Genomic DNA, 57,671 nt, shown 5'->3' with positions numbered 1-57,671 from the left:
TTTTTGCGACAGTCAAAATCAAAGAACCGGAATGAATCGCATCTCTGCTAATCGCAGTTGGATACGTATCGTTCGGCAAAGATTTTGTGCTAACAGTTTGGAACATGAATACAAGGAAGCCGCGAATACGTTGTGTTTCGCTTTGGCCATCCCAACGAGACATTTTATTTGAAAGAGTTTTGCCTGAAGCTGTCGGATCTTGGATCACGAATGGCAATTTGTTTTCGTAAGAGAAAATCAAACGCATTGAATACACAGTATCCGCGCAGTCCAAACGCAAGCCCGCGTACGGATTGCTTTGGCCATTTGGAAGTGTTGAGCGCGAAAAGAAGTCTACTTGCCATGAAGTACGAACCCACTCAGCAAAGCGCGCTTCCCACGCCGGAGACCACTGATTCACGTCGTTCCAAACCGCTGCTTTGGCTTGAAACCCGATGCCCACGATCAATGAGGCTGCCAGAATTAATGCACGAAACATGTCACTCTCCTTCGAAGTATTACACGCGTGCAGGGTTATATTGCAGGGGAGTAAGGATCAATGAAATTAGTATATTTCGCCGTGCGCACAGGTGAAAAAGTGGTCGCTCGGCGTTAAGACTCTACGCCACTATGCGCAAAATATTATTTCTCGCTTACATTTGCTTGATTCTTTCAATGCTGTCTTGCTCTGCAAAACCAGATGCGGACACGCGCGAAACCGCACTAAGCAAGGGTTTCACAATGCTTGATCATCGTCAGTACGATGAAGCGATTCAATATTTTGCAGAGCTTGCGCAAAAAGATTCGCACTATCAGGTGAAGCTCGCATGGGCTTCTGCTTATGCAGCTCGCGCCGGCGTGAAGATTGAAAACATTTATAACTTCGTCACCGCTCGTCCGGGTGACATTCCAACTTTAAATCTGCGCACAACCACTTCTTACGATCAACAAGTGGCAGAACTTCTGCGCAATCTGGCGCGCTATTCAGCAGTGTGGGCGAAAATTCCTTCCGTTAGTAAAAGCGCGCGTGAAGATTTGCAAAGTGCCGTGAATGTTCTGCGTGGTGAGGAAATTCCTGGTGTGCATCTATACAGTGCCACGTTGCAGGCGGTGATTTTGAAATCCGTCGTTGATGAAGGTGTGCGTAATTGGAATCTGTCGCAGAAAAAACGCATCTGTCTTCACGACATCAAACCTTATTGGAATTGGGCTTTAAGCGTGCTTGCGGGTATCGAACAATTCTCGATCGAACTTGAAGGCGCATTTCCATCAAAGAAAGAATTAACAGAAGCTCGTAAAAATATTCACCGCGTGCGTGAACAAGCGCAAAGTATCACTCTGCCAGAGGAGGACCAGTGCTTTTAAAGTGGTTGGGTCCCACTGTTGTGACTTCCTTATTTTTCAGTGCGGCTGCTCACGGTATTGAATTGCCATCGTTCATGCGTGACGGCAGTTCGCGATTTTTATCACGTTCATTAGGTAATGCTTGTTACAGCATGGACAGTGTCGAACGAGGTTTGCCCTGCAATCCCGCGTTCGTTGCAAAACAAGCACAACGTCGTTTCGATGGGGATTTGTTTTTAGGAAGCAACGTCGATTATTTAAAAGATGCTGAAGAAATCCTAGACGGGCAGGCCGATCAAGGCACTGTCGCAAAATTAGCTTCCCGTCGTGACTACTCGCAAGCTGAAGCGTCCGTTGAAGCTGCTTATCAAGCGCAAACCTGGGGTGTTTCGATTGAGCCTTATCGAGTGATTCTCTATTCGCATATTGAAAACCCCTCGTTACCTGCAGTGGACTTTGTTGCGGCTGAACAGCAGACGGTGAAGTTTCAATTAGCAAGTTATGTGCATGAAAATTTCTATGCGGGTTTGCAAGCGCGCTATTCGCATGTGCGTTTCATTGGTCAATACTTCATGGTCAGTGAAGCTTTGGCTGAAAATTCTAAAAATCTTTTCGAGTCGCAAACGCAAGAACTGCTTTATTTTGAACCCGGATTTTTATATGCGTGGGAAGATGCCACGTGGTCACCACAAGTTTCTGCGAGCCTCATGCAGTGGGGCGTTTCTAGTCACAAGACCGAGCAATTTCCCATCAAGCCAGAAGGTCTTCTAGGGGCATCTATCAAACCGCTATTGCCTCTCGGATTATTAGAATTGGGCGTGCAGTTTGGTGTGAATTCAGAAACAGAAAATGTGCGTGATGCGATTCGCGCGGCGATTTCTTATCAGATTGGAATTTTACAAGCGGTGGTCAGTGCCTCAGAATTTGATCATTCTGCCGGATTTCTTTTAGGCTTTAAAAATTTCACCGGTGGTTTGTCGTACTGGGACGATAAAGATCAGCGCGGCGTCTTCATGCAGTTGGGCGTGACGTTATGAAGCCGCTGAGTCTTTTCATGTGTGTGTTGCTGGCACTGCCATATCCAGCGTTTGCAGGCTCTAATACAAAAGAAAAATCTGTCAGCTATGACGGCCAGTCGCAGTGGTCTGATTTCAGACAATTCGTTTTAGAACGCCAAGAAGAAGATGAAAAACTGGGTTTAAGTTACATGATCTCGGGGGCTATCGCGACTGTCGGTGGCGCCTATGGATATTATGCGGCTGACGAAGTTTTTAGTCGCACGATGTTTGCGATCACTTCAACAATCGGTATTGCGGCGATCGGTGTCGGTGCAAGTTATTCCTGGACGGGGAATGAGTACGATTCATTCTTTTATGCTTTAGATAAGTCGACTATTTCGATGGTCGAGAAAAATAAAATCCTGCAACGTTATTTAGAAAAAGAGCGCCAAAAACAAGAACAACGTAAATGGATTCGTGTAGCGACCCACGCGCTGATCGCGGCAGTGAATATATATAGTGCAGCTCGTGAAACCGATCACGACGCCAAGGCCGTTTTCGCATTTTTAGGTGGTGCCAACGCAATCTTGGCCGTTGCTTACAGTTTTTAGCTAGCCCTTTATCTAGATCGCTTCAACATTCTAGACCTTAGTTCATTCAGTTTTGTTCCACGAGAACAGATAAGTAACTGAATAGACTGGCTTACACTCTGGCTTCACCAGAGTAGGTGATTAGGAGACTGAAGTGCAACATTCAGGTCGTACATATTTCGCATATGCATTTTGCTTTCTAAGTTTTGCAGCATTTGGTTACTACCATATGCAATTCAATACAGACGCTCCTCAAGGCAAAACAGAGATGGCATCGGAAGCTGAATTCGAAACCCCACAACAGTGCGGTGACGAACGCAACTATTTGGAAAAAGATCTTTTGCAGATTTCTCCAGAATTTAGAAACACTCGTCAAAGTGTTGAAAAAGGTCAGCCACCTCGTCAATGTGTCAGCTATATTATGAAGAACTTCGCATCGTTAGATACGCCGATGAGTTTTCGTTCGCAATGCCGCAATGAAAAAGGTGAAAAGCTGGCAGCTCCAGTGCGTTCGTTTAAAACGAATGCTGAAGGCAAACCAGAGTACTTCCAATCTCCATGCGTGACTGAAACTTACGTCAACAGCGTCTATAACTCTTTGGTGGATGTTGCAGAGTGTTTCAATATCCCTTTGAAGGAACTTTTCCCAAAACTATTTAATGAAAGCGGTTTGCACATTAATACGTGGGCTTCTGGCGGTGACTCGGGTGTTGGTCAATTGACTGATAACGCCCTTTCAGGTGACGTGTTCGAACGCTATAACGGTGAAGAAAAAAATCCATCAGGCTTTGAATGGTATGTGGCAGAGATGCTGAAATCAGATAAGCCATCGTGCAAACGTATCGCCAATGTTCCTGCTGCATTTACTTTTGCTGTTCCAGCGGGACAAAAATTGTGCTCGACAGAACAAGCGCAGAACGATCCGACGTGCTACCGTGTATGGCGTAAAGATGTTCGTTGTGAATTCTTGGCCGTGCCAGCAAATCCACTTCGCAACGTTTTGACGACGGCGATTCTTTATAAAAACAATCAACAAAGAACAACGGGTATCGTCTATAAAGGCGGCGTTGACTATCTTGATGGTCAACCATATCAAAAGGGCACACCTTATGGTGGTTACATCCGTCGCAGTGACTATGTTGAACGCATGAGAAAACTAGGTGTCTCTCACCCAGACCAAGAAGTGATCAAACAAATGATCATGAGCTTGGGTTTCAATGCGGGTATCGCTGCTCCGAAAAATATTTTGGATGACTATCTAACGTTCAGAGAAAAATCGCAATTGAAGTTGGCGGACAGTGACTTCAATTTCCAAGATACAGAGACGGGCAAATGGGCAGTACTGACGAACTTCCGTACTTTCTGGAAGGGCTTGTCTGGTACAAACGATGATTATCGTGCGGCTTTAAAGTCTGTCGAAGTGTTTAATGTTTTGAAAATGGATGCTAAGAAGTTGCAAGGCCGCTATGCCGAACTTCGCACTTACGTTCAAAAGCAGTTTAAAGGCATCGATAAACTTCCTGAAGCGGAACAAAAGAAGATCGAACTTGCCGTACAAACATACGTAGAAAAAGAGCGCAAAACGTGGCTTGATAATTCTTATGAAAAAGCAGCGCGCTTGACGTTCCCTGAATTCGTGCGCATCGGCCACGCCAAGAAAGCAGGCGGAGCACCTGGTTACTTAAGCTTTATTGCTGTGAAGTATGTAGAGCTTGAAAAGAAATTAGGCCACGCAACTTGTACGGAAGATAAATACTTAAAATTCTAATTTGCATTCAGTGCAAAAACTAAAAAGGCGACCCGCGGGCCGCCTTTTTTTATTTCTTCTTTTGCTGAAGCTCTTTGATCGGAGCTTTCATGACCATTTGATCTGTGCATTCGCTTTGATCGTATTTCATCGGTACAGACAGCGATTCGCCATCCACATCTAAATTCAAAGACACTTTGTAAGAGTTGTACTTACCAGAGTAAGTTTTCTCCATCACAAGGGATGTATCGAAATTCCAGGCTTTGACTTTGTGGCCATTGATGTCTTGTTCATCCGTGCTGCCGAAACAATTTGAAACTAGATCATCTTGTTTTTTACATTTTGCGCGTGGCCACTCGAAGCGCATATAGCTGCCAAGAGTTGTCAGAACATCACCTTTTGTTGCTAGAGTCGGCACATCATTAGGAGTCGCAATGCCATCAAAAATCGGCATGTATTTCACACCGTTGTGGTGGAAGACTTCAACAACTGTTGTGTCATCGACGTCACGAACGACAAAAGAAGTTGTTGGAATTTCTGTCATGCAAAGCAAGGTCATTGGCAATTGTTGTTGGCTTGCGATTGCAACTGAAGACTTAGCAAGAAACAGGACGGACGCTAGTGCGAGTAATTTCATGTTGATCCCCTCAAACGTTCTCTATATTCACGTTAGCAAGGGTGTAAAACAACGTGGAGGGCCAGTTTAATACTCTAGACGTTAGCACGAGATGTTCTTTGCCTACCTCGGGTGGGTGCGTATTGAAAAATGCTTTGTAGAGTTTCATATTAAGGGTGTCGGAGGTGCCTCATGGCATTCAAATCAGCCTTAATCCTATCTTTAGTAGCCATTACTTCTATCGCCCAAGCAGGTCGAGAGATTCCGGTGAACAGTGGGCGCACCATCCGTCAACAAGTCGACAGCTATGCTGAATTGATGGAAAAGGAAGTCGCGGCTGCAAAAAATAATCGCGAAAGATTCCGCGCATTGGATCGTGTTGAGGATCAAATTATTGCTCTTCGTGAAAATGCAGTTACACAAACTGCGCAAGATGAAGCGTACATGGATTTGATGCTAGCAGTGATCGATTCCATTCCTGCTGAAAAAGACTTTCATAAAAAAGATTGTGCCCGATATGAAGCAGATATGCTCAATCAATTTGATCCTACTGCGGATGAAGGCCCTTCTGAGCCTGCGGTAAAACCCGGCTGGAATGCTTTGCAGTCTCTTTGTAAGTAAATTTAAGTATTTTCATTCACAGTATTTCCATAATGCGCTCTGCACAATTTCTGTTCGAATTGTGTTAAAAGCGTTTTTTGAGCTTGAATTCACTCCCTCTTCCATAGTTTAACGATTGCGTTCCGTATATGTTGCGAATAGGGCGCAATGTTTCTACCAGGCACCAAGAATGTCTGACTATGGGAGGGGTAAATGAAGGCAATGCTTTTGTCGTTCGTGTTAGTTCTAGTGGGTGGCGTTTCTCACGCGGCTCTTTCTTCAAGCGAAATTCCATATTATGGTGAGCAGTTTTACCAAGACCTAGCGTCTGGTGTAACTAACGATGCACTCGTAAAGAGCTTGCAAACAGTTTTGCGCAGCCAACATCGTTCCGTAGACAACGGTCTTGATGAAATCGGTAACTGCAACGGTTCAGGTTGCTACCAACATATCTCTTTGGGATATGACCGTGCACGTGTGTGGATGATGGGCGTTTATTATCTAGTACAAGATGCTAACGGTTACGCACTTCCAGACGTTTATTGCGCGAACTACAAACACACGAGTGATTTCCCAAGCAATCCTCCAGGCCCGCGCGTAATTCCTGATGGCAACATCTTGAATACAGAGCACACATGGCCACAAAGCAAATTCGTAGGCAAGTTCGACAAGAACATGCAGAAATCAGATTTGCACCACTTGTATCCAGCAGATAACAAAATGAATTCGATCCGTGGTAACAACGAATTCGGTGAAGTTGTAAAAGACTCTAAACCGTTGAAATGCCCCGTATCTCGCTTCGGTAAATCAAGCAAAGGTAGCGCGGATGTTTTCGAACCACCTCAAGGTCATAAAGGTAACGTAGCTCGTGCATTGTTCTACTTCGCAGTAAACTACGGTGCAAAAATGAGCGCGAACCAAGAAGCGATCTTGAGAAAATGGAATCACGATGATCCAGTAGACGAAGAAGAAGCTCGTCGTAACGAAGAAATCTGGAAAGTCCAAGGCAACAGAAATCCATTCATCGATTTCCCAGAGCTAGTAGACAAAATCCAAAGCTTCTGATTTCTTTGATTAGTAAAAACTAAAAAGCCTCTGCACCGAAAATGCAGAGGCTTTTTTTATTTTCGAAATTAAAGACTTAAACAATCAGAAGTCACGTAACCCATTTTTTGAATCGAAGCAGCGGCACAAGTATCTTGGCGACCGTTTGCGACTCTTTTGCAATCTGATGTGATGTATCCCATTTTATCAAGTGAAGCGACGGCACATTGTCCGCCACCTTGAAGTGACAAACAGTCCGACGTTACATAACCCATCTTTTCGATTGATCGTGCAGCGCAGATGTCTTGCGAATCATTTTGTACTCGCTTGCAGTCAGAAGTGACGTAACCCATTTTTTTTAAACTTGCGCCCGCACAAGTGTTGTCGAAGCTTTGTTCCGCCGGTTGACAGGTATAGCGTTTGCCATCCTGAATGATTTCAATAGATGCGTATGTTGTTTCTACAAACATAAGTGCAGCAAAGATCAGTAGCAGTTTCATTAAATCCCCCTTTAATGGTGTCAAAGTGATGACCAAGAAAGGGAAAAGCAATTCGAGTGCCATTCAAGATGACACCAATAAAAAAAGCCCGGCTTGAACCGGGCTTTGATGTTTTATCTGTAAATGTCGTCGGAACTACATTTGTCTTTGGCGTTTTTCTACAGCCAAAGCCGCTTCACGCACAACTTCACTTAAAGTAGGGTGGGCGTGGAATGATCTTGCTAGGTCTTCGCTGCTACCACCAAATTCCATGCACACGATCACTTCATGGATCAGTTCAGAAACGCCTGGGCCAACCATGTGTGCGCCCAAGATTTTATCTGTCTTTTTATCCGCGATGATTTTCACGAAACCTTCAGTGAAACCTTTCGCGCGAGCACGGCCGTTCGCAAGGAATGGGAATTTACCCACGTTTACTTCGATACCTTTTTCTTTGCATTGCTCTTCATTCAATCCAACAGTTGCAACTTCTGGATGAGTATAGATAACACCTGGAACTGTATCGTAGTTTACGTGACCAGCTTTGCCTGCAAGCATCTCTGCCAAAGCAACGCCTTCTTCTTCTGCTTTATGCGCAAGCATTGGGCCCGCGATAACGTCACCAATGGCATAGATGCCTGGAACGTTTGTTTGATAGTGTTTATCAACGATCACGCGACCTTGAGGATCTTTTTGTACGCCAACGTCTTCAAGTCCCAAGCCACCAGTAAATGGTTTACGACCTGTTGCTACTAGAACAACATCCGCTTTCACTGTTGCAGCTTTACCGTCAGCCAAAGCTTCATAAGTGACTTCAACGCCATCTGCTACAACATTTGAGCCCGTAACTTTAGTTGAAAGAAGGAACTTCATGCCTTCTTTTTCTAGATTTTTCTGAAGCACTTTCATGCAGTCTTGATCAGTCGCACCACCCAAACGAGCTGTGTACTCGATCACTGTCACTTCCGCGCCAAGGCGTTGCCATACAGAACCCAATTCCAAACCGATCACGCCGCCACCGACAACGATCATTTTTTTCGGAACTTGTGGGATGATCAAGGCACCCGTATTTGAAACAATACGTTTTTCATCGTATTTCAAGAACGGCAATTCAACTGGTACTGAACCTGTTGCGATCAAGATTGATTTTGTCGTCAAGACTTGTGTGTTGCCGTCGTCACCTTTGACTTCAACTTTACCCGGAGCTGTGATTTTACCGAAGCCGTTGAAGCCTGTGATTTTGTTTTTCTTGAAAAGGAAAACGATGCCTTCTGTGTTTTGTTTAACAACTTTATCTTTACGCGCAAGCATCGTTGTTAAATCTAACTCAACCTTTGGAACTTTAATGCCGTGAGAAGCGAAATCATGTTGAGCCGCTACATAGTGTTCAGAACTTTCAAGCAAAGCTTTTGAAGGGATGCAACCTACGTTCAAGCATGTGCCACCGTAAGTTTTATCTTTTTCAACAACAGCTACTTTAAGACCAAGTTGTGCCGCGCGAATCGCACCAACATAACCACCAGGGCCCGAGCCGATAACAATAAGATCAAATTGATTGTCTGCCATGAGAAATTCCTTTTTAGAAAACACTGCTGCAAATAGGGACTATACGGAGTTATTTATACGCCATTTTAGCATAATCGGTCACGTAGTATGCTTCACAATAGGTCTCGACAAAGGGTTAGACGCGCTACTCCGCCAAGGTCTTTACAGGATTCCTTTCAGCAGGCCGCCATCCACGCGTAGCGCAGCACCCGTTATCGCAGACGCTTCGTCACTGCTGACAAATGCGACAAGGGCTCCAACTTCTTCAGGCTTAATAAAGCGTTTCAATAACGAAGTCGGGCGAGCCGTTTTAAAGAAGTTTTTCTCAACTTCGGCCTCGCTGACCTGATCTTTTTCGGCAAGTTGCTTCAAGAACGTACCGACACCTTCGGACTTCGTAGGACCGACAAGGATCGAGTTCACCGTGACCTTGGTATTTGCGGCCGCTTCGGCCATGCCGCGAGCTAACGCTACTTGCGCTGTTTTTGTCACACCATAATGAATCATCTCAACAGGAATCTGAACGGCCGATTCACTGGAAATAAAGATCACGCGGCCCGAGTTTTTACTCAGCATGCGTGGGAAGTAGTAACGCGAAAGGCGTGCCCCTGACATGAAGTTGGCGTTCCACATTTTTTCCCAATCGCCATCGGTGATGTCTGCAAAATCCTTGGGCTCAAAAATACCGAAATTATTTACCAGGACGTCGATGTCAGGAAAAAGTTCCTGCACTTTTTGGATGCCTTCAACCGTGGAAAGATCGGCGGCGACTCCGTGCAAGCGTGCTTTATTCACGCCTTCGGCAAGCAGTTGATTGATGGCTTTATTCACACGCTCTTCAGTGCGACCGTTGATGATAACGTCGAACTGTCCATGACGAGCCATTTTTTCTGCGATGGCAAAACCAATACCTGCTGTGGAACCTGTGATAAGTGCTAATTTATTTTTCGCCATATGGATCTCCTATTTTTTACGAATCACTGAATCGATAGAGTAAGTGTTATACTGAAATCCAAAAGTCAGAACCGCATAGAGCAAGATATAAATCATCTGAATGCCGACGATTTCCCAGTTCTGTACAATGCACATACCGGCCATTAACGCGATCATCACAAGCGATCCCAACACCAAAGCGGGCAGCGTGAAAAGACCGACAAGTAAGAATCCGCCGACCAGCAATTCAAGTGGTGGGATGGCGTAAGCAAAACCCTGCACGGCAAAATCAGGCAACGGAGCATTTTTAAAAATGCCCATCGTCCAATCAATAAACTTAGAATAATTCGGACCGATGCGCACAAGTCCATGCAGAAAAATGTTAAGTCCCAAAGCGAAGCGTAAGACAGCATAAGCGATAGGTTGGTGCTTGTTGTTAGTCATAAACGAACTCCTTATGACGTCACTTTAGACCTTTTCTATTTAAATGATAATCCCTTGTTTTGTAGAAACATCTTTTCTAAAATAGAAAATATGAAAATACAGAATTTGGAAGATCTCACAGCCTTTTTAAGTGTCGCCGAAGCCGGTGGCTTTTCCCAAGCGGCCCGTACCTTAGAAGTTCCGGTTTCAGTCTTAAGCAAACGAATCGCACGCTTAGAGGGCGCCTTAGGTATAAGATTGTTTCAGCGCAGTACTCGCGCTGTGCATTTAACGGAAGAGGGCAAAGGCCTGATCCCACACTTACAAAGATTGTTTGGCGACATTAAAGAGATCGAAGAACAATTCGTTGATTCCAACGAACTAAAAGGCGTCGTGCGTTTGACGCTGCCGTGGACTTTGACCCAAGGGCCGATCGCACAAATCATTACGAACTTCCGTCAGAAGCATCCCCTTGTCGAAGTGCATGTGCATTTCAGTGATGCCTTTGAAAAACTGGTGGAAGGCGGATTTGATTTAGCAATTCGTTTTTCGACGATGGCCGATTCAACGTTGATCGCACGCCGACTGGGACCTAACTATTTAAAAATCATCGCAAGCAAAGCTTATTTGAAAAAAGCGGGCACACCAAAAACAGTGAAAGAGCTCAAAGAGCATCCGTTGATGTTTGTACCGGCCCACCGCGCACGTCGTTTTCAAAAAAGTGGACTGACACTTTCGGAAGTCGCAAGCACGACCTCGATGATTTCAAACAACGGACTTTTCTTAACGGAGCTTGCGAAAGCCGGGGCGGGCATCGCCATTCGCTCGCACTGGGATGCTAATGAACTATTACGCAAAAAAGAGATGGTCGAAATTGAATTGAATGATCGTCTGGAGTCAGGGCACGACGCTTACATCGTGACGCCGTCGAATCGTTATATGTCGAAAAGAGTGCGAGCTTTAATGGATACGATCGTCGAAGAGTTCCCGAAGTTTTTGAAGGACTAAGTTGTAGTCCGACGAAGTCGGAGTGTAGAGTAGACCAACTTAGAACTTCCAGTCTTCAACCAACAAAGCGGCTTGCAATTTTCCTTGGCGAGTCAAAGCGCTAAGGCTTTTGATTTTGTATTCGAAAGAATAACCAAAAGCGGATTCCTGCTCTGTCACTTTGTGGTGCGGGAAATCCAAACGCAGCTTTGTGAATTTCATGATCTTAAGTGCTGTCGCAGCCAAGCCATAACAAGCGTAATAGAACAAGCTATCACGTTCCCACAGGTCAAACCATGGACGAGTCGTCAGTTGTTCCAGAGTGAACGAGCAACGCTCATAGCACGCAAGACTTCTGAAGATTTGCAGTTGATCGCGATTGTAGATCTGGATGTATTTTTCGCTGCGAATTGTTTCGTGCAAATCGTCTGACGACAAAATGCCCATGCGGAAAAGAAACTGCATCACAAAACGTTCTTGATCGAATGAACCACTGACGTATTCAGAGCGCAGAGTGTTTACGTAAACGCCCAATGCTTTTTCAACGTCGACTTGATGTTCACGACTGAGCTTATGGAAGTGTGGAAGACTGGCATCGTTAAAGGGCACGACTGTATATCCAAATTGCTCTAGCAAAGAGGAAAGATCTTGTAAGTTCTGGCGATAGCTTGCTGCCAGATCTAGTTCGAGCTGTTTTTCGATTTCCATATTACGTCCTAATGAGAGTCCATTAAATAACCGAAAACACTCGTGTAGAAAAGTCTCTTTCATAAATGTAACTTAGTTGAGTAGTTTCTACCTGTTCGGAATGTAGACACTTCGAACATCTGCGGGACACCGAAGAGAATGAAGGCCATTAAAAGAAAAAAGCCCGGGGGATACCCAGGCTTTTTTGACTGAATCAGAACAATTTTAAAGACTACACTTCAAGAAGAAGTCTTTCAGGGTCCTCGACAAGCTCCTTAATTTTCACTAGGAAGCTGACGGCTTCTTTACCGTCTACGATTCTGTGATCGTACGTCAATGCTACATACATCATAGGGCGGATTTCAACTTTACCGTTGATCGCCATAGGGCGGTCTTGGATTTTATGAAGACCCAAGATCGCAGATTGAGGAGCATTCAAGATCGGAGTTGAAAGCAACGAACCGAACACACCACCGTTCGTGATAGAGAACGTACCGCCACCCAAATCATTAGGGGAGATTTTGCCATCACGGCCTTTTGCCGCCAAATCACGTACAGCGATCTCGATACCTGCCAATGACAATGTATCAGCATCTTTTACGTTTGGAACCATCAAGCCTTTTTCAGTCGATACCGCGATACCGATGTTGAAGTAGTTGTGGTATTCGATGTCAGTGCCAACGATCCATGCGTTTACCGCAGGGAACGCTTTCAAAGCTTCAACAGAAGCTTTTACGAAGAAGCCGTTGAAGCCCAAGTTCAAACCGTATTTTTCTTTGAACTTGTCTTTGTATTTCGCACGAAGCTCCATCACTTTCGTCATGTCGATTTCGTTGAAAGTCGTCAAAAGAGCCGCAGTATTTTGCGCTTCTTTCAATTTCTCTGCGATACGTTTACGGATCGTCGTCATCGGAACAAGTTTTTTCTCGCCTTGTTTTGATGGGCCCGTTGCAACTGGTGTTACGGTCGGAGCTGCAGGAGCTTTCGCCGCTGGTGCCGCCGCTTGTGCTGGAGCTGCATTCGCAGAACCCGCCGGAGCATTCAAAACATCACCTTTCGTCAAACGACCATCTTTGCCAGTTCCTTGAACTGTTGAAGGATCGATTTGATTTTCAGTGACGATTCTTTGAACTGCAGGGGATAGGTGTTGGTTAGAACCACCTGCTGCAGGGGCCGCCGCTGGAGTCGCTGCCTGTGCCGGAGCCGCTGCCTTTGGAGCTTCCGCTGCTGGTGCCGCGGCACCTGCTGCTGGAGCTTTTGCATCTGTATCTAGTGTCGCTACAGTCGCGCCGATTTGTACCGTCGCGCCAGCTTCACTACCTGGAAGAATAGTTAATACGCCGTCGTTTTCTGCAACGACCTCAACGCTGGCTTTATCTGTTTCAAGGAGCATAAGCACTTCGTTGCGTTTTACGAAGTCACCAGATTTTTTAGTCCAACTGCCGATCGTCGCTTCAGTGATCGATTCGCCGACTGCGGGAACTTTGATTTCTTGTTTCATTTTGAACGTCCTTACGATGATTAAACTTTAAAACTTAAAAAATGCTTTTAATAATTTCTGCTTGCTCTGCTTTGTGGCGGTAGATAGAGCCCACTGCCGGAGACGCCTTTTCAGGACGACCCACGTACTCAAAGCGCAATTGCAAACCTGCTTTTTGCACAACTTCAACAAACTTGAAGTAGACGTTTTGGAAGGCACCCATGTTTTTAGGTTCTTCTTGCGCCCAAATTAAAGTCTTCGCTTTAGGGTAAGACTTCAATACTTCAGTCACTTGTTGTGCTGGGAATGGATAGATCTGCTCTAGACGAACGAGCGCGATGTTTTCCTTTTTAGATTTTTCTCTTTCTTCAAGAAGCTCGTAGTAAAGCTTTCCTGAAACGAAAACCACTGTATCCACTTTTGATTTATCAACAGTGTCTGCGATCACTTCTTGGAACGAACCTTTCGCAAGATCTTCAATTGAAGATACAGCGCGAGGATGTCTCAATAAAGATTTTGGCGTCATGATAACCAATGGTTTTCTGAAGTCTCTGCGAACTTGTCTGCGAAGGGCGTGATAAATTTGCGCAGGAGTCGTCAAGTTGCACACTTGCATGTTGTACAAAGCACAGCTTTGCAAGAAGCGCTCAAGACGTGCCGACGAGTGCTCTGGCCCTTGACCTTCATAACCGTGAGGCAGAAGAAGAACCAAGCCTGACATTTGTTGCCATTTAGATTCGCCAGCAGCCAAGTATTGATCCAATACGATTTGTGCGCCGTTGACGAAGTCACCGAATTGCGCTTCCCACATCACAAGTGATTTAGGATCTTGCACAGAGTAACCGTATTCGTAACCCATCACGCCGTATTCCGAAAGAATCGACTCGGCCACAAGCAAGTTTGCTTTTGGATTCAAATCAGCAAGAGGGAAGTACGCTTTGTTTGTTTTAACATCGTACATACCCGCATGACGGTGAGTGAATGTACCGCGAACGCAGTCTTCACCAGTCAAACGAACTGAAGTTCCTTCAGACAACAATGAACCGTAAGCAAGAAGTTCACCCATGCCCCAGTCAACCATCTCTTTACCAGCGCCCATAGCTTTGCGCGCTTCAAGCAATTTGATCAATTTTGGATGCGGAGTGAAGTCAGCAGGGAATGAACCGATTTTTTCACCGATTTGTTTTAATTTCGCCAAATCGAATTTTGTATCAGCGGGTTTGTCCATATCGGCTTCTACACCTTTACGCAAACCTTCCCAGTTGCCATCGAATTTGAAGTTTTTCAATTTCGGAGGAGATTTTTTAGTATCTTCGAAAATCTTTTGCAAACGATCCATCGCTTGTTGGTAAAGATCGTCGGCCGTTTTTTGATCTACTGAATTTTCAGCAGTTAATTTTTTAACGTAAAGTTCACGCACAGTCGCATGAGCTTTGATCAGATCGTACATCAATGGTTGCGTGAATGCAGGTTCGTCACCTTCATTGTGACCGTATTTACGGTAGCAGATGAAATTGATAACGATGTCTTTGCCAAATTGTTGGCGGTAGCGAATTGCGATATCAGCAGCGCGCACGCACGCCTCAACATCATCACCGTTACAGTGAAGTACCGGAGTGAATGTCATTTTCGCAGCATCAGATGCATAACGAGTTGAACGAGTGTCTTTACCGTTTGTTGTGAAACCAACTTGGTTATCAACCACGATATGGATCGTGCCGCCAGTTGTGTGAGGTTTCACGCCAGCCAATTGCATTGTCTCTTGGATGATACCTTGACCCGCGAAGGCTGCATCACCGTGAATCAAAACAGGAACAACCGCTTTTCTATCGCCGCCGTTCAAGTCTTGCGCTGCGCGCGCCATACCCAAAGCTACGGCATTCACAGTTTCCAAGTGTGACGGGTTGTAGGCCATCGTTGCTTTAACAGTACCTGTTGCAGTTTTCTTTTCAGTTTTATAACCCAAGTGGTACTTCACGTCGCCGTCGAAGTCTTCAACTGGTTTTTCAAGTTCCAAAGGACCATTGAAGTCACCGAAAACATATTCTTCAGGTTTGCCGAAGTAATTTACCAAAGTGTTCACACGACCACGGTGAGCCATGCCGACGAAAATTTCTTTTACGCCAGCAGCAGAACCTTTGTTCGTGATTGTCTCTAGCATCGGCAACATAGAATCAGCACCTTCAATCGAGAAGCGCTTTGTACCAACGTAACGAGTGTGAACGAATTTTTCCAAAGTCTCGGCTTTAGTTAAAGACGTCAGAGTGTTTTTCTTTTCATCAACAGAAAGTTTGAATGTTGGCGCTTCAAATTCTTGCGTCAACCATTTCACTTCAGCAGGAGCCGCATCAGATGCTTGCAAAGAAATTGTGCCGCTGTAGTTTTTCTTCAACGTCGCGACGATATCAGCAAGAGTTGCATTTGCTTTGCCGATCAATGAACCGATTTGGAATTTCGCGTTTAAGTCTTTGTCGCTCAAACCAAAAGTTTTCAAAGCCAAGGCTTCGTTTGCTTGTGGTGGGTACAGAGGATTCAAGTTTGCTTCAAGGTGACCATTTGCTCTGTAAGCTTGGATCAATTGGTAAACAGCCAACTCTTTGTCAGACATTCCGAATTTACCTTCTTGGGCAAATTCCATTCCTTCAAAGAAGCTTCTCCACTCTGAAGCGAGTGAATCCGGTTTTGCTTTGAAGTCAGCGTAAAGCTGTTCAATGTATTCAAGATTCGAACTGTTAATGCCATTATTGTTCACGAGATGTTCCTCTTGTTGGCCTAAGTTTACGTAGGCTTTGTATGACGCTAAAAATGCTTCCCTAATTTTTCAAAAACTCGAGGCTTTGTAACTCATTAATGCGTAGCAAAATCGCGGGTTTTGATGTTCAACGAAAGCTCTGTCATGATAGCTCTTTTCTAAGCCAAAATGAAGGAGTTTAAACGTGTACAAGTTGGTGCTAATTAGACACGGTGAGAGTGTGTGGAACCAAGAGAACAGATTCACAGGCTGGCAAGACGTAGATCTTTCTGAAAAAGGTCGAGCCGAAGCTCTAAAAGGTGGAAAAGCCCTCAAAGACAGAGGCTTTACATTTGATATTGCGTACACATCAGTTCTGAAAAGAGCGATTAAAACTCTGAATTACGTTCTCGATGAGATCGATCAAGTGTGGCTTCCTGTCCACAAAGACTGGCGTCTTAACGAAAGACACTACGGAGCCCTACAGGGTTTGAACAAAGCTGAGACTGCGGCTCGTCACGGTGAAGACCAAGTAAAAATCTGGCGTCGCAGTTACGACACTCCACCTCCAGCAATGGAGACGAGTGATCCTCGCCATCCTTCTCATGATCCGCGTTACAAGCATGTGGACAAGCATCTTCTGCCAAGCCAAGAGTCTTTGAAAGACACGGTCGCAAGATTCCTTCCTTTGTGGAACAACACGATTGCGCCAAAAATTAAAGGCGGCGAAAAAGTTTTGATCGTGGCTCATGGTAATAGCTTGCGTGCGTTGATGCAGCATCTTGAAAACATGACTCCTGATGAAATCATGGGCGTGAATATGCCGACAGGAATTCCACTCATGTATGAACTTGATAAAGACTTAAAAGTCCTGAAAAAAGAGTTCATCGGTGACCCTGAAGAGGTCAAAGCGGCGATTGAATCGGTCGCGAATCAAGGAAAAGCGAAGTAATCGTCTCGATTTGAGAAAAACCGAGAATTTGTAGTTAAGGTCCAGAGGTTTTATGTCGAAGAATCCATGGGGAGTCTTTGATAATGAAACCACTGGATACTGAAACATCCCAGTCCCTCGTTCGTTCTGAGCGAGGAAGCGCCTTTATTCAGGCATTAGTTGCCATCGGCATCGTTGGCGCGATGATCTATTATCTTTCACCAACAGTTATTAAACATCGCCAACAAGTTTCCAAAACAGCTTCAATCATCACAACACGTTTGGCTTTGCATTCGATGCTTGATTTCACTTTGCTAGGAGTGAAACAACGCTGGTGTTTTTCAGATTCATGGATGCCAGAAAATTGTGGTAAGAGCACTCCGGCAACAACGTCTGAATTGCTATCGCATCCGCGTTCCGTTGAGCGCTTGTTGATGAAACAAGAGACTGTCGATTTCTTAAAAGCAACGGGTTATGGCAATGCTGCCGCAGCACCGATAGATAAAATTGCGGCGCGAATTTCAATCAACAGTTTTTCAGCGTTACATCCGGTTTATAAAATCATCGCCGATCTTAAAGGCTACAAAGTCAGCGCTTTCGATATCACGATTGAACGCGATAAACGTGCTTTGATTCCTGAATACGGTCGCGAAACTTATGTCAAAGTGACAGTGCAACTTTTGGATGACGCCGGAAAAGTGATCGAAGTTGCAGGCAGCAAACTGATCGCGACATCGTTTGTCGGCGTTTACCCACGTGAAGTGGGCAGTTTTGCGTTGCTGGTTGCGGGTGACATGCGTTTGGATCAAGCCACAAGTGTGTCGCCGGTTGTGGGCGACGTTGCCTTTAAAATGTTCAATTCTAAAGCGCAGGCGGGTCAGTATCCAGGGCTTGTTTTTGACAGCCCGGTTTATGTGAATGGCTCTATTTATTTGCCAAATCCTGCTGATAAATCAGCGACAGATTCGATGTATTCTCCAGTGACTTTCAATGAAAAAGTCATCATGGGTGAAGGTCCGATCATGCGCTCGCAAAAAGAATTCCGCCCAAGTTCAGCGGGGGGCGCGACGGATCAGTTTTGGTCTAATATTTCTGAATTCGGTGGCTTTTTAAAAGGTGTCGACGTTGACGGCGGCCGTGATGGCGGTCTTGATAACTTGTCTGGAAAAACGGCACAACAAACTGTTGATAAAACTTTGATGAAACAATGTATCGACAGAACATTGGCGATGACATCTTTGAAGCAGACACAAGACAGTATTTTGACAGGTGTCTTGACGAAAAAATCCGGAAGCAACTTTGATTATCGTTTAGGTCTGACAAAACAAAATCAATTCTCAGTTCAGCGTGGTGAAGCGCAAGCGCCGTATGCAGCACGAGGCGCTCTTGCTGATTCAAGTATGAGTGCTAACACGGGTGCGATTGCCAACTTTAAGTTGGTATTGGCGCCACTTAGTGCCAACGGTTGGAATACGACATTGGAAGTGAATGGTGACATTCCAAACAATGGTTCAGTCACGTTGGAGCCTAAAGTCGATCTTTCGAAACTTAAAGACTCGTTGAATAAACAGCTTAGCAATGCGCAAGAAGACCGTGATCGTTTGAACACGGAACTAAATGCATTAGATGCAAGAATTGCTGATGCGGAACGTGATTTTGAACGTTCACGCGATGCTTTAGAGGCCGCTCGTGCGCAGTCGCCACCAGACAAACGCCGAATTGCCGATCTTGAAGCTGAAGTCGAATCGGATCGCAACCGTGTTGAACGTCGTAAGGCTGAAAAAGCAGCTAAAGATAGAGAAATGGATGCGATCAAAGCAAATCTTGTGGCTTTGCAAGATAAGCTTTCAAAAGCGGAATCAGACGAAAAGGTTCAACCGAAAATTACTATTTCCATGGATGCACCAGATCCTGAAAATACAAATCCAACATTTAAGGATTTGCATATTCAAATCGAGCATCCTGAAATGCTCGTAAATAGCATGGGCGAACCGTTGGATATGTCGTTGAAGCTGCAAGCTTATGACGTCAGTTTCGACCGTCGTTCTTCTTTGCGCCCGAGTATGTTCCAAAAAACGAACGGGTATTTAAACTTTAAATATCAAGGTGGCGATTACGTCCCATTTGACTCTGTGTCTGATTATTCTGGAACAAGCAAGGGCAGCTTGCCTTTGGGTGACATCAATCAGAACTTGGAAAAACTTTGCGCCATTCAAGGTCTGAATGGTTCAACAGCATTTGGTGGTACGGATTGGGGAACTTCGTTTACCGGTAGTTCTCGAAACTCGTGGGCCTTCACGGATGCTTACGATGATCGTAAAGACATTATCTTCGACAACACCAATGCTTCGCGCGCGAATGGTTCAGTGAATTTTGAAGTTCACTCGATTGCAAGAACGTGCATTATTAAAAGCTCTGCGGATTTTGTGACGGGCTTCTTAACGTGTGAAAAATTGCGTATTGAAAGTCGTTCGACTCCGTTGCGTATCATTGCATCGATCATCGTTTCTCAAGGTGTAGAGATCGATGATTCAGCTTATAAATCAGGAATTCGTTGGAGTACGATCTATCATCCACAAGCGACATTTGAATTACGTCAAGCGGGTGTCTTGAAAGGTCAGAACAACGTTGATTGTACTTCGATCAACAGGTTCCCGGTATGGCATCCAAGTCCATCTATTACAGACTTATCGAACTTGTACCGTTGTAACGCGATTTCTTTAAGATCCAAAGCCGATCCATTCCGTTGGACGACCGTAGATCCTGATTGCGGTGCAGTTCCAGGCGTCAGTTCGCATCTGTGCAAAAATCGCATGGTGCGTTTCTATGTTCTGGAAGTGGCAAGGGAGTCAGGCATATGAAGTTAAACAATAAAGGTCTTACGATTATTGAATCCCTTTTGGGTTTAGCGATGATTACCATCGTGGGCTCGTTCTTTATTTCCGGTATGTTGGGAATGAAGAAGGTCGCCAAGGATTCAGGAACGAAGAACTCTTTGTACAAACAAATCAATGATGTGATCGAAAATATTCGTCCTAACGTTCGTATGTACCAAATCAATTATGCAACCAGCGATGAAGAGCGTGATAAAGCTCTGCAAGTCGATAAGTTGCCGATGGCTTGGGGTAACGGAACGTTGTCGACCGCGGAGCAATGCCCGGGTTGCCCTGGTCGTTATGGTTATGTGATTCAAGCGTATCCGAATATGAAGGGTCTTTATCTTGTGACGGTTCGTATGAGTCATAAAGATTGGGCGACGGGTACACCGACGGCTGAAGGAACTCCGACAGCGGTGGGCACATACGGTTACATGGATTATCAGTTTGTGGTGAATGCACAATGAAGAAGTTAAACAATAAAGGTTTCACTCTTTCAGAACTTTTAGTCGGTGTTGCTTTGATGGCCATCGTGGGGATGGTCACGGCTTCGTTCTTCGTGTTTTCTTCAAAAACTCGCAATGAAATCGTCAATGACATCGAAGATAAAACGGACAGCATCATCGCCGAGCGTGTGTTACTAAAAGATTTAAAATACTCAGAGCCGTCGTTTAATAATTTCAGCTTAAGCGATGATACGGGCCGCAACTTTTTTGATTTTGAATCCGAACGCTCGTCAAAGTCGATGGACAATGAGCCACGCAAATACACGATGTCGATCACGGGTAAAAAAGATTTCACGGTGATGATCGTGAATGAAAAACTCGGTTCATCGGTGATGTATACGCCGCGCTCGGCTTACAAGATTCCATATATTCCGACAGATCCAAATGTCGCGGCACCGTTAAACTTTGTTTCTTTGAATCAAGGCAATGCCGTGGCGCAAGCGCAGCCGTTGTTCTGGCAGCCTGGAGTGTTATTAATGCTTGATACACCCGCAATGGTTCGCGAAATGACGGCGTTTGGTCCTAACTACAATCGCCCGGCACGCTCTCCGATTTTTGTGGGTGAAGTCAGTGCGATGGGTGAAACAAGGCTTACACCGGTTAAGCTCAATTTGCTGATTCGTACAAATCCAATGTATCCGAATGAGACGATTGAGAACGAAGATTCGTTCTTAAGAGAAATACCGCCGATGGGAGGAGCCGCTCCTCTTGTGCGCTTGAAGGCTGTATCGATTATCAAGTATTATTTAGATCAGGACAGTAAAACTAAAAAAGTGAACTTGTGGAGGAGCATTTACAAGGGTTCTCAATTTACATCGCCGTCATTGGTTGCCTATGACATCGATCGCGTTGAGTTTTCGCGTAAAGATCCACACGACTCAGTGGTTTACTTTAATATTGTTCGAACGGGGAAATGATAGGGGGCTTGTATGTTTAAGTGGTCTTTGGTGCCATTCGTTGGTGCCATGGCAAGTGTCGCCTTTGCGGGTGACCCTGGAACAGTGAACTCGGGGGCGGGTTCGACGGCTGGTTTCCAAGGCGTCGTTCTTTCTGGTCAAGTCACACGCTCTACTGATGACGGTCTCAGCATCGTTATCACGAATACGTGCTTCGGTACGAATCTTCGTTTTGTGACGAATCCAATCTCTCCATACAGTATTGTGAATATGACCTTGATCGTTAAAGACCACGGCGTGGAAAAAAAGATCATGGTTAAATATCCTGCTTCACTTGTTACACCAAGTGGCGGTTTGAATTCGCTGGCAATTCCTGCTTCAGCGATTTCTGCTCCAGCGGGTATGAATGTGACTGGTGCCGTTTCCGGCAACGTCGTGCGCTTGAATCTGCCGATTGCGTCCTCTGTAACAGTGGATGAAAACGGCAATATTTCGCAGGCAAGTATCGCTGCGGAATTGGGATCTGTTTCTTTTGATCAAGAGTTTGAAACTCCGGGCAATCGTGGTCAATACTCAGGACCGTACTATGAAAATGGTATGAAAAGTTCTGTGAACCCTGACGACTATCGCGGTTATACGGGACCTCTTTCAGCCAGCGTTTACACAGCGGCTTCGAAAGATAAAAAGACTTATAATGTCGCTGCCTACTTCCCTGGGGAGAATGGTTTCTGCGGAGGCTTCTTTTCTCCATTGATGGTGTTCTTTGATGATAAGCGCCCAGAGTTTAAAGCGTCTGTGGACTTCCCATTGAATCCTTCGGGCAAATCAATGTGGCCAGAGGCGGGTGCACCAGGTGCCTTCATTGCGATTGATCGTGATGGCGATGGTAAAATCACAAAGGCTGAAGAGTTGTTCGGTAACGAAAGCGGCAAATACAAAAATGGTTTTGAAGCGCTTCGTGAATTCGATAGCAACAAAGACGGCGTTATTGACAGCAAAGACAAAGACTTTGGAAAATTGCTTTTGTGGTTTGATAAAAACGGTGACGGCATTTCACAAAAAGGTGAATTGGTTCCGCTTAAAACAAAAATCAAATCCATCAGTTTAAAATATGATGGCTCGGCCGTGAACAGTGTTGCGGGTCGTGCGCAAGTGCGCGAACGCAGTTCATTTATCTTTATTGAAAAAGGTAAAGAGAAAAAGGGCGAAGTCATCGACTTGTGGTTTGCTCCAGAAAATCACTAAGGCCATATATTTAAAAATGTTAAATCAAAGAAGGGCTGGTCAGTAGACCGGCCCTTTGTTTTTAGTCACAACGTGAAATCCTGGTTTCGACTTAAGGATAATTTCTTTTTTCTGCCTAACTTGACACCTTTGAAGACGACCACATACTAACCTTGAGAAGTGATTCCGGAAAATACCTTCGCAATGTTTTATTACTCAAAACTAGGAGGATTTTATGCCTATGAGATCATTAGCCCCTTGGGCTGCAAGACGTCCTGCGAACGATTTATTTTCGCAATTTGAAGAGTTTATTAATGAGTTTGATCGCTCGCCTGCTTTGTCACGCAGTGGAATGAGTTTCAATCCTGCTGTCGACATCGATGAACGTGAAAACGCTTATCTAGTCACAGCCGATTTGCCAGGAATGACGAAAGAAAATATCAAGGTTGATATTGAAGACAACGTCTTAACTATTTCTGGTGAACGTACAAAAGAAACCAAAGGCGAAGGTAAATACGCTGAACGTGTTCATGGAAAATTCCAAAGATCATTCAGCTTACCAGCGCATGTTGCCGCAGATAAAGTTCAAGCGGAATTTAAAGATGGTGTATTGCATGTGACGATTCCAAAACAGGAAGGCGCACGCAGTCATTCGATTAAAATTCAATAGGAACTCCAAAGTCCTTGATCCCTCATGCCCGTGTGTTTGAATGAACACATGGGCATTCTTTTAAAAAACATCTCGACACTTTTGACTCTTCAAGGCGCGCGCGAAAAACACGGACGCCATATTGTTGAAGAAGATCTTAGCATTTCCCACAAACAATCGATCTTAATTGAAAAAGACAAGATCGCGTGGATTGGCAACAAGTTGCCAAAAGAATTCGCCAAAAAAAATCACAAAGAATTCGATATGAAAGGCATGACAGTCCTGCCTGGATTTGTTGAGTGTCACACACATCTGATTTTTGCAGGTGACCGTGCCGCAGAATTTGAAATGCGCAACCAAGGTGTTAGCTATCAGGAAATCGCGGCTAAGGGTGGCGGTATTCTTTCAACCATGAAGCATACGCGCGGTTCTTCTTTAAACGATCTTGTGAAGCAAGGTCAAAAGCGCGTGAACCATTTCATCAGTCAAGGTGTCACGACGGTTGAAGTGAAGTCAGGTTATGCCTTGAACTTAAAAGATGAATTGAAAGTCCTTCAAGCCGTTCAGAAGCTTGAAGGCGCAAGAACCGTTGCTACGTTCCTGGGGGCTCATGCTCTGCCACCTGAATTTTCAACTTACGAAAGTTATTTGGATTTCTTGTCGGAAAAAGTTCTGCCAGAAGTGAAAAAGAAAAAGCTCGCACGCAGGGTGGATGTCTTTATTGAAAAAGGATTTTTCCCGAAAGAGGCGTCAGAAAAATATCTGCGTCGTGCGCAAGAACTCGGGTTTGATGTTTTGATTCATGCTGATCAAATGACATTAAGTGGGGGCGCAGATACGGCGATAAAATTGGGCGCTTTATCAGGCGATCACTTGTTGCAAATCACAGATAAAGAAATCAAAGCCTTGGCAAAATCGGAAGTGACTTGTGTGATGTTGCCGTCAGCGGACCTTTACACGCGTACGAAATATCCTCCGGCAAAAGAATTGATCGAAGCGGGGGCTCGTGTGGCTTTAGCGACTGATTTTAATCCAGGCACCTCGCCAACGCAGGATCTGAATCTTGTAGGTTTGCTTGCACGCCTTGAAATGAAAATGTCTTTACCTCAAGTGCTGGCAGCTTACACAGTGGGTGCCGCGTACGCCTTGAATTTGCAAAACGAAGTCGGATCTTTGGAGGTTGGCAAGAGTGCTGATCTTGTGTGCACTCCGCAAGATTGGCGGACTTTGTTCTATAGCGTGGGTGAGGCCTCTGAAAAGCAGGTTTTCATTCGAGGAAAGAAGGCTTTTGACCCTTTGAAATGATAGCTTGCGTTAAGAAATTTAAGATTCTTAAATTATTTGTTTGAATAAAGTGCAAGTTTCTTTCTAGTCTTGGGTTGTGGTGAGGGGGAAGCTACAACAATGAGATCATCGTATACCACTTTAATGCAGTCGAAATATTTTAATCCTGCTTTTAACAGTGCCATCTTTGATGGTCCCATCCGCATCTACTTCGCTCAGTTTCATGAGTCGTTGGCGCTGAAGATTTACTTCATGATCCAACAACGCTTGTTGAACGAAGTCGCTGTCGCGAAAGATCGTTCGAAAGCTTCAGGCGCGAACATTCTGGTGATGGTTTACCCAACAGTTGAAAGCTTCGAGTTATCTTTTGAAGATGCAAATCCAATGAAGACTTGCTTACAAGTTGAGAAGTGGAACGAAGACGTGGTTATCGGTCTTCGCGGCCCAATTGAAGACGAAAACCTGGATCTTTTGGTAGATACTTTGCGTATCACAATGGAAAATTGGCGTCCAGTTGAGCGTCTTCGCGCTGTCGCAGACGTCGAGCTGTGATATCCTAATCCCACTATGATTAAAAATAATCGAGGTCAGGTCATCATCGAATGGGTTCTTTTGATGGTGATTTCATTAGGCCTTGCCGCAATTCTAACGAAGAATCTTGTCAGCCGTGATCGTGATGACGGTGGGGTTCTTACGACGAAATGGAATGCCGTCTTGCGCACAGTCGGCGCTGACATTCCTGATAAACATAACTAGCTGGTCCGCACTTCAGCTTCGCTGAAGTAGGTTCTAAAGAAATGCATTTCCGCGTTTGGCGATTTCTTCTTCAACCGCGGCTTGCATCTTTTCTTGAATATCTTGGGCAATGTCGTGCACAAGTTCCGCATCATTAACTGAGGACGCTTTGTAGGGAAGTTCAATCGGCTCTAAAAAGCGAATGCGCCACTTCGCTGGCAATGGCAAAACATTCAGCGGCAACGGAATGACGGAGCCTTTTAAGAATTTCGTGAATTTCAATTTCTTCAAATTGATGTGAGTCTCTTCCGCGCCCAAAACAATCGCCGGTACAATCGGGCAGCCAGCTTCTAAAGCCATGCGCACGAAACCACGTTTGAATTCTTGCAGTTGATATCTTTCAGTCGTGGGTTTGAAATTCCCTTGCTCGCCTTCAGGAAAAAGCACAATGGCATTTCCTTTTTTGAGGGCATTGAGGCCATTTTCATAAGTTGCTTCCGTAAAACCCATTTTTTGTGCTGGGATCGCTGTCGTTTCTGTCAGAAACCAGAAGTGGTGAGTCAAAACGCGCGGCACACGTTTCGCTTCCTCTTGAATGACGTGACCCAAAAGAAACGCATCAAATCCTGAATAGCCCGAATGATTAGGCGCAATGATAACGGCACCACGGCGTGGGATGTTTTCAGCACCCTCCACCTCAAGGCGGAAGTATTTGCGTAGGATTTCTAAAAGAAAGCGGGGAAGAACACGATAGATCAGCGTGTCTCTATCCAGAGATTTTAGACCAAAAATTTTTTCGTTGGGTTTCGGCAAAAATTTCTTCATGATTGAGAGTGATCATCCAGCGATTTTGGGAGTGTTTATGTCTTCTACTTTTATCATGGCCATCGACCAGGGAACAACCAGCTCTAGAGCTTGCATTATCAATCAAGCCGGAGGTCTTGTTGCCGAGGCACGTGAAACCTTCAAACAGATTTTCCCCAAACCAGGTTGGGTAGAACACGACCCCGAAGATATTTGGTATTCCACGCAACGAGCGATGCGCACAGTTTTGGAAAAAGCCAAATTGCAAGGTTCGCAAATCGCTGCCATTGGAATCACAAATCAACGTGAAACTGTCATGGTGTGGGATCAAAAAACAGGTAAAGCCGTTTACAACGCTATCGTTTGGCAATGCCGTCGTACCCAAGACATCTGCGAAAAATTAAAGAAAGCCAAAAAAGAGAAATTCATTACAGCGCGCACGGGCCTGGTTTTGGATCCTTATTTTTCTGCGACAAAAATTCAATGGATTTTAAAAAACGTAAATGGAGCAGCTAAAAAAGCCAAAGCCGGTGAATTGTTAGCTGGCACCGTCGATACCTATTTGTTGTGGCGTTTGACGGGAAAACAATCGCACAAAACGGACGTCAGCAATGCTTCCCGCACGATGCTTATGAATATTCATAAAGGCTGGTGGGATGAAGAGTTGTTGAAACTCTTTAATGTGCCGGCTGCGTTGATGCCAGAAATCTGTCCTTCGAATGCAGAGTTCGGTCGCACGCAAGGTTTGGGCTTCTTGCCAGACGGAATTCCAATCACAGGAATTTTGGGCGATCAACAATCGGCCTTGTTCGGGCAAATCTGTTTTGAACCCGGTGATACAAAATGTACGTTCGGCACGGGCAGTTTCGTGCTGGTTAATACCGGTAAAAAAGCTGTCACTTCAAAAAATAAATTGCTGGCGACAATCGCTTGGCGCTTAAAAAACGAAGACACAGTTTACGCTCTTGAAGGTGGTGCCTTCGTGTGCGGAGCTGCGGTTCAATGGTTGCGCGATGGTTTGGGACTATTTGCACAATCGTCTGATATTGAGAAATTAGCAAAAACGGTCGACGATACCGAGGGCGTTGAATTTGTTCCCGCATTGACGGGTTTGGGGGCGCCTCACTGGCAGCCGGAAGCTCGCGGTTTGATTTGTGGCCTGACTCGCGGAACGACGAAAGCACACATTGCGCGCGCGACTTTGGAAGCCATGGCTTTGCAAAACGTCGACGTCATGGTGACGATGCAAAAAGATATGGGCAAGAAGTTGAAGTCTTTGAAAGTCGATGGCGGTGCTGCCGCGAACGATCTTTTAATGCAACTACAAGCTGACTATCTGGGTCTCAATGTGATCCGCCCTGAAAATCTTGAGACAACAGCCATGGGTGCCGCGTTTATGGCAGGCCTTGGTTGCGGTTTCTGGAAAGATATCAAAGAACTTAAAAAAGTTTGGAAGACCAATAAAGAATTTAAAGTTAAAATGGATCCCAAGGCCCGTAAAGCACGCATGGCACGTTGGGAAAGAGCTTTAGAGAGAGTTTAATGGCTGATCAAGGTCAGATGATATTTAAAAAAGTTGCGGTCTCTGAAAAGAAAATGCTTTTCAGGGAACTCGCTTCGGATCGCGCGCAGATTTCGCTGAAAGGCGAAGGCGACGATATTTTTCATTTGATCGCCATTCAAACTGAAAAAGATGAAGAGCTACTTTGTCATCACACGGAAGATTCAAAGAAACACGAAGTCGCGCAAAAGGTCATGGTCAATTTCCCATTCAAAACCGAGCGCTATTTCTTTCAGTCGGAATTAAGTTTTAATTCCGGTTGGGCTGTCGTAAAAATCGATGGCGATCTGTTTCAACTGCAACGACGTGCAAATGCACGCATCGACTTGCCTGAAAAATACGAAGCCGTTTTCACGCTGTATCTTCACGGTGGAAAAAATTATTTCCTTGAAAGCAAAATCAAAGACATCAGTGCCGGTGGTATTAAAATCGAATGTCCTTTCGTGACTCCTGAATTTGTAATCGGGGAGCGCATCAAAGGGACCATTCGCTTGGGTGCACGCCGCGCTTTGGAATTTGATCTTGAAGTGCGTTTTGCAAAGGTAAACGATAAAACGCAAGTCGCGGGCTTGCAGTTTATGAATATCGATTTGACGAAAGAAAACCGATTACTCAGTCTGATGATGGATCTACAGCGAGAAATCTACATCAAGTATTCTGGAAAAAAATAATGATCATTGGACAATCCGCTTTTAAAAACATCGCTATCTCGGATCGTAAAGAGCTTTTCCAAAACCTTGTTGCCGAACAAGGACAGTTGCTATTGCGCGGAGCCGGTGGCGAGTCTTTTCACGTAAAAGCTATCGGGATTGACGATGAAATGTTGGAGTGTCAACCCACTGACGATGTTCAAGTCAAAATTCAAACTCAAGATGTCGTTGTGAATTTGGATTTTGATAATCAGCGCTATTTTCTAAAAACATACGTGCGCTCTGAAAATAACAAACTTTATATCAATACCAATGTGGAAGTGTACCAACTTCAACGTCGTGCGAACGTGCGCGTGCCCATTCCAGAAGAATTCGATGCATTGTTCACATTGCACGGCCATGGTGGCAAAAAATATTTTAAAGATTGCACAGTGAAAGATGTCAGCGCCGGCGGAGTCAGAATTGAATTCAGCGGCGAAAAGCCCGATTTAAAAATCGGCGATGTCGTAAAGGGCAGTCTAAGATTAGGCGCTCGTCGCGCGATGGAATTCGATCTTGAAGTGCGTTTCGTACAAAAACGCGAACACGACAATGGCACAACCTATACAGCCGGCACACGCTTCATGGAAGTCGATAAAGTCATGGAAACAAGAATGCTCCAATTAATGACCGACCTCCAACGCGAACTCTTCATCAAATCCGCCAAATAAAGGTGTCTGTCGTTTTTTTGGGTCTACAGTGCGTTAGCGTAGTTTATCTTCGGCGTCTTTAAGGGCGGCTGTGGTTTTCTTTAGGCGATCTGCGAATGATTTTAACATGCAGTTTGCCCAGACTGGAAGATCTTCAAGCAATTCTTGGAAGCCTTCTTCGGAAACGCGCACAAGTGTCACTTCGGTGACTGCCATGGCAGAGGCAGAGCGCGGTTTGTTTTCAAGAAGGGCGAATTCACCAAAGGATTCGCCATCGTGGACTTGGCCTAATTCAACTTTTTGGCCTTGGCGATTCATCGTGCAGATGCTGACCGTTCCTGTTTCGATGATGTAGAAATGTCTTTCCAAATCACCTTCGAAGAAAATGTAGTCACCAGCGGGATAAGTTTCTTTTACGATTGCATCGCTCATTATTATCGTCCTTGAGAAAATAAGAGCCGCATAAATCAGCTCTTATATAATTTTACTCAGTTCATGGACGTTTTTGACAAATGAAATCTTCTTATCCTTCGAAATTTTGACCTCGGAAAGGTGGCGTTTGTTAGAATACGGGATCACGAAGTGCTTAAATCCGAGCTTATCCGCTTCTTTAATGCGATTTTCTACGAAAGAAACCCCACGAACTTCGCCAGTCAAACCGATCTCTCCAAAGAAACAAGTTTTTGAATCCAGATCGCGACGACTTTCCGTTGATAGAATCGCAGCTGCGACCGCAAGGTCTGCCGCTGGTTCAATCAATTTCAAACCGCCAACAACGTTGATAAAGATATCATTCGAACTTAAGCGCACATCCAAATGACGATCCAAAACCGCCGTTAACAGATGCAGACGATTCACATCGATACCCAAAGCGGTACGACGAGGCATCGCCATATGGGTCGACAGTGTTAACGCTTGAACCTCACACAGAAGTGGGCGAGTGCCTTCCATCGAAGCAAAGACCGCAGAACCGATCAATTGATCGCCACGTTCTTCAAGGAATAATTCGGAAGGATTTGAAACCTCTTCCAGACCTTTCGTGTTCATTTGGAAAACGCCCAATTCCTGAGCGGCACCAAAACGATTTTTCAAAGCACGAAGCAAACGGAAGTTGTAAGAGATATCACCATCAAAAGACAGAACGCAGTCCACCATATGCTCAAGCACTTTAGGACCCGCGATGTTGCCATCTTTTGTGACGTGACCAATCAAGATCACAGTGATGTTTTCTTGTTTCGCAAGACCCATGAGATGACCTGCGCATTCGCGAACTTGCGATACGGAACCAGGAGCTGCCTGCAAATCAGGAAGATACATCGTTTGAATAGAATCGACGACAAGCACATCTGGCTTTTTGTGACGAGCAAGCTCCATCACGTTATGCAGATTACTTTCACAGCCAATTTCAATCAACGGAGTACGAATTCCCAAGCGATGCGCACGTGAACCCGTTTGTGAAACGCTTTCTTCGCCCGAGATGTACAAGATTTTATGTTTGTTATCTGCAAGGCCACCGGCCATTTGCAAAAGCAAAGTCGATTTGCCGATACCAGGGGAGCCGCCCAAAAGAACGAAGCTTCCACGTGCTAAACCACCACCTAAAACGCGGTTCAGTTCTTCAAAACCTGTATCGAAGCGATCCAATTTGATCTCTTCAAGTCTTTGGTCCAGTGACACAGGCTTGTTTGCTGCTGTTGCCGTGTCAGAAGGCCCTGTAGACCAACCTCGGGTTTTAACCTCTGCCAGCTGCAATTCTTCCACGTAGGAATTCCACGCGCCGCAGTCGGAACATTTTCCTTCCCACCTAGGACGTTGGGCTCCACAATTTTGACAGGTATAGATCGTTTTCGTCTTCGATTTTGCCATGGATATTCGGTATCATTATTAAAGCTGAGTGACAAGGATGCACTTTGCTTGCTCCGACGTAGTCGGATTTTTGTTTTGGAGTGGCGGACATGAAGACCTCCCTGAAATGGTTATTATTTTCTTTGGCAGCGGGCCCTGTGGCCTCAACAGCATTTGCTCAATCGGGCAAGGATGAATTAGAGAGCTTTAAAAAGGCTATGGAGTCTTTTAAGGCTTCTAAATACGAAGCCGCTATTCCGGCCTTCGAAGAAATCGCGAAACAAAAAACTGATTTAGAAGAATACGCATATTTCTATTTGGCGCAGTCGTACATGAAAACGGGCAAGATGGATGACGCTGAAAAAGAGTTGAATAAACTCCAAGCGTTATCGCCCAACGTAAAAATGTCGATCGAAGCGTCAAGCTTGCAGGGGCAAATTGCACTAGAAAAGAAAAGCTATAAACAAGCAGCGGCGTTATTTACAAAACTTGAAAAGCGCACACGCAACACAGAATCTTATCCAGAGATCATTTACAACTTAGCACTTGCTGAAGACGGTATGAAAAAGCATTCCCAAACATGCAAATGGTTGGAAAAACTTTACGAAAAATATCCAGGTTATTCAAAAGTGCAAGATTGGAGTGTCGATCTTGCTGCGAACGAATTCAACGGCAAGCCTTCAGGTTGTAATGTGACGACGGAAGATTTCCGCACACGCGTTCGTTATTTGTTATTCGCAGGTCTTGATCAAAAAGCGCAAGCCGAAATCAACGTGATGAAAGAGAAGCTTGCAAAGACCGATAAATATCTTGCCGATAAATTGCAAGCGCAGTTCTATTTGCAAGAAGGCGAGTTGACGAAAGCTGTTGAAATTCTGACTCCGTATTACGAGAGCATGAAAAAGAATTTCGATTATTTGATTTTGTTCGCATCAGCAACGGCGCGTGCGGGTGAAGTGCAACAGGCAGTCGGTTCTTACTATTCAGCTTATAAATTAAGCCCGCGTTCAAAAACGGGTCGTCAAGCTTTATACCAGTCGGCATTCTTGAGCTATCAGTTCCAAGATTATGACGGTGCCGCTCGCAGATTCCAAGAGTTCATGAAAGTGTATTCGAACTCTGGTTTGAATCGCGATGCAAAATGGCACTTGGCGTGGTTGAAATATTTGAAGGGTGATTATCAAGGCGCTTATAAGGCGTTTTCTGATATGCAATCGCTGAAGCATAAAAATAAAAAAGCGTGGAAAGCATTCCCGAATGATCGTGTGACTTACTGGATGGCGATGAGTTTGTATCGTCAAGGTAAGACCGAGCAAGCTCGTGGTATGATGGAAGGCTTGGCAAAAGATCCTCTTCTTGGTTACTATGCGATTGTAGCGCAAGCGCGATTGAAAAAAATGGAAGCGACTTTGCCAGCAGCTAAATTGGCGCAAAGTCCATTGCCAACTGCACCTCGTATGATTTCAAGATTTTCTGCCGGCGAGTTCTTGATGCCGTCAGTTGAAGACACGTACCGCGGTGACGATTCAGAATCTGAAGAGACAATGTTGATCACTCAGTATTCTGCTGATGACGAAAAAGGTGAAGAGGAAGAAGCGGACGGTAGCGACTCAACCGATCAACAAGCTGTTGAGGTTGTGCAAAACGCAACTGATAAAGATGAAGCCACTGCCGGTGAAAACTCAGCTTCATTCTCTAGCCCCGTGTTGATGCGTCGTTTTGAAAGAGCCCGCGATTTGATGATCGTTGGTGAAAATGAATGGGCTCGTTGGGATTTGTATGACATCGAAAGAAAAACGGCGAATCGTGAATACCTTCGCACTTTGATGACGGAATACAGCACTGCTGGTCACTTCAATCGTTCTTCGTACTTGGCGCAAGTGACATTCGGTGGTCAACGTGCCGCTCATGGTGTTGACGGTGTTCGCTACTTGTGGGAGCTTGCGTATCCTCGTGCGTTCAATGACTCTGTTGAAAAATACACGAAGAAGTTCGTGGTTCCTGAAGAACTGGTTTGGGGCATCATGAGAGCGGAAAGTTCTTACCGCTGTGACGCGATTTCACCAGTGGGTGCGTTGGGCTTGATGCAAGTTATGCCATTCACAGGGCACAAAGTTGCAACATTGATCGGCGATAAAGAGTTTAAGGCTCCAATGTTGCTTGAGCCAGAAACGGCTGTGAAAGTTGGTTCGCGCTACTTGAAACGTTTGATGGACAGATTTGATAACACGATTCCGTTGGTCGCTGCAGGTTACAATGCAGGTCCACATCGTGTAAAAAATTGGTTGGTATCTTTTGGCGGGTTGGAAACGGATGAGTTCATTGAACACATTCCGTTCTTGGAAACTAGAAACTACGTAAAACGCGTTGTTTCGAACGCTTATGTTTATGCAAAATTGTACGGCAACAAAAAAGATCTTTTCCCATACTTGTCAGAGCCAGTTCCGGTGAAAGTAAACGCCGAACTTGTGGGAAAGGAAAACTGGGATGACATTTGATTTTTATTTGGCTTAGGTTTCTTTTTAAAAAGTTAATCGAAATAACAGCGTCGCTAGTGGTACTCGCGGCGCTGAGCTTTTTATTACTTAAGCTTCTTCCCGGCGGCCCTTTCGATGACGATGCCGCACTCAATCCCATTGTAAAAGAAACTCTGTCTGCGCAGTGGGGCCTGCACGAATCTTCGACCACGCAATTCTTTAAGTACATTTCCTCGGTATTTCAAGGAAACCTGGGGCAATCCATGGTTCATTCCGACAGCACTGTGGCCGATCTTATCGGGCAGGGTGTGCAAAGTTCTTTTAAGCTTAGCTTCATCAGTCTGATTTTTATTTTAGTCGGTGCCTTTGGATTTACGTTAGCGTCCGTACGCTTTAAAGATACGTGGTTTGAAAAGTGTGTCGATCAATTGATGATCGCGATGCTGTCGCTGCCAAGTCTTTTCTGGGGACCATTGTTAATTTATCTTTTCGGTTTTTACTTTAACGTTTTGCCGGTCGCGTTCTTAAGTTCCCCAGTGCATTATATTCTGCCGGTTTTGACTTTGAGCTTTAGACCCTTGGCAACGCTGGTGCGTTTGCTTAAAACTTCAATTAACGAAAATCTGCATTTAGATTACGTCAGAACGGCGAAGGCTAAAGGCTTAAGTCGTTGGGGAATTTTATTTCATCACGTGCTTCGCAATTCTATGATTCCGTTTTTGAGTTATGCGGGGCCCCTGATCACAACACTCTTGTCTGGAAGCTTCTTAGTAGAAATGCTCTTCGCGATTCCGGGATTAGGCAGTCAATTTATTAATTCCCTGAATGATCGTGATTACACTTTGATCGTTGGCTTAACACTTTTCTATGGCGCTTTATTGATCGTTATTAATTCTTTAATGGATATGTGCATGCGTTTGGTTGATCCAAGATTGCGAGACAATCCATGAAGAAGATCACGATTTTTTTGGCGAGTGCTTTTTTGCTGGTTCTTGCCGCCTTCACATTGGGAAGTTTTGCTTACATCCCATCGGCAGGAGTCCCCCAGAATGTTGAAACCATTTTGCAAGGACCAAGCTGGCAACATATCTTCGGGACCGATACCTTAGGTCGCGATTTATTTGCACGTGTTATCGTCGGTGGGCGCGTATCGCTGCTGATTGGTCTTGTGTGTTCGATGTTAACGTTCATCATCGGATTTGCGTATGGAGCTGTTTCCGGATGGCGCGAAGGTATGACCGATAAATTCTTAATGCGCTTGTGCGACATTCTGATCGCCGTACCAAGTTTTATTCTGGTATCGGTCATTTGCTTGAGCATGCAAGCGATCTTGCCATTCGAAGATCCACACACCGTTGCGATTTTAGGATTGTGTATCGGAATTTCAGCAACGCATTGGATGTATATTGCGCGCGTCAGTCGCGGCATGGTTTTAGAAATTAAACGCAAACCCTTCGTGGAAGCCGCTATCGCTTTGGGTGGAACAAAAACTCATATCCTGATTCGTCACATCTTGCCGAATATGATCAGCACGCTGTTGGTGTTGATTGCCTTACAATTGCCGACAAATATTTTATATGAAAGTTTTATGAGCTTCATCGGGCTTGGCGTTCATCCGCCCTACACAAGCTGGGGAATTCTTGTGCGTGAAGGTTGGAAAACTCTTTCAAGTTTCCCGCATCTTATTTTATTTCCATCGCTGATTTTATTCCTAACAGTGTGGAGCTTCCACATCCTGCTCGACAACTGGCGCGAAGATCGCCCCTAAAGATTGGTCGGTGGCACCCAGCCACCAAAAGTTTGCTCTAAGAATTCAGCACAACCTAGTGTCATGTGGTCGTTCAAATAATTTGCAACGACTTGTACGCCCAGTGGAATGCCTTCTTCATTTAAACCCATCGGTACGGATGTCGCGGGCATTCCTAGCGTCGTAAAGATTCCTGTATAAATAAAATCGAATGGCGAGAACAACGGTTCACGATGTTTTGGTGCTACACGAGGATGCGGTGGTAAAATCAGAATGCCATTATCACCAATGATCTGATGTAAGTCGTCACGCATTTTTTGTAGCGCGCGCAATTCTTCTTCAAGATCTTTTGGTTTTGTATCAAGCATTTCTGCAAGTGAAACAATCAAGTTCGGGAAAATGTAACTGCTACGACCCATAACAAGTTTAAACAATTCACGCATGGCAGAGAATTCTTGATCCGGTCCACGCAAAACTTCATAGAAGTTTTTATTTTTCGTTTTATTCAAAGCCGCAAACCACAATTCGGCAGAGCGCACAAAGAAGCGCTGTGGAAGCTCAACAACATCAGCACCTAATTCTTCAAACAGCTTTCCGCAATTTTTCACGACTTGAATCAATTCCAAATCTGTTTGACGTGCTTTATGGAAAACCGGATCAGGGCAAATCACGACTTTTACTTTCGACCAATCTTGTGGTTTCGGTTTCAAGCGCACATTCGGCAAAGTGCTTTGATCGTAACCATCAGGTCCCATCATAAGGCCCATCATCTCATACAGATCAGAAGCTTTGCGCGACATAGGACCCATTGTTGTGTAGGGATACTTTTCGCCAACTAAAATATTTTTGATGTCTTCGCGTGAGTAGGGGAAGTGGCCCGTGAACGGCAAAAGAAACTGCGACGGTTTATGACCGAAGATTCCACAGAAAGTCGCAGGCATACGAATGCTGCCGCCGATATCAGAACCAATGCCCATCGGTGAAGCGCCCGCGCCAATCAAGGCACCTTCGCCACCGCTGCTGCCGCCAGGTGTGCGACCCAAGTCATACGGATTTTTTGTTAGACCATAAATGCGATTGTAAGTTTCAAACCAAAAACCTAATTCTGGAACATTAGTTGTGCCCATCGGAATCGCGCCAGAGTTTTTTAAGCGCGAGACCAGTGTTGCATCCCAGTTCATAACGTCACGTTTATGATGAACACTGCCGCCCGTGCGTTTCATGCCATCGTAAGCGAACATCTCTTTCACCGTGAAGGGCACGCCGAAATAGACGGGCAGATCATGCGGACTATCCGCTGCCATCAATTTATCGTCCTGTTCGCGAGCACGCATGCGCGCGCGTTCGAAATCAGTTTCGACCATGGCATTTAATTTTGTGTTTACATCGGTGATGCGTTGGATGTGAATTTCTAAAACTTCGGAAGGAGAGACTTCTTTGTTTGCGATTTTTTTCGCAAGATCCGTAGCAGACAGTGTGAGCAATTCATTCAACATACAACGCTCTCCTAGAAAAAGAAAAGGGCCCTTTTGAGGCCCTTATTCGATCATATTAAACGTTGAAACGGAAGAATAAGATGTCGCCATCTTTAACAACATACTCTTTACCTTCGACACGGTATTTACCAGCGTCTTTAACTGCTTGTTCAGATTTGTAAGTGAACAAATCTTCGCAGTGGTAAGTTTCTGCTCTGATGAAACCTTTTTCGAAGTCAGTGTGGATCACGCCGGCCGCTTGTGGGGCTTTCGTGTTTGCACGAATTGTCCATGCACGAACTTCTTTTTCACCAGCAGTGAAGTACGTTTGTAGACCCAACAAAGCGTAAGCTTCACGGATCAAACGATTCAAACCTGGTTCTTCTGCACCCAAGGCTGCCAAGAAATCAGCGCGATCTTCCGGTGGAAGAAGGGCGATCTCTGCTTCCATCGCAGAACAGATCATGATTGTTTTGTTGTTCTCTTCAGCGGCGCGAGCAATAACTGCTTTTGTCCAATCGTTGCCACCAGCAGCGAAGTCTGTGTCAGACACGTTCATCGCGTAAAGAACTGGTTTTGCAGTCAACAAGTGGAACTCTTTCAAGATCGGAGTTTCGAACTCATCCAAATTTACGGAACGAGCCGGAAGACCTTTACCCAAAGCCTCTTGAACTTTTTTGGCAACTTCCACTTCCATTTTCAATTTTTTGTCAGTGGAGTTCTTCGCTTGTTTTTCGATACGTTGAAGACGTTTTTCAACTGAATCAAGGTCAGCAAGCAAAAGCTCTGTATTGATGATTTCGATGTCACGAATTGGATCAACAGAACCCGCAACGTGCACGATATTTGGATCGTCAAAGCAACGAACCACGTGAACGATCGCGTCTGTTTGACGGATGTGAGAAAGGAATTGGTTGCCCAAGCCTTCACCTTGCGAAGCACCTTTTACGATACCCGCGATATCCACGAATTCCATTGTCGTTGGAATAACTTTTTGTGGTTTGATGAAACCAGTGATTTTATCCATACGAGGATCTGGAACTGTTACGACACCTACGTTTGGATCGATAGTACAGAAAGGATAGTTCGCAGCCTCTGCCTTAGCAGAAGTCAACGCGTTGAAAAGCGTACTTTTACCTACGTTTGGAAGACCTACGATACCTACTTGCAAAGCCATTCGAAAACCCTTTCGAAAAATACTACTCTAACACAGTTTAAACAGCGGCGACTCTATCCTAAGTATTGAATTTTGTCGAAGCTTTTTGAATTCCATCAAGGATGATGGCTTCTAGCGCATCACAACCTTTGTTGAGAAATTCAGGAAGTTTGTCGCTTTCTTCCTTCGTGAATTTCCCTAGAACGTAATCAGCGACAGGATAGTTTGGATTGTCAGGGCGACCCACACCCAACTTCAGGCGGGCATAGTCAGCACTTCCCAGCAAACCTGAGATACTTCTGATTCCGTTATGACCGCCGTGCCCACGGTTTTTATGAATTTTCATTTGATTGAAGGGCTGATCGATATCGTCGTGAATCACAATCATGTGGTCCATCGGGATTTTGTAAAAACCCATGATGGCCGTGACCGACTCGCCCGAAAGATTCATGTACGTTTGAGGTTTGCAGAATAGAAGCTTATGGCCTTTCCATTCAACTTCAGCGATTTCAGCTTTAAATTTGTTTTGTTGGCGGGGGTTGCCAACACCTTGAAGGAAGTAATCCACGGCCATGAAGCCGATGTTGTGACGAGTGAATTTATATTCGTTTCCAGGATTGCCTAAGCCGACGATCAACCACATAGATGACTCCACCAAAACAAATGAGAGAGCTTAAAATAAAAAAAGGCAGCTCTTATAAGGAGCTGCCTTTCGAAATACTTTACTAAAAGAAGAATTACTTCTTAGCAGCTGGAGCTTTTGCAGCAGCAGGTGCAGCAGCAGCTGGAGCCGCAGCAGCAGGAGCTGGAGTAGCAGCAACTTCTTCTTCTTGAGCAGATACAACCGCGATTGTAAGGTCTGCAGAAGACATGATTTTGCCTGAACCAGAAAGTTTCAAATCAGACGCGTGAAGAGCATCGCCCAACGCCAAGTTAGAGATGTCTGCAGCGATGAATTCTGGGATCTCAGTTGGAAGAACTTCGATCTCAACTTGACGGTTAACTACGTTCAACAAACCGCCTTCAGAAAGACCGATTGGTTTACCTTCAAGTTTAACTTCAACCCAAACGCGAACTGCTTTTTTAAGATCCAAAGCGTAGAAATCTACGTGCACTGGACGGCGAGTAAGAGGGTGAACGTCTACTTGTTTAACAAGAACAACGATACCGTTTGCGTTTTTGTCACCAGATTTCAAGTTGAAAAGAGCATTTTCGTAAGCGCGAGTGTTGAACTTAACGATCTCTTTTTCACCAACTGTTACGTTGATTGGAGCAACTGCACCGTAGATTACTGCAGGAACTTGACGGTTCGAGCGAAGAGTACGGCTGTTGTGTTTACCAGTTTCACGAGCTTCAACTGTTAGGTCGATTCTGTTTTTCATATTTTTTCCTTCTAGTCCAATAGAGGGTGTTAGTAATTACTCCCTTTCGGGGAGTGCTATTTAATCAAACAAAGAACTTACGGAGTCATTTCCGTGGATACGTCTCATCGCCTCAGCCAAAACTGGGGCTACGGATACCACTTCGATTTTTCCGCAATTTTTCGCAGCTTCCGATAACGGGATCGTGTCAGTTACCCACACTTTTTCAATGCGGCTTTCTTTCAAACGACTGATCGCAGGACCTGACAAAACAGGGTGCGTTGCAACGGCGAACACACGTTTTGCCCCATTTCGGTAAAGACTGTCAACAGCTTGTGTAAGAGTCCCAGCCGTATCAATCATATCGTCGACGATAACTGCTGTTTTTCCAGTCACATCGCCGATTAAGTGCAACGCTTTAGCCTCATTTGGGCCAGAACGGCGTTTATCGATGATCGCCATAGAGCTCTCAATGCGTTTAGCGAAGGCACGGGTTCTTTCCACGCCACCAGCATCTGGACTCACTGCGACAAACTCGCTGCCTTGACCGTAAGCCTCACGCCAAGCGCGAGCTAAAGTCGGAATCGCGAACAAGTGGTCCACCGGAACATTGAAGAAACCTTGGATTTGGGCCGCATGCAGGTCCACGCAGACCACACGGTTCGCACCTGCCGTAGTCAGCAAGTCCGCCATCAATTTCGCAGAAATCGGAGCACGAGGTGCTACTTTGCGATCCTGACGGGCATAACCGTAGTATGGAATGACAGCCGTGATTGAAGCTGCAGAAGCTCTTCTTAGAGCATCGAGCATCACGAACAGCTCCATGTAGTTTTGGTTCACAGGAGGACAAGTACTTTGCACGACAAAGACATGCTGTCCGCGAACACTTTCATGAATTTCAACTTGAATTTCCCCATCGGCGAAACTGCTTACTTCGCAGTATCCAAGCTCGACACCGGCTGCTTCAGCAACCTTTTTGGCAAGAGCGGGGTTGGCATTGGCTGTAAAGATCTTTAGGCCCTTCATCACTCGTAGTCTCCAGAGTAGGTAAGTGCGTTTGAAGGAAAGTAGCAAAGGCCCCCAAAAGAGTAAAGTTCGTAAACGAAAAAAAGAGGCCGTCTCGAGAGAGAAAGCCCCTTTTTCGGGCAGGGTGGGTCATTTTTTCATTTATCTTCCACCTACGGGTCGTAAAGGGCGGCATTACCAGGGACTTTTTGAAATCCCGGGGGCGATCTTGACCCTTTTTTAGGCCGAGCCTATCACTGGCACTCCTGTTAATTCCTTAAGGAGAAGTGAAGTGACATTAAGCACTGTATCCGCTTTTTTGTGTGCCGCGATTTTGAGTTTTCAGGCACTGGCTTCCGCCGAAACTTTGACGATCTATTCCACGCACAAACAACGTAGCGTCCAAAATTTATTGAACAAGTTTTTAGCTGAAAACAAAGGTGTCGAGATCGCGTATTTCAGTGATGTGAACTGGGAACTTGTGAAAAAGTTGGAAGCCGAAAAAGCGACATCCAAAGGCGATATTTATTTTACGAAAGACCTTGTTTACTTGAATGAAACAGCCGCGAAAGATTTGTTGATCCCGTTCACAAGTGCAGAGGTCGCAAAGAACATTCCGGCCTATATGATCGACAAAAACAATTTATGGACTGGCTTAGGTCTTCGCGCGCGCACGATGGTTTACAATCCGTCGTCTTTGAACCCCGCAGAGCTTTCAACTTACGAAGATTTAGGTGACAGCAAATGGACCGCACGCATGTGTCTGCGTACGTCGTTAAGTTCCTACAGCGTTGCTTATGTGGCTTCGATGATTATGCACTTGGGCTACGACCGAGCTTTGCAAGCTGTCAAAGGTTGGGTTGCAAACACGGTGATTGATCCAACGATTGGTGACGAGCTTTTACTTGCGAATATTGATGCCGGAGTTTGCGAAGTGGGTGTGATGAACACGCACTATCTGGCGGAACAACAAATGAAAAAAACAATCAATGCGAAACCCTTCTTCGCCGATCAGGCGACAACAGGTGCACATATGAATGGCTCGGGAATCGGTATTTTGAAGACAACGCAAAATAAAGCGTTAGCTACAAAGTTCATTGAATTCATGACTCGCAAAGATGTGCAAGAGCAGTGGGGCCGTGAACAAATGGAATACCCAGCGAATGTCGAAGCGGAAATTCCAGCGTCGTTAGCGGCCTTTGGAAATTTCAAAAAAGATGAAACTCCATGGAGTGATTTTGCTCCTTACCTGGAGCAGGCTCGCCAGCTTTTCAAAGATGCTGATTATCAATAGCACAAAATAAAAAAGGCCTCCTTACGAGGCCTTTTTTATTTAACTGAATCAAGTTTCAATACTACTGAGCCTTGAAAAGTTCTTTCGCGGGACGAATATAGTTTTTGCCATCATCGTCATCACGAACCAGGATTTTATCATTCACGTAAACCGCAAGCACTGTTCCTGCGTAATAAGCGCCACGTTGGTAAGGCCCCGATAAAACGCGTGCACCTTTGCAAATACCTTTGCTGGCTTCGCACTTAATTTCGCGGAACATGTTGTTTGCTTGGCGAGGGTAAAGCTTGTTGTCGTCCTGATCACGAACATAAATCAAACCGTTTGAGTAAATACCTTCAATGCGACCTTGATAGTATTTGTTCTCCTGGAATGGACCTGAAAGAACGCTTGTTCCAATGCACAAGTCAGATTTTGCATCACAGCGAACAGACTTCAAAACCAAACGTGCTTCACGGTAATAAAGTTTACCGTCATCTTGATCGCGAACCGCAATCAAACCATTCGAATACATCGCTTCGATTTGACCGTTGTAGTAAGCATTATTTTGGAAGGGGCCTGACAATACTTTGTCGCCAACACAGTGGCCGCTGTTGTTGCAACGAGCTAATGGGGTAATAACCACATCAGATTTGCGCAGGTAAGTTTTGTTGTCATCATTGTCACGAACCGCGATCAATCCATTTGTATAAACCGCCGTCACTTCGCCGTTGTAGTACGCATTGTTTTGGAATGGACCCGACAAAACCTTCTGACCAATGCATACCAAACCAGTATTGTTGCAATTGATTTTTTTGTTCACAGCAGTCATGTCGCGAACATAGTTTTTGCCGTCGTCGTTATCACGCACATTCACTTTGCCATTCGCAAATATTTCTAAAACGGTGCCGTAATAATATTGATTATTTTGGAACGGACCCGAGATCACTTCGTCACCACGACGAAGAACCGTATCCACTGGTGGAGGAAGTGGAGCTGGCAAAACAGAATCTGTTAATACCAACTTCGGCACTTCCCGATCTGCAACTGCATTCACAGTCAGATCGGCTTCTCCACCATAGGACTCCGCCAAAATTTCGATTTTTGCGATTCGATCACTCTGATTCAATTGCGAAGAAACCACCGTGCCCGCTGCAAAGGAACGTTCATACGACGTCAGAGATTGGAGTGCGATCGCTTGGCCATTATCGTTGAAGGCCGTCACTTTATAGACTTTTAATGAGCTCTTAGAAATTGCTAGTTCCAAGCGTTTTAATGACAACGCTTGCTTCAAAGAAATCTTGAGCAATGTACCGCCAGATTTTCTTGGTACCTCTTTAACTAAGAGAGTTCCCGCGAACTCACTGCGCTCGACTGAAGGCGTTTGAGGTGCAACTGTCGGAGTTGCTGGCGTTGTAGTTACTTGTGTGTCCTGCGAATCAAAGCCTGGCAGATCAACAAGGTTTTCAGCCGCGTGCGCTGCATGTTGAACGACCGCCATCGTCGCAAGGAAGCCTGCGAAAAAACGTTTCATGGTAAGCTCCTTAAATTTTGAACAGGAGCTACCAATACAATCTTTATGCCGAACGATTTGGACTGTGAGGAATGCTTAAAATTCTTTAGAAGTGTGAGCGCGTGTTAGATCCTTAGACAGCGCGACGGCCTTGGGTAAAAAAAAGGCCCTCGAGTGAGGGCCTTGATCGAATCTTTATTGAGTTGTGCGCCACTTATCCAAGAAGGCTTTAATGGCTTGTGCACGGTGCGAGAACTGCGTTTTAAAGCCATCACCAAGCTCTGCCAAGGTTTGTGTCTGGCCATCCGGAATAAACACAGGATCATAGCCGAAGCCATGCAGACCCGAAGGCTTGGTCGCAATTTTTCCTTTCATCTCGCCAGTGAAAACCCATTCTTCGCCTGTTGGAGTGTACACGACAGTTGTCGCAACAAACTTCGCATTGCGGTTGTTCATCGGTTTTAAAGTCATCATCTTCAAAAGCTTTGCGACGTTTTCGCTGTCAGAGGCTTTTGGACCTGCGTAGCGGGCTGAGTGAATACCTGGAAGACCATTCAAGCCTTCCACTTCAAGACCCGCATCTTCACCAAGAACCCACACGTTATTTTTAACGGCTCTTAAAGTTTTGGCTTTAATGCGTGCATTATCCAAAAACGTTTTGCCGTCTTCTGGGCGGGGAGTGAAAGAAGGGATTTCACCTTGATGATGTACTTGCAAATCAGCGATCTCGTTCAAAAGTAATTTGAACTCGGTCAATTTGCCTTTATTTCCAGTCGCAATCCACAGTTCCATCGAAGACTCCTATTTGCCGGCGATCTTGTAGATTTCGCCCATCACTGCTGCTTGATGAATGAATAATTCACGGCAACCTTTATCAGCGACTTCCATCATTTTGAACAATTGATCGCGTGTGAATGGCGTGTGTTCCGCTGTGCCTTGCACTTCAACGAAGGCACCTTTATCGGTCATGACGAAATTCATGTCAGTACCGATCGCTGAATCTTCATCGTAGTTCAAATCAAGGAAGATGTTGCCTTCATGAAGGCCCACGCTGATCGCAGAAACGTAATTAATCAAAGGCATTGCTTTGATTTCGCTAAGTGCATGCAATTTTTTAACAGCCAAAGCCAATGCCACGAAGCCACCTGTTACGGAAGCAGTGCGTGTGCCACCGTCAGCGTTGATCACGTCACAGTCGATGATGATTTGTTTTTCGCCCAAAGCTTTCAAATCAACAGCCGCGCGAAGTGAACGACCTATTAAGCGAGAGATCTCTTGCGTGCGACCGCTGTTCATTGATTTTTCGCGTTTGTTACGTGTATGAGTCGAGCGGGGAAGCATGCCGTATTCAGCAGTGACCCAGCCAGAACCTGTGCCTAGCAACCATTGTGGTGCTTTCGGTTCATAAGTTGCCGTACAAAGAACTTTAGTTTTACCAAATTCAACGAGTGCAGAACCTTCTGCGTATTCAGAAACATTCGGTGTGATTTTAACGTTGCGTAGTTGATCGAAAAGACGGCCGTCAGCGCGCATGAAGAGCTCCTCGTAAGTGAGCCCTCAATTTAAAGTCTTGGCCTCTGTGTTGTCTACTTTTTCTTTGTAACTAAGAAGTGCTCTGTAGATTTTCTGAGCAAGATCGGTTTGATATTCTGAACTTGAAAGTTTTTTTGCTTCGCGTGGATTTGTTAGAAAACCGACTTCGATCAATACAGCGGGCATAGAAGTCTTCGAGATCACGTAAAATGGAGCCTGCTTGATTGTCGCTTGCGCAGCACTCGCATCATTTTCCCATGTACTTGTTAATGTCTGTGTTAGACGCAAACTCGACATCATGCGGTTTTGACGACGCAAGTCTTCAACAATCGCTGTCACGTCACCCTTTTTCGATAATTCATCACCTTCATGACTTTCTTTTATCGAATTTAGAACAGCCTGATTTTCCTGGCTTGCTAAGAACAAACTTTCCTCATCGGGAGGAAGATTATTTTGAAAGAAAAATTCAACGCCTTTTGCGCGTTGATCAGAAGCAGCGTTGGCGTGAATGCTCACAAATAAATCAGCCTTTGAAGTTTCCGCGAATTTCACACGATCGGGCAGGCCCAAGTTGCGATCTGCATTGCGAGTCATCGATACTTGAAAGTTTTGATCCTTTTCAAGTAGTCCTTTGACCTTATTAGCGACCTTCAGAACAAGATCTGCCTCTTTAATATTGCTGTGGACCGCACCCGTATCAGTGCCGCCGTGGCCGGCATCTAACACAATATGAAAGGCCGAAGCAGGGATTGCTGCCGCGATAAGAGTCGCAGAAATAAAGGCCGTTTTAGCACGCAGGAATTTCATTTCAATCAGAATAAGAGCGCCAAGTCGTTGCCGTCGAGTCCAGCATCAGAGGCCCGGTCTTGGGTCTGGAAGTTAACGATCTGTTAAATAGCGCCAAACCTGTCGTGTGAAAGAACAGATAAAAGCCGACTATTTAGTCGCCCTTAAAATATAACCACAAGGAGTTTTAAAATGAAAAGAGCAATGTTAATCGTCGCATCATCTTTATTGGCACTTTCGGCACGAGCGGAAGAAGCATGTACAAAAGAACAAGCGAAAGAAGCAGTAGAAAAGATCTGTAAAGATGTTGAGGCTGACGCAGATAAAGCTCTTGAGACAGTGCAAACATATCGTTTTTGCGGTTCAAATTATGTGTGGGTGCAAGACGCCAACGTCAATATGGTGAAACATCCGATCAAGCCTAAATTAAATGGCACATCACTCAAAGAAAACAAAGATGATAACGGCAAGTTGTTATTCGTGGAATTCGATAAATCAGCAAAAGCCAATAAAGATGGCGGTTGGGTTGACTATGTTTGGCCAAAACCTGGCGCAGAAAAAGCAACGGACAAAATTTCATTCGTAAAGAAGTGCGGTGGTCCTAAAGGTTGGATCGTTGGTTCTGGCGTTTGGAAATAATCTTTCGTTTCAGTCAAAGATAAAATTGAATTTGTACATTCTTGGGAGCAACTGTGAAGCTGGGATTTAGAGCAAAGCTATTGGGTGTCATTGCATCGTCAATTGGTGTCACTGCGATCTTACTAATCATCATTGGTTCGTTGAGCGCGCGTAACGGTCTAAGAGCGGAAGTCGAAGGTCAGCTTCGCAGCCAAGGGAATACAATTAAAACGAACGTAACGGAGCATGCAAAACGCTTGCGCAACTATGCAGCGCAGGTGAGTGACAGTCGTTTGATCGAAGGAATGTTCATAGCTTATGAAGGAGCGTTGTATGGTTCGGGGCTCGTGCCGGGAAAAGATTTAGAAGCATTCACGCCGTCTTTTCAAAATTTGAATAAAAGTTTTTTAGCGCGCGTTCAGACGATGGCAGAAGACTTTGCTTTTGACGATATCATTTTAGCCTCCACAAACGGCCAAGTCGTCTTTGCGATTGCAAAAGATAAAGATGTAAATGTTTATCTCGGAAAGAATCTGATTAGTGGGGTCTTCAAAGAAACTAAACTGGGCGAATGTTATCGCAAAGCCAAAGAATCCAAAGAGCGCGCACTGATTTTTTCTGGCACAAGTATCAATAGCATATCCGGTCAGATGGAATCTTTTCTGTGTCAGGGAAAAGCAGCTGAGTTTGACTATGCTTCTGACGGAATTAAAAAAGGTGATGTATTAGGAGTTGTCATCTCGCGCATTAGTATGGGCGTCTTTACTGAAATGGCCTCATGGCGATTTGGTGAGGGCGATACAGGCGTATCGTATATCGTGGGGCCTGATTACTTCTTACGTACGAACTATATAAATAAAAACAACAATGTCACTGGTGTTGAGTCTTTAAAAGACAAGCGTGAATTTAAAACGACTTCGATCGAAGACGCTTTAAAGGGTAAAGAGGGAATGGAGACGACAAAAAATCCTTTTGCTAAAGACGTTATGTCTTTCTACGTTCCCATCGAGTTTTTTGGTCACAGTTGGGCTTTGATTGTCGAAAAGGAAACTGATGAAATTTATTCCTCTGTCCATGCGATGATTTATAAACTTGCAGGCGTTGGAGCTTTAATTTTTCTCGCTGTTTTAGGTATTAGCTATTTATACCTAGATCACAACGTGAAATCTCTGGTGCGTATTGGTGAGCAGATGGATGAAAGTTGCGTGCGTATTTCCCAAAATGGGGGACAGCTTAAACAATCTTCTGAAGAAATGTCAGAGGGGGCGACAATGGGCGCGGCTTCACTTGAACAAACTGTATCTTCGTTAACAGAGGTTTCATCTATGGTGGATAATAATTCACAAAATGCCAACGAGGCATATAAATTATCCGTCAGTAATTTAGAGTCGGCAAAAGCAGGTTCAGAGAAGATTTCGCGTCTTATTGAATCGATGCGGGCCGTTGCAGAAAAGTCGGAACGGATTGAGCAAATTTCCGCGGTTATTGAAGACATCGCATTTCAAACGAACTTACTAGCCTTGAATGCCTCTGTCGAAGCAGCAAGAGCGGGAGAGCAAGGTAAAGGCTTTGCGGTGGTTGCGGATGCCGTTCGTAATCTTGCGCAAAAGAGTTCACAGTCCGCTAAAGAGATTTCGGATCTGATTCAAAGCACCGTCGAAATAGCAGTCGCCGGGCGTTCTGAAGCGGATGAAAGCGGCTTGGTCTTACAAAGAATTGTGGATGCAATCGAAAAGGCCAGCAAAATTAACCAAAGTATTGCCGAAGCTTCTCGAGAGCAAGCAACGGGTGTACGAGAAATTTCGACCACAATGAATAACATTGATCAAATCACTCAAAAAAATGCCGCACTAGCTTCATCTCTTAAAGACAGCTCAGATAATCTTTCTTTAGAATCAGAGGTTCTAAAGGAAGTGTTTTCGCGCTTGCATCTTATTTTGAAGGGTTCATGAGTTCGAAATAGGCAGGGAGTATAACGTAATATTTCGCTGAAGAAACCTCGGGATCTCATTCTGAGACGGCGTACAATAAATAATCGAGTCTGGGTTCTTTCCGCGCTTTCCTAAGTCGAGTCCAAAACTACATCATAGTGAATCGAATCGGCGTCCTGGGTGGGGCGCCAATTGGCGTTTTCCGTCAAATTCCTCGACAGAGGTTTTGCTACGAGAATGAGTTTATCCAGATCTGACGAACTCTTGGTCTTGGCACCTCCGTTGCTCTATAGGAAAGTACCCCCCCATGGCGGCCAGGACCCTCCCCCCCAATCCTGGTCGTCTTTTTTTTTGCCTAAATTGCATATATCCTATTGTTCGTTAACATCGATAGGAGACTTTCATGCAGATCAAACCACTTAGTATTCTTCTTTTAGCAGCGCTCGCAACAACTGGCGTTTCTCAAAGAGTTATGGCTCAAGCTGATTCAAAACAAATTGAAGCAGAAGAAGCTACAGCAGACGCAGAAGGCGCAAAGGCCGAAGCAGCAGAAGCTAAACGTAGATCTGAGGAAGATCGTAAGCGTCGCGATAAAGCACGCTCTGAAGCGCAATCCGCGATTAATAAAGCGCGCAGCATGGAAAATGATGCGAAGAAAGAACAAGCGGATGCCGAGCGCGAATCTGCAAAATTAAAAGCCGAAACATCAGAACACGACCGTGAACAGAAAAATGCTGAAAAAGAGCAAGCTGCGGCAACTGCTCGTATTAAAGCGGCTCAAGAAAAAACTCAAAAAGCCACGCAAGTTCGTGATGAAGCTTTAGCCCGCAGAAAAGCAGCGGAAAAGAAAGAAGACGAATTGAAATCTCAAGCGAAAGATCTTGAGAAACAAGCGGCCTCTGCGACTGAAGCTGGTGAAAAAGCGATGAAAGAAGCAGAAGACGCGAAACTTGTTGCGCAACGAGCGGAACAAAATCTTGCGAAGATGAAGCTTCTGACGCAAAAAGCAGTGGCTGAATCAAAAGCCCGCGATGCCAAAGCGAAACAAGAAATCGCTCGTGCAGAATCCGATAAGTCAAAAGCAGAAGCTGAAACAGCGAAGTTAAAAGCTCAAGGCGAGCAGGCTGCTGCGGCGACTGAAAAAATCGAAGCGGAAATGAAGGCGGCTTTATCGGCCTCAAAAGATGCCGTCAAACAATCTGAAGAAGAACGCAAAAAAGTTTCTGAAATCAAATCTGCTGAAGAAAAAGCGCGTAACTCGGCTGCAAAAGCAAAACAAGAGTTGGCGAAAAACCAAGCGGACTTGAAAAAAGAGCAAGCGACAGCACAACTTGAAATCGCAAGATCTAAAAAAGCAATCGCCGAACTTGAAGCTGATGCTGCAAGATCTGAAGCGGAACTAAAACGCCTGCAATCAGAAGCGGAAAAAGCGAAGGCCGAGCGCGAAAAATTGGAAAAACAATTAGACCAGGCTAAAAACAATGCTGACGAAGCGAAGATCAAAATGGAAACCGTGAAAGCGGATGCGGAAGCAGAAATGCACCGTCTTGAAGCCGCAAAAATCAAAGCGGAAGGCAAAATAGCAACAGCGGTTCCAGCGACTGATGAAAAGCCAGCGAAGAAGAAAAAGAAATAAAGCGAGTTTTAATTTTTTGACCTGTTGATTTGAATTCTTAATAAGCCCTCTGGAAACAGGGGGCTTTTATTTTGTAAGGACAATGGCTTTACTGCGCTTTGAGTCCAGCTTGAATTTTTGCTTCGATTTGCGCGCGCTCAGAGGCTGTTGGCTGTTCGCCCCACTTAGCGACGAAGTCTTTAATGGCACCATCTACGGCAGCCTGATAAATCTCACTCTTCACGTCACCCGAAGCGATTTTATCTAGTGCCTGACGTGATTCCTGAAGCTGGGACATCGTGCTGTCGACCTGCTTGTTGATCATATCGTGATAATTTTCCCAACCCGTATGTACCATGAACGTGAACATGATCACTGCGGCAATGGGACGATAAACTTTTTTAAACGTATTGTAGGCATCAATGGACGACTGCTTCTTTAAGGCGACACGTGCTTCTTCCGCATGGGCTTTGTAGCCATCACGAATGATTTTATACATCAGTTCTGGGGGGACTTCCATATCGCGCATCGCAGGCAGAATCAGTGGCAATCCAGTTAATTGGCCAATTCGTCCATTTTGGAAGGTCCAAATTTTATCAAGCATTCGTTGCATCAGTTTTGTGTTTCGTACGTTGGCGACGTCGCCCCAAGTGCCTCGCAAGCCGTCGTTTAATAATTTTTCTTGAATAATTTTGACGGTGCTATCTTCTAAGCGTTCGTCTTTTGATTTTTTAAATAACAGAGTGACGTTGTCTTTTGAGCCGAACATCACAGTTCCAAGCTCTGCGACATAACGATCAATCGCATTTTCAGAGGGGAATTTTTCAATTTCCACTGAGTTTAGGATTTTGCGCAGTTTACGTTTGCGCAACCAAGAAAAATCACTTGTCAGCTCTTCTAGCGAGCGACCTTTAAGCAGGAATTGATTGTGATCTTTATCGATTTGGGTGATGACTTCCATGACCGTAGGAACAAAAACAGATTCGCATCTCAATGCTTCCGCCTTCGCGGCATTGATGCCGCAAAGGACGAAAAGAATGAAGCTTAAGATGCAAACCTTGAAACTCACAGAATTACTCCAATGCTGCTGCAGCTATACGAAGTGATTGGCGAGTTTTAGTAATCTCTGTCAATACTTGCTCTGCTTGTGAATCAGACATGCCCGTGATGATGCGACCTAGGTTGCCTGCGCCCATAACGAGTGTGCCGATGTTCGTAAGTTTAGCGCTGTCTCTTGATACCAAGCCCATTGTTGTCAAAGCCATGCCTGTTGCTTCAGCGATATTTGCCATAAGTTTATGCTTAGAGCGTGCGCTTTCATCTTTTCTATAGCTGATAAGAGACTTTTGAACTTCAGACAATGAAGCATTTAATTGTGAAAGCAAAGCCGCAGAGGCCTTATCTGTCGTAAGGGCCATTGTGTCGGCGATGTCTTTTTGAGCTTTTGCTAAATCGGCTTCGATACTTTCCGTATTAGCGTCTGCTTTCAAATAAGCGCTGACACCGCTCATACCCAAAGAGCCAGCTGTCGCCGCCAAAGAACCCAACGAGCCAATGATAACGCCGACCATGCCGCCGCCATCACCAGTGCTGCCAAGCGTACCAAGCATTGTCAGAGCCGAGAAGCCCAAGCCGATACCTGCGCCCACGATTGCTGCGCCATTTGAAAGGCCGCCTTTTTCACGTGTTTGAATGGCTGTGGCTGTTTCTTCTAAGGATTTATCTAAAAGTAAGATCTGTGTTCTTACCGCAGAGAGTTGCTTCTGTGCGACCGCGATTTGTTTATCGCCGATACCGTCTACACGCGATGTCTCAGCATGAGACACTGTTGCCTGAACGACCATCATGCCTGCGATGGCAAGGCTTGCTACTTTCATCTTTTTCATTTTTCTCTCTCCTTTTTGGCCAATGATTTTTGGCGTTAGAGGAAAGCAAATTCAAAAGACGTTCCTGGTATTAACAAATATAAGAGTTTATACGGATTACAAAGGACTCATGTGACAAAAGCCGCTGACATTTCTGTGCGGCTGTCTAGAATTTCATTAAGGTTCTTGCCACCAGAGCACGAACTTCTTCCGGCTTCGGCGGGAGCATACGTGACTGCTCTAGGTACACGTAAACCACTTCGTGGAAAAGCAACACAGCTTGCTGTTGTTCACCCATAAAGTCGAAATACATCGGCATTGTGCAGATGTGATAGGCCTGTGTGCTGGGATCATAGAAATTAACAGCCATCAAAGCAGTTAACAGAGATTGCTCGCGCAATTGCTCCCAAATCTGAGTGTACGTGTAGTGCATTTGTGGTTGGTTCAATTCATCAAAATTGCACGAATCAATTTTAAAGAAATTCGCCATCGCAATGGCTTCTGCTTTCGTGATTTCGGCAGGTGCTAACGGCAAACGACGAACATAATCCAAAACTTTATAAGCAACACCTTCGCTGCTTGAGTAGTTGAAAATCAACTCGGGGTTTTGTGATGTTAACTCAAACACATCATAAGCAAGCCACTGACCTTGCGAGTAAACGCCGATGCCACCGTTGCCACGAATGAAGATCGCGTGACTGATTGAGGAAAACAAAAGTGCTGCGCTTAAAATTAAGAATTTCATATTAAGTGGCCCACGGAAAGATTTGAACGTTGATTTCATAAACTTCCTTTTTGTCGCCGCTTTCAAGGAACATCGCGGTCTTTTCAATAAATTTCATCGCACGTTTTTTAACGATCGCTAATTTTTTTGGATCAATACATACGCTGACTGAACTGACTTCGCGCTTTTCCATTGGCACTTTATCGATATTGTCGATAATTCTTTGCAGTGATGTTTTATGCGAATTGCGAAGGGCTTCGGAAGGGGCGTCCATAGCAGCAACGATGTGTTCATGATGAATTACGATTTTGTCGTCGACGATCTCAACCAAGCCGATGCTTTGCAAGTTGTGCATAAGTGTTTTAGCTTTGGCTTGTGTGACGTGAAGTTTTTCAGCAATCCACGCCATATCCAAATTGAAATCAGTCGCCGTCGTTAGGGCCAACAACGCAAAGTGGGCAGGATCTGAAACGATACTAAATTTTTCATCTGGCAACGAATGCAATTTGGCTTTCGCATTTTTAGCGATCACTTCGAATTGCGCCATTTGTTCTGGCGGCAAATTTAAGTTTGCAACGATCTTGTTCGCGGTCTTCAGCGAGCAGATACGACGGCCTGACAAATAATCATTTAATTGTCCAATCGAAATCCCACAATGCTGTGCAAACGCACGCTTTGAATAGCGAGAATTACGGCTTTGACGAGCTTCCAGAATGCCTTTTAAAAATCGCGGAAATTTTGTTTTCATGGCCCAACCTTAGAGCGGCGAACACTAATAAATCTCGCGTCCCGGTGCAAGACAAGTTGTCTCTAACAGACTCGCAAGGTGAGCGCGTTCAATTTGCGCTCGTTTATAGGTTGGAAACTTGAAAAATCTTCATCCCGCTAAAGCATCTACTTTAGCGGGAAAGCGGCTAGGGGAGCCTATTTGGCGGCGATGTCAGAACAGAACGGGACGTTGTAAGAAGTGGTGCCCAGCTTGATTGCGACTTCGGTTTTTTGCAGGTCTTCTTTTGAGAAGCTTAAAGTACTTGAAACTTCCGTGGCAGCAAGTTGCGGATTCGGTCGGCCAGCTGAATCAAGACTCAGCTGAACACCCCATTCCGAGTATTTAATTTTCATCATCTCTTCTTGCATCTTCATCATGTTTTCACGGGACGCGGTGATGCACTTAGGTTTGAAACCCACTTTGGCGATCTTGGCTTTGTCGTCACCGTTATAAGGAATATCTTGTTGGTCAGCTTGCCACTTTAAGAAATTCTTCGTTTGTTCGTGGATGTTGCGGTATTGCTCGCCTACGGCTTTTGTGAAATTCATCATCAACGGATGAACGGCATCACGCACAAGTTCACCGGAAGCATTACGAATCGCTGCGCGGTCTTTGCTGGAATGACATTCTGTATTTTGATTTTTCAAACCTAATTCTGGGATATTCAAGCACGCCAAGTTCGAAGCAAATGCTACGTCAAAGCGATCCACATTCACCGGCATATCGGCCGGCAGACCTTTAGAGTTGATCAACGCTTTCACGTCACCTTGAGCAGAAAAGATCGGTGAGCCCGAATTACCAGAAACGATATCGCACGGAACCAGACTGATGACAGAACTTTGTTCTGATTTAAACAAAGGATTCAACATGGATTTTTGAGCCGCCGCACATGTGACTTTACGAAGTAATCCGATGTCTTCATGTGGATCGACTTTAAAGATCGTAAGCATTTCGTTGTTCGCAACTCCGGAAGTGTTGATCGCAACGGGTTTGCGAGAGGCCTTGTGAGTTAATTTTAAAAACGCATAATCCGGCGTAAGTGGCGTGTCCTTTAATTGCGAAGAGACCGAAAGGACTTGATCGCAATCAGCGTATTCAATTTTATTTTTAGTATTTTCAGGGAAGGTAAAGCTGATACGGCCTTTGCACGAAGAGCCTTCTTTACGAAGTTTTTGTGGTAGGCAGTGAAGGTTGGTTGCCATCACATCTTCACGAACGAGCACGGCTGTGCAGACGTTCGATTCGTCATTTAACAAACCAGCAACTGCTTGATTACAGTCGTCTGGGTTTTCACAAATCACATTATAGCGATCAGCTTCTTTTTGGGGTTTTGTTTTACTCCAGCCTGAGTGACAAAGTGCGAAGGCTGAACAGAAAATAAGGACGGCAGTAATCTGTTGTTTTGTCATGAACCACAGTATCGCTGCGATTCGACATGACTGAAAGACTTCTGGACGTCCTATTTTTTACGCAAAATTAATATGTAATCCCGCCCAAACTTTTCATAGTTTGTTTGCTAGCCTTGAGCCCCGCGGTAGTACACAGTTTGCGTCGGATATGCGAACTCTACTTTCATATCATTAGCGATTTTGATGATCTCTAGGAAAATGCGCTGCTGATGTTCAAGCTCTTCAGGACCTGTATACACTTTCAAATGGAAGTTCACTAAAACGTCCAACGTCGAGGCATTGAAGTTATTGAAATGAACCGTCACAGTTTCAGGAATCACTTTTTGATCTTGTTTGATCAAATAACGAACGCGATCACAGAAAGCTTCAATATTTTCAGGTGTCGTTTCGTAAGCAAGCCCCAAGGACTGACGAATACGGCGAGCAGGGCGCACACCCATATTGTCGATGTTCTCTTTTGCCATCGTCGCATTTGGAATCGTGATGACAGAGTTATAAAACGTGCGAATGCGTGTTGATCGGAAACCGATTTCTTCAACCGTGCCTTCAACGTCTTTCACTTTAACCCAATCGCCAATTTTGCACGGATTGTCGACCAAGATCGTCACAGAACCAAAAAGATTTGCGGCCGTGTCTTGCGCTGCCAATGCTAATGCCAAACCGCCCAGGCCAAGACCGGCAAGAAGCGACATTACGTTCAGTCCGAAACTTTGCAGCACAATCAAAACACCCAGAACGACAACAAGAACTTTTAAGATCTTGCTTGCGAACGGCACCAATTGATCGTCCATCGTGGATTCGGTTTTTGCTGCGATATCAGCGAACACCGAACCTAGAGCATCGACCGCGTAATAGATCACGCGAATCAAGTGAATTGCTAAGAACGCTTTTAACACATGTTCATAGTAAGTTTGGAATTTGCCAGTAAGCTCAATCGCATCGCCAGCACCGAACCACAACAATCCTACGATCACCCAAGCCAGCGGGCGTTCGATTTCAGATTTAAAGAAATAAGCTGTGAAGCTTTTTGGAAATTTCTTTGCCCACGGATTGTGTTTTTTGAATTCTTTCAAAACCCACTGAATCAACGGACGAAGAGCAATACCAAGAACGATAAAGATCGCAAGGACGATCCATTTCCAGTTCGGCATGATCAACACTGTATGTTTTAACAGTGCTGCAACTTCCATAGAAAAAATATGTGACTCTTCAAAAAGAAACTTTTCCATTTAAAATAAATCCTAACCTGCGCTCAATGAGTGACCTGTATAGATCAACGCCAAGATGATAATGCCAAGAACGATACGATAATAACCAAAACCACGGAAGCCGTATTTTGTGACGATGCCCATGAAGAACTTGATTGCCACCATCGCGACGATGAACGAAACGATTGTGCCGGTTGCAAGAACCGCGATTTGATCGTGCTGGATCGTCTTATAAATTTTCAAAAGCTTGTACAAAGTGGCAGCGGCCATCGTTGGCACAGCCAAGAAGAATGAAAACTCTGCGGCTTCTTTTTTCTGAAGACCTAAAGTCAAACCACCCATGATCGTTGCTCCAGAGCGCGAGACTCCTGGGATCATCGCGATTGATTGGAACAAGCCTAATTTGACAGAGTCTTTGTATGTCAAATCACTCGTCTTGCGACCGACTGCGGTCAAGTGAGCAAAGATCTTATCGGACCAAACTAAAATCACGCCACCAAGAATCAACGACCAAGCGACAACTTGAGCGGACTCTAAAAGTTGATCAACAACATTTTTCGCTGCGAAACCGATGATCGCTGTTGGCAAGAACGCGACAAAAAGTTTTTTATAGAAATTCCAGTTCGGAAGAAATCTTCTCCAATACAAAACTAAAACTGAAAGAATCGCGCCGAATTGAATGATGACTTCAAATGCTTTTGTAAAGTCGCTTTCATTAATTCCCATGAACGAACTTGCGATGACCATATGGCCCGTTGAAGAGATGGGAAGAAATTCTGTGATGCCTTCGATGATACCAAGAATGATTGCCTGAAGATGACTCATAAGTGCCCTTGTGGGTTTACACATCGACATCAGTGTCGAAGTGAAAAAACTGACACTGCCATTCTTGAAAAGTTCGTGAGTGTGTTCAACTTTCGATGAAGGGCGTCAATTAAATAAAAGCCATTTTAAAATCTCGAGTGCAGCCAACTCATAAATTTTGAATATCCTTAATAGCACCACGGAGGGGGATCTATGAAACGGACGGTTCTGTTAAGTGCGTTACTACTGGGCTCTCAAGCATTCGCGGGCGAGTTCTTAGTAAAGTACACGAATACAAATGGGTTTCAGGCAGTTCAAAACATGGGGACTATGAAAGCAGTCGGTATGCAAGTGATGGATCACAATGCGACTGCATCTTTGATCAAAGTCGACATCGCAAAATCGAAAGAAGCACAAACGTTGGCAACCTTGTTGTCGACTCCTGGCGTGCAATATGTGGTGCCGAACTTTAAACTGAAAGCCTATTCGGCTCCAGTTGATACTGCGACCTTGAAATCGCAATGGGCGATCGCAAAGGTGCAGGCTGAAAAAGCATGGCAACGTGCTGGCAATCGAGGCAATAAAAACGTGATTGTTGCAGTCATCGATACGGGTGCTGACTACAAACACGAATCTTTAGCGCCGAACATGATTCCTGGTTACAACTTTAAAGATAACAATGCCGATCCAATGGATAAAACAAGCTATCAAAATCCAGGTCACGGGACCCACTGTTCAGGTATCGTGGGGGCGACAGGCCTCATTGATGGCGGAACGATCGGGATGGCGCCGGGTATTTCTATCATGCCTTTGCGTTTCCTGGATGAAAATGGTTCAGGCGATTTGAACGACGGTATTAAAGCCATCGACTATGCCATCGAAAAAGGTGTGCAAGTTATTTCCGCATCTTGGGGAGCCACAGTTCCTCGTGCAACGGCGCAACCATTATTGGAAGCCGTGAAGCGAGCTGACGATAAAGGGATTATTTTCGTAGCAGCGGCCGCGAATGATGGAAAAAACAATGACTCGACTGAAGTGTATCCAGCGAACAACGGTTATCCAAATTCGATCACTGTTGCAGCGTCAAACTCTTCAGATAGCAAGCCGTCTTGGTCAAATTATGGAACCGCGATGGTCCACTTGTCTTCACCAGGCGATGGCATCATCAGCACTCTTCCAAAAAACAAATACGGGGAACTTTCTGGAACGTCCATGGCAACGCCATTGGTTTCAGGTCTTGTTGCGTTCTTGAAGTCGCAAGACAGCTCTTTAACAGGAGCACAAATTCGCGCGATTTTGCAAACAACTGGAACGAAAGTTTCAATCCAAACGGCATGTAACTGCCGAGTCGATGCTTTTAATGCCGTCGATGCAGTTTTGACGAAAAAAATGATTGTTGTTCCAGCAGCAGCTTCAATTGGAGCGAAAGACACGCTGAATTTGTCTGTATTGAACGGTAAATCACCGTTTAAATACGTCAGCAGCAATACGTCGACAGCGACTGTTTCAGATGGCGGGGTTGTGACTGCCGTTGCGAATGGTAAAACGTCGATCACTGTGACGGATGCTGAT

Annotated in this window: 55 protein-coding genes and 1 riboswitch (2 of these 56 cut by a window edge); of the genes, 27 read left to right on the top strand and 28 right to left on the bottom strand. The window is 45.0% G+C overall.

Annotated elements, in window-relative coordinates:
- Window positions 1-478, bottom strand: the 5' portion of a protein-coding gene (locus tag DOE51_RS13455) for a hypothetical protein (protein WP_142697069.1). It extends 836 nt beyond the left edge of the window; 478 of the gene's 1,314 nt are visible here — the first part of the coding sequence; the start codon lies at window positions 476-478; its stop codon lies off the left edge, out of view.
- A gap of 131 nt (window positions 479-609) precedes the next feature.
- On the opposite strand from DOE51_RS13455, the gene DOE51_RS13450 reads away from it, so the two are divergent.
- The 4 genes from DOE51_RS13450 (at window position 610) to DOE51_RS13435 (ending at window position 4,679) form a co-directional block, all read left to right on the top strand.
- On the top strand, window positions 610-1,344 hold the full coding sequence (locus DOE51_RS13450) for a hypothetical protein (protein ID WP_142697068.1): 735 nt from the start codon (window positions 610-612) through the stop codon (window positions 1,342-1,344).
- Window positions 1,335-2,360 (top strand): hypothetical protein, encoded by a 1,026-nt coding sequence (locus DOE51_RS13445; RefSeq protein WP_142697067.1) that lies wholly within the window; start codon window positions 1,335-1,337, stop codon window positions 2,358-2,360. The genes DOE51_RS13450 and DOE51_RS13445 overlap by 10 nt, the downstream gene beginning before the upstream one ends.
- A complete protein-coding gene (locus DOE51_RS13440; RefSeq protein WP_142697066.1) occupies window positions 2,357-2,932 on the top strand; it encodes a hypothetical protein in 576 nt (191 codons plus the stop codon). Before DOE51_RS13445 ends, DOE51_RS13440 begins: the two co-directional genes overlap by 4 nt.
- A 133-nt stretch (window positions 2,933-3,065) precedes the next feature.
- Complete coding sequence (locus DOE51_RS13435; protein ID WP_142697065.1) at window positions 3,066-4,679, top strand: hypothetical protein; 1,614 nt, start codon at window positions 3,066-3,068, stop codon at window positions 4,677-4,679.
- Between the two features lie 49 nt (window positions 4,680-4,728).
- On the opposite strand, the gene DOE51_RS13430 is transcribed toward DOE51_RS13435, so the two are convergent.
- The gene (locus tag DOE51_RS13430; protein WP_142697064.1) at window positions 4,729-5,295 is read right to left on the bottom strand and encodes a hypothetical protein; all 567 of its coding nucleotides are present in this window, start codon (window positions 5,293-5,295) and stop codon (window positions 4,729-4,731) included.
- A 171-nt stretch (window positions 5,296-5,466) separates the two neighbouring features.
- Here DOE51_RS13430 and DOE51_RS13425 point away from each other — a divergent pair, with 171 nt between their 5' ends.
- Entirely contained in the window at window positions 5,467-5,895 is a 429-nt protein-coding gene (locus tag DOE51_RS13425) for a hypothetical protein (RefSeq protein ID WP_246845092.1), read from the top strand.
- A 102-nt stretch (window positions 5,896-5,997) separates the two neighbouring features.
- Window positions 5,998-6,095: riboswitch (purine riboswitch) on the top strand.
- Window positions 6,088-6,939 carry an endonuclease I family protein gene (locus DOE51_RS13420; protein WP_142697063.1) on the top strand — a complete coding sequence of 284 codons (852 nt, stop codon included), beginning with the start codon at window positions 6,088-6,090 and terminating at the stop codon, window positions 6,937-6,939. Its footprint overlaps the riboswitch before it by 8 nt.
- A gap of 68 nt (window positions 6,940-7,007) precedes the next feature.
- On the opposite strand, the gene DOE51_RS13415 is transcribed toward DOE51_RS13420, so the two are convergent.
- The 4 genes from DOE51_RS13415 to DOE51_RS13400 form a co-directional block, all read right to left on the bottom strand.
- Entirely contained in the window at window positions 7,008-7,418 is a 411-nt protein-coding gene (locus DOE51_RS13415) for a hypothetical protein (RefSeq protein WP_142697062.1), read from the bottom strand.
- A gap of 135 nt (window positions 7,419-7,553) precedes the next feature.
- Window positions 7,554-8,963: a dihydrolipoyl dehydrogenase gene (lpdA, locus tag DOE51_RS13410; protein WP_142697061.1), complete on the bottom strand. Its 1,410-nt coding sequence runs from the start codon at window positions 8,961-8,963 to the stop codon at window positions 7,554-7,556.
- A gap of 141 nt (window positions 8,964-9,104) precedes the next feature.
- Entirely contained in the window at window positions 9,105-9,896 is a 792-nt protein-coding gene (locus DOE51_RS13405; RefSeq protein ID WP_142697060.1) for an SDR family NAD(P)-dependent oxidoreductase, read from the bottom strand.
- A 9-nt stretch (window positions 9,897-9,905) separates the two neighbouring features.
- Window positions 9,906-10,319, bottom strand: coding sequence for a DoxX family protein (locus DOE51_RS13400; protein ID WP_142697059.1), 414 nt, complete (start codon window positions 10,317-10,319; stop codon window positions 9,906-9,908).
- Between the two features lie 90 nt (window positions 10,320-10,409).
- On the opposite strand from DOE51_RS13400, the gene DOE51_RS13395 reads away from it, so the two are divergent.
- A complete protein-coding gene (locus DOE51_RS13395) occupies window positions 10,410-11,306 on the top strand; it encodes a LysR family transcriptional regulator (protein ID WP_142697058.1) in 897 nt (298 codons plus the stop codon).
- 39 nt (window positions 11,307-11,345) lie between these two features.
- On the opposite strand, the gene DOE51_RS13390 is transcribed toward DOE51_RS13395, so the two are convergent.
- From DOE51_RS13390 to DOE51_RS13380, 3 genes are all read right to left on the bottom strand, one after another.
- On the bottom strand, window positions 11,346-11,993 hold the full coding sequence (locus DOE51_RS13390; protein WP_142697057.1) for a hypothetical protein: 648 nt from the start codon (window positions 11,991-11,993) through the stop codon (window positions 11,346-11,348).
- Window positions 11,994-12,204: 211 nt separating this feature from the next.
- Window positions 12,205-13,473: a 2-oxoglutarate dehydrogenase complex dihydrolipoyllysine-residue succinyltransferase gene (gene odhB, locus DOE51_RS13385; protein WP_142697056.1), complete on the bottom strand. Its 1,269-nt coding sequence runs from the start codon at window positions 13,471-13,473 to the stop codon at window positions 12,205-12,207.
- Window positions 13,474-13,507: 34 nt separating this feature from the next.
- Window positions 13,508-16,204 carry a 2-oxoglutarate dehydrogenase E1 component gene (locus DOE51_RS13380; RefSeq protein WP_142697055.1) on the bottom strand — a complete coding sequence of 899 codons (2,697 nt, stop codon included), beginning with the start codon at window positions 16,202-16,204 and terminating at the stop codon, window positions 13,508-13,510.
- A gap of 184 nt (window positions 16,205-16,388) precedes the next feature.
- On the opposite strand from DOE51_RS13380, the gene gpmA reads away from it, so the two are divergent.
- The 9 genes from gpmA (at window position 16,389) to DOE51_RS13335 (ending at window position 25,305) form a co-directional block, all read left to right on the top strand.
- The gene (gene gpmA / locus DOE51_RS13375; protein ID WP_142697054.1) at window positions 16,389-17,135 is read left to right on the top strand and encodes a 2,3-diphosphoglycerate-dependent phosphoglycerate mutase; all 747 of its coding nucleotides are present in this window, start codon (window positions 16,389-16,391) and stop codon (window positions 17,133-17,135) included.
- A gap of 83 nt (window positions 17,136-17,218) precedes the next feature.
- Window positions 17,219-19,975, top strand: a complete 2,757-nt coding sequence (locus DOE51_RS13370; RefSeq protein ID WP_142697053.1) for a hypothetical protein — start codon at window positions 17,219-17,221, stop codon at window positions 19,973-19,975.
- Complete coding sequence (locus DOE51_RS13365) at window positions 19,972-20,457, top strand: hypothetical protein (RefSeq protein WP_142697052.1); 486 nt, start codon at window positions 19,972-19,974, stop codon at window positions 20,455-20,457. The genes DOE51_RS13370 and DOE51_RS13365 overlap by 4 nt, the downstream gene beginning before the upstream one ends.
- Window positions 20,454-21,413 carry a type II secretion system protein J gene (locus DOE51_RS13360; protein WP_142697051.1) on the top strand — a complete coding sequence of 320 codons (960 nt, stop codon included), beginning with the start codon at window positions 20,454-20,456 and terminating at the stop codon, window positions 21,411-21,413. The genes DOE51_RS13365 and DOE51_RS13360 overlap by 4 nt, the downstream gene beginning before the upstream one ends.
- Window positions 21,414-21,425: 12 nt before the next feature.
- Window positions 21,426-22,637, top strand: coding sequence for an EF-hand domain-containing protein (locus DOE51_RS13355; protein WP_246845091.1), 1,212 nt, complete (start codon window positions 21,426-21,428; stop codon window positions 22,635-22,637).
- A 220-nt stretch (window positions 22,638-22,857) separates the two neighbouring features.
- Window positions 22,858-23,286 (top strand): Hsp20/alpha crystallin family protein, encoded by a 429-nt coding sequence (locus DOE51_RS13350; RefSeq protein WP_142697050.1) that lies wholly within the window; start codon window positions 22,858-22,860, stop codon window positions 23,284-23,286.
- Window positions 23,287-23,334: 48 nt separating this feature from the next.
- Window positions 23,335-24,570 carry an imidazolonepropionase gene (gene hutI / locus DOE51_RS13345; protein ID WP_142697049.1) on the top strand — a complete coding sequence of 412 codons (1,236 nt, stop codon included), beginning with the start codon at window positions 23,335-23,337 and terminating at the stop codon, window positions 24,568-24,570.
- Between the two features lie 123 nt (window positions 24,571-24,693).
- On the top strand, window positions 24,694-25,101 hold the full coding sequence (locus DOE51_RS13340) for a hypothetical protein (RefSeq protein WP_246845090.1): 408 nt from the start codon (window positions 24,694-24,696) through the stop codon (window positions 25,099-25,101).
- 15 nt (window positions 25,102-25,116) lie between these two features.
- Complete coding sequence (locus tag DOE51_RS13335) at window positions 25,117-25,305, top strand: hypothetical protein (RefSeq protein WP_142697047.1); 189 nt, start codon at window positions 25,117-25,119, stop codon at window positions 25,303-25,305.
- 33 nt (window positions 25,306-25,338) lie between these two features.
- Here the strand turns inward: DOE51_RS13335 and DOE51_RS13330 are convergent, their stop codons facing one another.
- Window positions 25,339-26,109 carry a lysophospholipid acyltransferase family protein gene (locus DOE51_RS13330; RefSeq protein ID WP_142697046.1) on the bottom strand — a complete coding sequence of 257 codons (771 nt, stop codon included), beginning with the start codon at window positions 26,107-26,109 and terminating at the stop codon, window positions 25,339-25,341.
- A gap of 37 nt (window positions 26,110-26,146) precedes the next feature.
- Here DOE51_RS13330 and glpK point away from each other — a divergent pair, with 37 nt between their 5' ends.
- Genes glpK through DOE51_RS13315 form a run of 3 tightly spaced genes read left to right on the top strand, consistent with a single transcriptional unit; the run spans window position 26,147 to window position 29,009 of the window.
- Window positions 26,147-27,631, top strand: coding sequence for a glycerol kinase GlpK (gene glpK, locus DOE51_RS13325; RefSeq protein WP_246845089.1), 1,485 nt, complete (start codon window positions 26,147-26,149; stop codon window positions 27,629-27,631).
- The gene (locus tag DOE51_RS13320; protein WP_142697045.1) at window positions 27,631-28,320 is read left to right on the top strand and encodes a PilZ domain-containing protein; all 690 of its coding nucleotides are present in this window, start codon (window positions 27,631-27,633) and stop codon (window positions 28,318-28,320) included. The genes glpK and DOE51_RS13320 overlap by 1 nt, the downstream gene beginning before the upstream one ends.
- On the top strand, window positions 28,320-29,009 hold the full coding sequence (locus tag DOE51_RS13315) for a flagellar brake protein (RefSeq protein WP_142697044.1): 690 nt from the start codon (window positions 28,320-28,322) through the stop codon (window positions 29,007-29,009). The genes DOE51_RS13320 and DOE51_RS13315 overlap by 1 nt, the downstream gene beginning before the upstream one ends.
- Before the next feature lie 33 nt (window positions 29,010-29,042).
- On the opposite strand, the gene DOE51_RS13310 is transcribed toward DOE51_RS13315, so the two are convergent.
- Complete coding sequence (locus tag DOE51_RS13310; RefSeq protein WP_142697043.1) at window positions 29,043-29,420, bottom strand: Crp/Fnr family transcriptional regulator; 378 nt, start codon at window positions 29,418-29,420, stop codon at window positions 29,043-29,045.
- Window positions 29,421-29,462: 42 nt separating this feature from the next.
- Window positions 29,463-30,854 (bottom strand): DNA repair protein RadA, encoded by a 1,392-nt coding sequence (radA, locus tag DOE51_RS13305; protein ID WP_142697042.1) that lies wholly within the window; start codon window positions 30,852-30,854, stop codon window positions 29,463-29,465.
- A gap of 89 nt (window positions 30,855-30,943) precedes the next feature.
- Between radA and DOE51_RS13300 the strand changes: the two genes are divergently transcribed.
- From DOE51_RS13300 to DOE51_RS13290, 3 genes are read left to right on the top strand one after another with little or no spacing between them, the layout of a single operon-like run.
- Window positions 30,944-33,331 carry a transglycosylase SLT domain-containing protein gene (locus DOE51_RS13300; RefSeq protein ID WP_142697041.1) on the top strand — a complete coding sequence of 796 codons (2,388 nt, stop codon included), beginning with the start codon at window positions 30,944-30,946 and terminating at the stop codon, window positions 33,329-33,331.
- 56 nt (window positions 33,332-33,387) lie between these two features.
- Window positions 33,388-34,260 (top strand): ABC transporter permease, encoded by an 873-nt coding sequence (locus tag DOE51_RS13295; RefSeq protein ID WP_246845088.1) that lies wholly within the window; start codon window positions 33,388-33,390, stop codon window positions 34,258-34,260.
- On the top strand, window positions 34,257-35,078 hold the full coding sequence (locus tag DOE51_RS13290; protein WP_142697039.1) for an ABC transporter permease: 822 nt from the start codon (window positions 34,257-34,259) through the stop codon (window positions 35,076-35,078). Before DOE51_RS13295 ends, DOE51_RS13290 begins: the two co-directional genes overlap by 4 nt.
- Here DOE51_RS13290 and DOE51_RS13285 read toward each other — a convergent pair.
- From DOE51_RS13285 to DOE51_RS13265, 5 genes are all read right to left on the bottom strand, one after another.
- Entirely contained in the window at window positions 35,075-36,553 is a 1,479-nt protein-coding gene (locus DOE51_RS13285; protein ID WP_246845087.1) for an amidase, read from the bottom strand. The two genes, DOE51_RS13290 and DOE51_RS13285, sit on opposite strands and share 4 nt — an antisense overlap.
- Before the next feature lie 55 nt (window positions 36,554-36,608).
- Window positions 36,609-37,709, bottom strand: coding sequence for a redox-regulated ATPase YchF (gene ychF, locus DOE51_RS13280; protein WP_142697038.1), 1,101 nt, complete (start codon window positions 37,707-37,709; stop codon window positions 36,609-36,611).
- Between the two features lie 58 nt (window positions 37,710-37,767).
- Window positions 37,768-38,331 (bottom strand): aminoacyl-tRNA hydrolase, encoded by a 564-nt coding sequence (gene pth, locus DOE51_RS13275; RefSeq protein WP_142697037.1) that lies wholly within the window; start codon window positions 38,329-38,331, stop codon window positions 37,768-37,770.
- Between the two features lie 94 nt (window positions 38,332-38,425).
- Window positions 38,426-39,070 (bottom strand): 50S ribosomal protein L25, encoded by a 645-nt coding sequence (locus DOE51_RS13270; RefSeq protein ID WP_142697036.1) that lies wholly within the window; start codon window positions 39,068-39,070, stop codon window positions 38,426-38,428.
- A gap of 60 nt (window positions 39,071-39,130) precedes the next feature.
- Complete coding sequence (locus DOE51_RS13265) at window positions 39,131-40,075, bottom strand: ribose-phosphate pyrophosphokinase (RefSeq protein ID WP_210415598.1); 945 nt, start codon at window positions 40,073-40,075, stop codon at window positions 39,131-39,133.
- A gap of 271 nt (window positions 40,076-40,346) precedes the next feature.
- Here DOE51_RS13265 and DOE51_RS13260 point away from each other — a divergent pair, with 271 nt between their 5' ends.
- Window positions 40,347-41,348, top strand: a complete 1,002-nt coding sequence (locus DOE51_RS13260) for an extracellular solute-binding protein (protein WP_168196450.1) — start codon at window positions 40,347-40,349, stop codon at window positions 41,346-41,348.
- A gap of 61 nt (window positions 41,349-41,409) precedes the next feature.
- Here the strand turns inward: DOE51_RS13260 and DOE51_RS13255 are convergent, their stop codons facing one another.
- The 4 genes from DOE51_RS13255 to DOE51_RS13240 all read right to left on the bottom strand — a co-directional run bounded on the left by DOE51_RS13255 (window position 41,410) and on the right by DOE51_RS13240 (window position 45,177).
- Window positions 41,410-42,858, bottom strand: coding sequence for a beta-sandwich domain-containing protein (locus tag DOE51_RS13255; RefSeq protein ID WP_142697033.1), 1,449 nt, complete (start codon window positions 42,856-42,858; stop codon window positions 41,410-41,412).
- Window positions 42,859-43,032: 174 nt separating this feature from the next.
- Window positions 43,033-43,629, bottom strand: a complete 597-nt coding sequence (rdgB, locus tag DOE51_RS13250; protein ID WP_142697032.1) for an RdgB/HAM1 family non-canonical purine NTP pyrophosphatase — start codon at window positions 43,627-43,629, stop codon at window positions 43,033-43,035.
- 9 nt (window positions 43,630-43,638) lie between these two features.
- Window positions 43,639-44,370 carry a ribonuclease PH gene (gene rph / locus DOE51_RS13245; protein WP_142697031.1) on the bottom strand — a complete coding sequence of 244 codons (732 nt, stop codon included), beginning with the start codon at window positions 44,368-44,370 and terminating at the stop codon, window positions 43,639-43,641.
- Window positions 44,371-44,394: 24 nt separating this feature from the next.
- Window positions 44,395-45,177 carry an N-acetylmuramoyl-L-alanine amidase gene (locus tag DOE51_RS13240; protein WP_142697030.1) on the bottom strand — a complete coding sequence of 261 codons (783 nt, stop codon included), beginning with the start codon at window positions 45,175-45,177 and terminating at the stop codon, window positions 44,395-44,397.
- Between the two features lie 171 nt (window positions 45,178-45,348).
- Here DOE51_RS13240 and DOE51_RS13235 point away from each other — a divergent pair, with 171 nt between their 5' ends.
- From DOE51_RS13235 to DOE51_RS13225, 3 genes are all read left to right on the top strand, one after another.
- A complete protein-coding gene (locus tag DOE51_RS13235; RefSeq protein ID WP_142697029.1) occupies window positions 45,349-45,795 on the top strand; it encodes a cache domain-containing protein in 447 nt (148 codons plus the stop codon).
- A gap of 272 nt (window positions 45,796-46,067) precedes the next feature.
- Window positions 46,068-47,726, top strand: a complete 1,659-nt coding sequence (locus DOE51_RS13230; protein WP_142697028.1) for a methyl-accepting chemotaxis protein — start codon at window positions 46,068-46,070, stop codon at window positions 47,724-47,726.
- 382 nt (window positions 47,727-48,108) lie between these two features.
- Window positions 48,109-49,341 (top strand): hypothetical protein, encoded by a 1,233-nt coding sequence (locus DOE51_RS13225; protein WP_210415533.1) that lies wholly within the window; start codon window positions 48,109-48,111, stop codon window positions 49,339-49,341.
- Between the two features lie 88 nt (window positions 49,342-49,429).
- On the opposite strand, the gene DOE51_RS13220 is transcribed toward DOE51_RS13225, so the two are convergent.
- The 7 genes from DOE51_RS13220 to DOE51_RS13190 all read right to left on the bottom strand — a co-directional run bounded on the left by DOE51_RS13220 (window position 49,430) and on the right by DOE51_RS13190 (window position 56,120).
- Complete coding sequence (locus DOE51_RS13220) at window positions 49,430-50,389, bottom strand: hypothetical protein (RefSeq protein WP_142697027.1); 960 nt, start codon at window positions 50,387-50,389, stop codon at window positions 49,430-49,432.
- A gap of 4 nt (window positions 50,390-50,393) precedes the next feature.
- Window positions 50,394-51,206, bottom strand: a complete 813-nt coding sequence (locus tag DOE51_RS13215; RefSeq protein WP_142697026.1) for a hypothetical protein — start codon at window positions 51,204-51,206, stop codon at window positions 50,394-50,396.
- Between the two features lie 145 nt (window positions 51,207-51,351).
- A complete protein-coding gene (locus tag DOE51_RS13210; protein ID WP_142697025.1) occupies window positions 51,352-51,969 on the bottom strand; it encodes a hypothetical protein in 618 nt (205 codons plus the stop codon).
- A complete protein-coding gene (locus DOE51_RS13205; RefSeq protein WP_142697024.1) occupies window positions 51,932-52,657 on the bottom strand; it encodes a TIGR02147 family protein in 726 nt (241 codons plus the stop codon). The genes DOE51_RS13210 and DOE51_RS13205 overlap by 38 nt, the downstream gene beginning before the upstream one ends.
- A gap of 176 nt (window positions 52,658-52,833) precedes the next feature.
- On the bottom strand, window positions 52,834-54,087 hold the full coding sequence (locus tag DOE51_RS13200) for a trypsin-like peptidase domain-containing protein (RefSeq protein WP_142697023.1): 1,254 nt from the start codon (window positions 54,085-54,087) through the stop codon (window positions 52,834-52,836).
- Window positions 54,088-54,194: 107 nt separating this feature from the next.
- Window positions 54,195-55,316, bottom strand: coding sequence for a mechanosensitive ion channel family protein (locus tag DOE51_RS13195; RefSeq protein WP_142697022.1), 1,122 nt, complete (start codon window positions 55,314-55,316; stop codon window positions 54,195-54,197).
- 12 nt (window positions 55,317-55,328) lie between these two features.
- Window positions 55,329-56,120 (bottom strand): undecaprenyl-diphosphate phosphatase, encoded by a 792-nt coding sequence (locus tag DOE51_RS13190; protein WP_142697021.1) that lies wholly within the window; start codon window positions 56,118-56,120, stop codon window positions 55,329-55,331.
- Between the two features lie 192 nt (window positions 56,121-56,312).
- Here DOE51_RS13190 and DOE51_RS13185 point away from each other — a divergent pair, with 192 nt between their 5' ends.
- Window positions 56,313-57,671: the 5' portion of a S8 family serine peptidase gene (locus DOE51_RS13185; RefSeq protein ID WP_142697020.1), read on the top strand. Its footprint extends 186 nt past the window's final position; 1,359 of the gene's 1,545 nt are visible here — the first part of the coding sequence; its start codon is at window positions 56,313-56,315; its stop codon lies off the right edge, out of view.

Origin of the sequence: Bdellovibrio sp. NC01, from assembly GCF_006874625.1 — a bacterium.
In the GTDB taxonomy this organism is placed as follows: domain Bacteria; phylum Bdellovibrionota; class Bdellovibrionia; order Bdellovibrionales; family Bdellovibrionaceae; genus Bdellovibrio.
Note: the sequence above shows the minus strand (reverse complement) of the source record. Positions and strands in the feature narration are given on the sequence as shown.

Coding starts and splice junctions, on each gene's coding strand:
- DOE51_RS13450 (WP_142697068.1), top strand. CDS start 610: ATGCGCAAAATATTATTTCTCGCTTACATTTGCTTGATTCTTTCAATG.
- DOE51_RS13440 (WP_142697066.1), top strand. CDS start 2,357: ATGAAGCCGCTGAGTCTTTTCATGTGTGTGTTGCTGGCACTGCCATAT.
- DOE51_RS13430 (WP_142697064.1), bottom strand. CDS start 5,295: ATGAAATTACTCGCACTAGCGTCCGTCCTGTTTCTTGCTAAGTCTTCA.
- DOE51_RS13425 (WP_246845092.1), top strand. CDS start 5,467: ATGGCATTCAAATCAGCCTTAATCCTATCTTTAGTAGCCATTACTTCT.
- DOE51_RS13420 (WP_142697063.1), top strand. CDS start 6,088: ATGAAGGCAATGCTTTTGTCGTTCGTGTTAGTTCTAGTGGGTGGCGTT.
- DOE51_RS13415 (WP_142697062.1), bottom strand. CDS start 7,418: ATGAAACTGCTACTGATCTTTGCTGCACTTATGTTTGTAGAAACAACA.
- lpdA (WP_142697061.1), bottom strand. CDS start 8,963: ATGGCAGACAATCAATTTGATCTTATTGTTATCGGCTCGGGCCCTGGT.
- DOE51_RS13405 (WP_142697060.1), bottom strand. CDS start 9,896: ATGGCGAAAAATAAATTAGCACTTATCACAGGTTCCACAGCAGGTATT.
- DOE51_RS13400 (WP_142697059.1), bottom strand. CDS start 10,319: ATGACTAACAACAAGCACCAACCTATCGCTTATGCTGTCTTACGCTTC.
- DOE51_RS13395 (WP_142697058.1), top strand. CDS start 10,410: ATGAAAATACAGAATTTGGAAGATCTCACAGCCTTTTTAAGTGTCGCC.
- DOE51_RS13390 (WP_142697057.1), bottom strand. CDS start 11,993: ATGGAAATCGAAAAACAGCTCGAACTAGATCTGGCAGCAAGCTATCGC.
- odhB (WP_142697056.1), bottom strand. CDS start 13,473: ATGAAACAAGAAATCAAAGTTCCCGCAGTCGGCGAATCGATCACTGAA.
- DOE51_RS13370 (WP_142697053.1), top strand. CDS start 17,219: ATGAAACCACTGGATACTGAAACATCCCAGTCCCTCGTTCGTTCTGAG.
- DOE51_RS13365 (WP_142697052.1), top strand. CDS start 19,972: ATGAAGTTAAACAATAAAGGTCTTACGATTATTGAATCCCTTTTGGGT.
- DOE51_RS13360 (WP_142697051.1), top strand. CDS start 20,454: ATGAAGAAGTTAAACAATAAAGGTTTCACTCTTTCAGAACTTTTAGTC.
- DOE51_RS13355 (WP_246845091.1), top strand. CDS start 21,426: ATGTTTAAGTGGTCTTTGGTGCCATTCGTTGGTGCCATGGCAAGTGTC.
- DOE51_RS13350 (WP_142697050.1), top strand. CDS start 22,858: ATGAGATCATTAGCCCCTTGGGCTGCAAGACGTCCTGCGAACGATTTA.
- hutI (WP_142697049.1), top strand. CDS start 23,335: ATGGGCATTCTTTTAAAAAACATCTCGACACTTTTGACTCTTCAAGGC.
- DOE51_RS13340 (WP_246845090.1), top strand. CDS start 24,694: ATGCAGTCGAAATATTTTAATCCTGCTTTTAACAGTGCCATCTTTGAT.
- DOE51_RS13335 (WP_142697047.1), top strand. CDS start 25,117: ATGATTAAAAATAATCGAGGTCAGGTCATCATCGAATGGGTTCTTTTG.
- DOE51_RS13330 (WP_142697046.1), bottom strand. CDS start 26,109: ATGAAGAAATTTTTGCCGAAACCCAACGAAAAAATTTTTGGTCTAAAA.
- glpK (WP_246845089.1), top strand. CDS start 26,147: ATGTCTTCTACTTTTATCATGGCCATCGACCAGGGAACAACCAGCTCT.
- DOE51_RS13320 (WP_142697045.1), top strand. CDS start 27,631: ATGGCTGATCAAGGTCAGATGATATTTAAAAAAGTTGCGGTCTCTGAA.
- DOE51_RS13315 (WP_142697044.1), top strand. CDS start 28,320: ATGATCATTGGACAATCCGCTTTTAAAAACATCGCTATCTCGGATCGT.
- DOE51_RS13310 (WP_142697043.1), bottom strand. CDS start 29,420: ATGAGCGATGCAATCGTAAAAGAAACTTATCCCGCTGGTGACTACATT.
- radA (WP_142697042.1), bottom strand. CDS start 30,854: ATGGCAAAATCGAAGACGAAAACGATCTATACCTGTCAAAATTGTGGA.
- DOE51_RS13300 (WP_142697041.1), top strand. CDS start 30,944: ATGAAGACCTCCCTGAAATGGTTATTATTTTCTTTGGCAGCGGGCCCT.
- DOE51_RS13290 (WP_142697039.1), top strand. CDS start 34,257: ATGAAGAAGATCACGATTTTTTTGGCGAGTGCTTTTTTGCTGGTTCTT.
- DOE51_RS13285 (WP_246845087.1), bottom strand. CDS start 36,553: ATGTTGAATGAATTGCTCACACTGTCTGCTACGGATCTTGCGAAAAAA.
- ychF (WP_142697038.1), bottom strand. CDS start 37,709: ATGGCTTTGCAAGTAGGTATCGTAGGTCTTCCAAACGTAGGTAAAAGT.
- pth (WP_142697037.1), bottom strand. CDS start 38,331: ATGTGGTTGATCGTCGGCTTAGGCAATCCTGGAAACGAATATAAATTC.
- DOE51_RS13270 (WP_142697036.1), bottom strand. CDS start 39,070: ATGAAAAACAGAATCGACCTAACAGTTGAAGCTCGTGAAACTGGTAAA.
- DOE51_RS13265 (WP_210415598.1), bottom strand. CDS start 40,075: ATGAAGGGCCTAAAGATCTTTACAGCCAATGCCAACCCCGCTCTTGCC.
- DOE51_RS13255 (WP_142697033.1), bottom strand. CDS start 42,858: ATGAAACGTTTTTTCGCAGGCTTCCTTGCGACGATGGCGGTCGTTCAA.
- rdgB (WP_142697032.1), bottom strand. CDS start 43,629: ATGGAACTGTGGATTGCGACTGGAAATAAAGGCAAATTGACCGAGTTC.
- rph (WP_142697031.1), bottom strand. CDS start 44,370: ATGCGCGCTGACGGCCGTCTTTTCGATCAACTACGCAACGTTAAAATC.
- DOE51_RS13240 (WP_142697030.1), bottom strand. CDS start 45,177: ATGAAATTCCTGCGTGCTAAAACGGCCTTTATTTCTGCGACTCTTATC.
- DOE51_RS13235 (WP_142697029.1), top strand. CDS start 45,349: ATGAAAAGAGCAATGTTAATCGTCGCATCATCTTTATTGGCACTTTCG.
- DOE51_RS13225 (WP_210415533.1), top strand. CDS start 48,109: ATGCAGATCAAACCACTTAGTATTCTTCTTTTAGCAGCGCTCGCAACA.
- DOE51_RS13215 (WP_142697026.1), bottom strand. CDS start 51,206: ATGAAAAAGATGAAAGTAGCAAGCCTTGCCATCGCAGGCATGATGGTC.
- DOE51_RS13210 (WP_142697025.1), bottom strand. CDS start 51,969: ATGAAATCAACGTTCAAATCTTTCCGTGGGCCACTTAATATGAAATTC.
- DOE51_RS13205 (WP_142697024.1), bottom strand. CDS start 52,657: ATGAAAACAAAATTTCCGCGATTTTTAAAAGGCATTCTGGAAGCTCGT.
- DOE51_RS13200 (WP_142697023.1), bottom strand. CDS start 54,087: ATGACAAAACAACAGATTACTGCCGTCCTTATTTTCTGTTCAGCCTTC.
- DOE51_RS13195 (WP_142697022.1), bottom strand. CDS start 55,316: ATGGAAAAGTTTCTTTTTGAAGAGTCACATATTTTTTCTATGGAAGTT.
- DOE51_RS13190 (WP_142697021.1), bottom strand. CDS start 56,120: ATGAGTCATCTTCAGGCAATCATTCTTGGTATCATCGAAGGCATCACA.